This is a genomic window from Mycobacterium sp. NPDC048908 (assembly GCF_043197955.1).
In the GTDB taxonomy this organism is placed as follows: domain Bacteria; phylum Actinomycetota; class Actinomycetes; order Mycobacteriales; family Mycobacteriaceae; genus Mycobacterium.
Map to the genome: position 1 here is coordinate 115,343 of NZ_JBICUE010000002.1, position 57,120 is coordinate 172,462.

Genomic DNA, 57,120 nt, shown 5'->3' on the forward strand with positions numbered 1-57,120 from the left:
GCGGTCTCGATGTCCCAGCCGCTGTTGTCGTCGCGGGCGCGCAACCCGTCGAGCAGGTAGACCGCGTGCGGGCCCCCGCCCTGGAACCGCACCGGGATATCGCGGCCCATCGCCGCCGATGGCACCATCAGCGTCTCGACCGGCAGGCCCGGCCGAGAGTATGCGGCGCTGGTTGCCGTACCGCCGACGACGGCCATCAGCCCAGGTAACAGAAGTGAGACGAGTGCTGCGACGACCAACCGCCGACGCAGACCACGAAAGACAATCACCGTTTTCATCCTTTGGAAGACATGACGCAATGAAGTGCGCTTCTGGTATTCAGATGCCGTTGCTTCACATCTGCGGAAATGGGCCCGAGTCACCGCGCACGACGGCCCGCCACCCCTCCGTTCTGTCGCGAGCTGCGAGCGACTCGTTACGAGGGTGCGATGTACCCGGCTTCTAGCTGGATAAACCCGCGTCACTCTCGATCAGCACGGCATCGCCGACGCTGATGATGCCCGAGGTGAGCACCCGACAGACAGAACCTGCCCGGCGCCGTAGCGCCGCCGCGGCGCCGGGACCGATGAAGTCGTCGAGCAATCGGCATGGGGCCGAGACCCGCACCACCTCGAGTTCGACGTCGCCGATCGACAGCCGCGTCCCCGGTTTCGTCGGGATTTCGCCCTTGTCGACCGTGATGTTGCGCCTGGTCGCACCGTCGTCGAAGCTGTGGCCGAGTTCGGCGGCGGCCTTGTCGAGCATTTCCTGCGACTGGATGGTCACGTGCCGGTGCCGGGTGCCGTGATAACGGTCTCCGACGAGACCTTTGCCGGCTTCCGCCATCACGGAGTCGACCGCCCGGACCGGAAGTCGGCTGCCTGGGGCGATATGGATGGCGCTCACCTGCATGAAATCAGCGTACCGATCGGTGACTGGGTCAACTTCGCTGTCCGCCAAGGGCCGACGTGGCATATGTCGTCAGGCGAGCCGATCATGAGTGCATGACTCGAAACGAGATCACCCAGCAGATCGTCGCCGCCCGCCTCGCCAAGGGCCTGAGCTGGCAGCAGATTGCGGACGCCGTCGGTAAGCCGGTCGTCTGGACCACCGCGGCCCTGCTCGGTCAGCACCCCATCCCGCCGGAGACCGGTCGTACGCTCGTCGGCCTCCTCGGCCTCGATGAGTCGGCGGTGCCGGTGCTCGCCGCCGTGCCGATGCGCGGCGGCCTGCCGACCGCGGTGCCCACCGACCCGACCATCTACCGCTTCTATGAAGCCCTCCAGGTCTACGGCCCCGCGATCAAGGAACTCGTCCACGAGCAGTTCGGCGACGGGATCATGAGCGCGATCAACTTCAGCGTGAACGTCGAGAAAAAGCCGCACCCGTCCGGCGACCGCGTGGTCGTGACGTTCGATGGCAAGTTCCTGCCTTACGACTGGGTGGCCGCGGACACGGCAGAGTGAAGCGCTGAATTCGCCCACGCAACAAGACCGTTACGAATCAGCGCAGCTCAACCGAGTTGCGCCGAGCATGCGGTGCTCTGTCTAATATTGAGCCGTCCCGGCCGTCGCCGACCCCATCGGAGAACTGTTGACGTCTACTCGCCGTGTCCAGGGTGCTTGCCTGGCGGTTGTGCTCGCGGTCCTCGCTGTGCTCGGCGGTGTCGTGGTGTCGACGACGCCCGACTGCGGTGACCACTGCGGTGTGACCGCGACTCCCGTTGCGCGCGCGGCATCGCAGCCCGTGCCACCGCAACCCGCCGCGGTGTGGGTGGCGCCCGCGTCGGGCGCAGAGCACGTCAGCCCCTCGGGTCCGGTACTGGTCACCGCCACCTCGGGAACGATCACCAGCGTCGAAATGCGCAGCGATTCCGGCAAGGTTATTCCCGGCGTGCTCACCCCGGACGCAACGGTGTGGAAGCCGACCGCACAGCTTGGCTACGGCCGGACGTACACCCTGACGATCGCCGCGCGTGGGCCCAACGGGATGCCGACCCGGGAGACGTCGAGCTTCAGCACCTTGACGCCGGGCAACCAGACCGAGGTGTACTTCGAGACCACGGCCGGCGGCCTGCTGCAGGACGGTGCGACATACGGGGTCGGCATGGTGGTCGTCGCGAAGTTCGACGAGCCCATCGACAACAAGGCCAACGCGGAACGCCACCTGGTGGTCACGACGAACCCGCCGGTGACCGGGTCGTGGAACTGGATCGACGATCAGACCGCGCACTGGCGGCCCGAAAAGTATTACGCGCCAGGCACAACCGTCGACGTGACGGCCAATCTCTACGGCACGTCGGTCGGCGACGGGCTGTACGGCCAAGAGGACGAACATGTTTCGTTCAAGATCGGCAATTCGCATGTCTCGATCGCGGACGACCGCACCAAGCAGGTGAGCGTCTACGACAACGGCAAGCTGGTCCGCACCATGCCGACCTCGATGGGCATGGGCGGCACCGAAACCATCGGCAACACGACGCTCAGCTTCTGGACCCCGCCGGGTGTCTACACGGTGATGGACAAGGCCAACCCTGTGATCATGGACTCGTCGACGTTCGGGCTGCCGATCAACTCACGGCTGGGCTACCGCGAGACGATCAAGTACGCCACCCGGATCAGCACGGACGGCATCTATCTCCACCAACTCGATGCGACGGTGTGGGCGCAAGGCAATACCGATACCAGCCACGGCTGCCTGAACCTCAACGGCGACAACGCGGCATGGTTCTACGACTTCTCCGTTCCTGGTGACATCGTCGAGGTGCGCAACACCGGCGGTCCGCCGCTGAAGCTGTGGGACAACGGCGACTGGACGGTGCCGTGGGACCAGTGGCGTAAGGGCAGCGCGCTGACACCGTAGGCGCCCGGCTGCCGCTGCGAAAAATGATTCGGCACAACTTTTTCGTCTGGTCTCGATCGACGGACGGGTTGTCCTCGACGGTTACGCCAACAAGATCGATCTACCGGCGGTACCTGTGCGCACCGAGGCTCAGGCAACACGTCGAGCGTGGACAGCCTGCTCGCATGTGGCTGAAACATCAACTTGTAGAACGTAATTCATCACGATGAGGTATTGGCCAGCTTCATGCGCTCGGCGCGTGCCGCTTGGACGATGTCGTAGGCCGCGCGGTACGCCGCGGTGTTCTGGTGATCGGACAGGATCTCGAGGCCGGCCGCCTGGCGCAGCACCATCAGCGCGAGGGCGGTGCTGGTGTGGCAGGGCACCACCAGAAGACTCGCATGCGCGTGACTCCCGGTAACCGTCATCACGCGTTGGGGACGCGCCTTCCAACCGGGGATCGCATCGATACCGCGACGTGTCAGGGAGTCGAGGTCCAGAACGCCGTCGAACGCTGACCAGTTCACGCCCACGTCGACGACCTGACCAAGGCGGTCCGCCAAGGCGTCGAGCAGTTCGGGTAGCTCGCGAGCAACGGACGAGGTGTGCGGCCACCATGCACCGTCTAGGCCATCGTCACGCAGTACCGGGGCCAGCGTGACGCGGGTCGGGCTGGTCAGGCGCCGCCGGTCAAACGCAGTCACGGCGTCGCTGACACGACTGGACATGTGCCTGAAATGGTTTGGCTTGCAAAGAAACCAGGCAGTACGTGCGCGTAATCCATTGGTAAACCCTTGTCTTCGAGACCGATCGGCTAAGGCCGAAGGGCCGGCGTGGGAATCGGATCGCACGTCACCGACAAAACGAAACGGTTCGCTGTCGACACTACACCCTATGGTTTTCCAAGCCGCCCGATCGCGTGCGAAAAGCGTTGTATCTCAACTCGGATATCGAGTCATAGTGCCTGCGTGCCAGCCTTGCAGAGGATGCCGTCGGCATCCGTTGAAATGAGAGGTTGAAGACGTATGGCACAGGGAACTGTGAAGTGGTTCGACGGCGATAAGGGCTTCGGTTTCATCGCCCCCGACTGCGGCGCGGAAGACGTGTTCGTGCATTATTCGGAAATCCAGGGCAACGGATTCAAGAGCATGGAAGAGAACCAGCGGGTTGAATTCAACGTCGGACAGGGCGCCAAGGGTCCTGAGGCGGTCGAAGTAACAGCCGTTTAGCACGCTTTGACTCCTGTGGGCTGGTGGGATCCCGCCAGCCCACATCTCGTTCTACGGCAGCATTCGCAGCAATGCCTCAGCACCGCAATTGATTTCAAGGCCTCCCCAAAGCTTGCGGTGATCGACAGCGGACACGGCCGCTGCGAGTTGGGACGCCACCTTGGTGTGCTCGTGCCCATACTCCTCGCGTCCAGCCCGATATCCGCGTCTTGACCTCGCCGCGGCGTTCCAGGGTGTAGCGTCGAGTTGTTGGAAACCCAGCCAGCCCGGGATGCATCAGCCGATTATCCGCTGATCTCGACGAGCAACCGCTCACGCCGGACACGCCGGTAACAACCCCACGTCGGGATTACCTTGAAAACTCTCCCCGCATCTGGGTCGATATTCACCTCCGTTGTGCCGCACCACTTTTCTCACGCGCCGCGGATCGGGATCCTCGCCCCGTATACCGATCCGCCATGCGGGCTGGCACGGTTCAGCGTGGGCCTGTCGGGTGCGCTCAACGCGCAGCGGGGCGACGCCAAGATCATCTGGGCCGCCGACGGACATCTCTCCCCGTACAGTCGAGCGATTGTCGAGCGGGTCAACGACCCGGTGTCATCCGGCCCGGCCTGCACGGACCTGTTCGACGATGTCGACGTCGCGGTGATCCAGCACGAACACGGCGTCTACGCCGACGGAGTGGTCGATCTGGTCGAGGGTCTGCGTGTGCCGTCGATCGTCATCATCCATGCGATTCCCCGAAAGCCCACATCGCAGGATCGTTCGGTGCTGGCGGCAATCGCCGCGGTCGCGGACCACGTGGTCGTGATGTCCGAAGCCGCAAGGCAACGACTGTGTCTCGACTATGCCGTCGATCGACGCAAGATCACGGCGATCGCGCACGGGGCCACCGTCCCGACCGCCCCCCGGGTCAAGCGCCCGAGCAGACCCACCATTCTGACGTGGGGGTTGTTGCGCCCTGGAAAGGGCATCGAGAGGGTGATTGATGTGATGCCGTCGCTCAGCGACGTGCCCGGTCGGCCTCGTTTCGTGATCGCTGGTCCGACGCATCCCAAGGCACTGGCGGCTGACGGCGAGGCATACCGCGACGCCTGCATCGAACAGGCTCGGCGCGTCGGCGTGGCGGACTCGGTGTCCTTCGACCCCCGTTACTACGACGGGGCAGTGCTTGCCGCGCTCATCCAGCAGTCGTCCGTCGTGGTGCTCCCGTACGACTCCACGGAGCAGGTGAGCTCGGGTGTGCTCGCGGATGCCGTCGCCAACGGCAGACCTGTTGTGGCGACTGCATTTCCGCATGCCGTCGAACTGCTCGACAACGGTGCGGGCATCGTCGTCGACCACAAGGATCCGGGCGCGCTGGCCTCGGCGCTGCGCCAAATCCTCACGCAGCCCCGGCTCGCGGGGGACATGGCGGCGGAAGCGCGCGGCCGCGCCCCGGAGCTGGCCTGGCCCGTGGTGGCCAGTGCCTATCTCAGGCTTGCGCAGCATCTGCTGGCCGAAAGGCGGGCACGCGTGTGACGCCACTCGACATCGCGCCGAAAAGTTCGGCGCATCAGGAGGTTTCATTCATGACGGTTACCGTAACGCTGCCGGACGGCAGAACAGACGGCTACATGAGGTCCGGCGACGCTTACATCAAGCACCACGACGGCTCGCTCGATGTCGTTCGCGTCGGCGCCCAACAACCACACACGTACGCGTCAGGGGAGTGGACCGACGTCGAAGGCGACGAAAAAGGATGGAAGAAGCGACGTTTCCTGCGTTGACCCGCGGTCGGCAAACCAATCCCGCCCACGGCAGATCCCGCGCAGTAGAGGACGCTGTAACGATGACCGCGCCAGCACGATCCCCGGGCCGCACCGCATCCCGGCTCCCGTTCGGGTGACTGTGGCGTTCCAAGAACAACTCCTCGCCGCTGTCGACGGCCTACGTGGGACGGCGGCGGCCGACCGGCTGTGTGATGCGTGCGTGATGCTCTTCGACATCGACGCGGCGGCGATCTCACTGGTCTTCGATGGCGCCAATACCGGCACCTTGGGAGCCAGCAGCGCGCCGGCGCGCATGTACGACGAGTTGCAGTTCATCCTCGGCGAGGGACCATGCCTGGACTCCGTCAGCCGGCGGGGGCCCGTCCTTGTCCTCGATCTCGCCGACCCCGGTGAGGCGCGCTGGCCCATCTACGGGCCCGCCATGCTCGACATGAAGGTCCGTGGCGTCTTCGCGATGCCCGTCGTGGTCGCCGGGGAGTACGTGGGCGCTCTCGACCTTTTCCGCGCCGAACCTGGCCGGCTTGTCGAAGAACAGCTGTCCGGCGCCGTCGCCGCTGCGGAGCTCGCCGGTATCCCGCTGCTCGACCTGCTCGATGCCGATCTGCAGGCAGCGGTCGGCGACCCCGACAGCAGCGCGTGGGCAGAACTGCACGCGCTGTCCCGCTCAGAGGTCGGCCAGGCCACCGGCATGCTCGTCGCGCAGCTCGATCTCGAGCCCGCCGAAGCCTTGGTGCGGCTGCGCGCTTATGCGTATTCGACCGGCCGCAGCGCCACCGACGTCGCCCGCGACATCCTCGACCGCCGGCTTCGGCTCGAAGCCGACTGATGCGCCGGGCGGACACGGCAGAATGGAGGGAACGTGACTGACACCCCTCGCGAAACCCGCGTGCTGGACGCGGTGGTCTCCCTCGTCGACGTCCTGCTCGAGGATTTCGACGTGGTGGACTTGCTGACCGAACTCACCGAACGCTGTGCCGAATTGCTCGATGTCGCCGCCGCAGGCTTCCTGCTCGCGGATCCCCTGGGCAAGCTGCGCGTGCTGGCCGCCACCACCGAGCAAGTGCGCGAACTGGAACTTTTCCAGTTGCAGGCTGATGAGGGTCCGTGCGTCGAGTGCTACATGGCCGGTGAACCGGTCTCCGTCGCCGACCTGCAAGCCGTCACCTCGCGCTGGCCCGAGTTCGTCCCTGCAGCGCTCGACGCAGGCTTCGGATCCGTGCACGCGGTCCCGATGCGCGCGGCAGGCATCGTCCTCGGCGCACTCGGGCTCTTCGGCGTTAACACCGGCGGACTCAGCGACGCCGACGGCCTCGTCGCGCAGACCCTCGCTCACATCGCATGCGTCGCCATCCTCCAGGAACATGCGCCGACCCCGTCGACCGTCATGCCGCAACTGCGCGCCACACTGGCCCGTCGTGTCGTTGTCGAACAGGCCAAGGGTTTTCTGCGGGAAATCTTCGATGTGTCCGTCGAGGATGCCTTCGCCGTGCTCCGCTCCTATGCGCGCGCCAACGGCGAGCACCTCACCGACGTCGCACAACGCTTGATCACCGATCGCCACTCCCGCCCGATACTGGTCGCCGCGATCTCCGAATTCGTCAGGCCGCCAACACGTTAGGGGTGGCGTCGGGACTTCGCGCGCCGCACCGCCTCGTCGACCAGCCGCTGCGCCACGACGTGCAGTTTGATGTTTTCGGTCTGACTCAAGCGGGTCAGCCGGTCGAAGGCTTCCTCGGCGCTCGCGCCGGACCTGCTGCGGATGATCCCGACCGCCTGGTCGATGACCGCGCGGTTGCCCAGCGCCCGTTGCAGCTGCGCCGTCCGCTCCTGGGCGTGGTCGAGTAGCTGACCGTTGTTCACCGAGACCGCCGCAGGCCCGGCGAACTGCATGCCCAACTCCACGGCGTGCTCGCCGAACGCGTCTCGCGGACGGGCGTAGGTGTTGATGGCGCCGATAACCCGATCGCCCACGTTCAGCGGCAGCGACAACGCGGAATGCACGGCCATCCGGGCCACCCGCCCGCCGAACCGGGGCCACCGGCGGTCGCTGCCCAGTGACCCGCTCACTGTCGGGCGCCGCGATTGCATGCACGTGATGCAGGGCCCCTCGTTGAGCTCGTCGTATTGCACGCTGTCGATGTCGTACACGAACTGCGCGGTGGCCGCCCATGTCTGAATACACGGCGTGGTGCTGTGCGTATTCAGTAGCGCGACGCCCGCGCCGTCGACCCCGGGAATCGCTCGTGCCGCGAACTCCGCGACGTCTCGGAGCAGATCGAGCAGGCCGCGTGCGCCCGCCACCAACCCCGCCACGCCGGTCAGCCCGGCGTACAGGTCCACCTCGTCTGCCTCGAGTTGTGAGGCAGACAGGTTCGGCTGCAGTGCCGTTTCGCGGCCGGGCTGCGCGTCGTAATCGGCCATTCTGCGAAACGAATGTACTCGTTTGCGAAGCGGATATCAGTTCACGAGGGATAACGCGTGTGCGCGTCGCAGCTTGCCGGACGGGGTCTTGGGGATCATGCCCGGCTCGAGTACCACGACATTGCGGGGCCGCACGTCGACCTCGGCAAACACCTCGTGCGCAACCTCTCGCTCGACACGGCGCACCTGGCGGGCATCCGCGAAGTCCTTGCACTCCACGGCCACCGCGAACGTCTCCCGGGACAGCCCGGCGTCCAGTCGCACGGCCACGGCACAGCCCGGCCGTACCCCGGTCACACGGCCCGCGGCGCGTTCGATATCGGTCGGGTAGATGTTGCGGCCGGCCATGATGATGACGTCCTTGAGGCGACCGCACACCACGACATCGCCGGTTTCCGTGAGATAGCCCAGGTCGCCGGTGTCGTACCAGCCGCGCTCGTCCTGCGCTGGGATGAACCCGGCGACCGTGGTATAGCCCCTGGTCACCGGTTCGCCGCGGACCTCGATGACGCCGACTCCGCGCGGCGGCAGCACCGAACCGTCCTCGTCGACGATGCGCAACTCGAGGCCCCGCAACGGCCTTCCCAGGGAGACGAGTCGCCGGGTGTGCCCCCTGGTCGCGGGCACCGCGCGGTGCAATACGGCAAGCAGATCGGCGTCCACCTCATCGACGGCCATGCCGCCGCCACATTCGGAGAACGACACGGCGACCGTAGTCTCGGCCATCCCGTAGGCAGGGATGATCGCCCCTGGCTTCAGCCCGAACGGCGCACCAGCGTCGCACAGGTCCTCGACGTCGACCGGATCAACCTGTTCGGCGCCCGACAGCGCCCATCGCAGCGACGACAGGTCGAAGTCGCCCGGCGTGGCCTGCCTGCGCAGCCGTTTGGCGAACAGGTTGTAGGCGAAGTTCGGCGCGGCCGTCATGGTGCCCTTGTATTTGTCAATCAGCTTTGCCCACAACAACGTATCGCGCAGGAAGTCCATCGGCGTGATCTTCACCAGCTCCGCCCCGACGTACATTGGCACCGTCAGATAGCCCGTCATGCCCATGTCGTGAAAGCACGGCAACCAGCTCACGATCACGTCGGTGTCGACGTCGAAATTGCAGCCGTCCATCATGGCCTCGGCGTTGGCGACGATGTTGGCATGGGTGATCTGGACGGCCTTCGGCGATCCTGTCGAGCCCGACGTCAGCTGCATCAGCGCCACGTCGTCGTCCTCCGTTTCGACGGGCTCCTTCGGCGGGCTGCAGAGCAGCGCCTCTGCGGTTAGCACCGTTACGCCCAGCCCGGACAGCACCGGTGCGGCGGCCATGAACGGTTCGGAGACGACGACGGCTTTCGCCGCAATCATGGTGATGACATCGGCGGTCTCCCCAGCCCAACGGATCAGGTCAGTCCGCGGCGTGGGCTGGTGCAGCATCGTCAGACTGGCGCCGCGCATCCAGATGCCTTGGGCGGTTGGCGCGATCTCGACGGGGGCGCCGGCCAGCACAGCCACGGCGTCGCCTGAGCCGACACCGGCAGCGGCCAGGCCGCCCGCCACCCGGCGGGCCCGCTCATGCACTTCGGCCCACAGATGTCGGACGGGGGCGTGCGGTTCCCCGGTGACCATGCCCTTCATTCTCCACCGGGCGTTGCGGTACATCGTGTCGGTAAATTGGCTCACGGCAACCCCTTTGGCGGGCGAGCAGTTACGCCGCGCATGTGTTGTGTCGGAAACCGGCCGCGAATTTGCGCGCGCGCCAGCAGTATCGGGAGCCGCTGGGGTTCGACGATGACGGTGGAGGTTCGGGAACCCTTCTTGTTCACCCCAGGTCGTCCCTCGCTCCGGTCGGAGCGAGGTGCGCTGCATGTCAGACGCACCGACTGTACAGACCGCATGGCCCCTTGGACACGGCAGCGCGCCGATGTCCACGCGATCGTGATGGTTTCCGCATAACCCGCGGTCACGGAACCCCCCAGGCCCGAATCGCAAGCGTTGTACTTCGGCTGACGTCGGGGCTGCGGCCCTCTCGGCGGGGATCAGATCGCCGCCATGACGTTTCCGTGAGGCTGTGGCATCAACCCGGAAGTAGATTACAGTTCCGACCGCTCCGAGTTGCGGAAATCCGGCCGGTCGATGAGATTCAATCAGTTCCGTGTCCGTACCGCAAAAGACCAGGCCGGTCACTACTACTCGGCGTGTTTCGAGCTGCCCAGGGCCACGGCTGATTTCGCCGACCCAACGGTTTGACGCTTGTTCGGGCCCTCGAAGAATGAAAGGGCGCAGGCGCATTGCGCGCTCGCAAGACCGAACGCAGGGCCGCGAGCCGCCACGGCTACCGTGACCGCCGGCCGGTGTGACGACAGTTCTCCGAACGCGATACCCGATCAGCTGTCAGAATCAGCCCTATGAACGGCTTCGGTGGGCGCATCCTCACAACGCTCGGAATGTGCGCGGTGATGGCGGGCCTGTCCGCCGTGGCCGAACCGGCGGCAGCAGGCGCTGACGTCTGCGGCTCCGTCGGTGGGCGCCGAGTATCGGTAAGCGGGTGCGGTAGCGTCGCCGACGCCATCTCTCAGTAGGCGCCGCCGCCGGCGGAGTACGCACCACTGCCCGAGGACTTCGACGCCGCGCCGCCGCCACCGCCTCCACCGCCGCAGCCCAACATCAATGTGTGTGCCAATTTCGGCCGGCGGATCAGCGTCAGCGGCTGTGTTTAACCGCGCGTAGCCGCTGCGCCAGCCCCGACGCGCGCACCGCCCGCCGCTCGATGGCCGCCCGCACCGCGGCCTCCCCGCCCACCACGCGCACCCGCTCCTTCGCACGGGTCACCGCGGTGTAGAACAGCTCTCGCGTCAACAGCCGCGAATCCTCCTGCGGCAGTAACACGGTCACGTCGTCGGCCTGGCTGCCCTGCGACTTGTGGATCGTCATGGCGTGCATGGTCTCCACATCTGCCAGCCGGCTGGTGGCAAACGAAGCATCGCCGATGACCGCACGCAACATGTCGTCGCGCACCATCGTCACACCGGTGTCCCCGTTGTACAGGCCCAACCCGTAGTCGTTGGCCGTCACCAACAGCGGACGACCCGGGTACCACGCCGACCAGATCGCCTCGCCCGTCTCCTCCGTCAGCCACCGCTCGACCTGCCGATTCCAGTACGCGACACCGAACGGCCCCCGCCGGTGCGCGCACAAGAATCGATGCTCGTCCAGCACAGCCAGCGCGGCGTTCTGGTCGCCGAGCAGCGCCGCTGTCCGCAACGTAATAGCTTGCTGCACAAGCACTTTGCGCAGCTTGTCCCGCGAATCATCGGGCTGGAGCCATTCGATGTGCTCACCGCCTGCCCGCAACACCTCGACGGCCCTGTCCGCATCGCCGAGCCGGATCGCCGACGCCAGTTCGCCGATCGACTCCCCGAACCGGTGCGACGTCTTCAGCGCCGCGATCTTCGCCTCACCCAGCCCGTCGACCAGATCCGCCAGCACCGCGCCTGCCTCCACCGACGCCAACTGATGCGGATCGCCGACCAACACCAGCCGGGCATCCGGCCGCACCGCCTCCAGCAACCGGGCCATCATGGTCAACGACACCATCGACGTCTCGTCCACCACGATCACGTCGTGCGGCAACCGGTTTCCGCGGTGATGCCGGAACCGCGCCGACGTGTCCGGCCTGCTGCCCAGCAACCGATGCAAGGTCGTCGCATGCAGGCCGCTCAACGCCTGCTGGTCCGTCGGTGCCAACCTGGCAACCTCCAACTGCACTGCCTGGTGCAGTCGTGCCGCCGCCTTGCCCGTCGGCGCAGCCAGTGCAATGCGCAGCCGGTTACCGCTGGTCAACGACGCCAACAGCCGTGCCACCGTCGTGGTCTTGCCGGTTCCAGGACCGCCCGTCAACACCGTGAGCCCCTGCGACAGCGCAAGTTCGGCCGCCGCCCGCTGCTCCTCGAAGCCGTCCGGGAACAGCCGGTCGATGTCGGGCGGCGGAACCGCCGCCCGAGGCGTGACCATCGCCAGGATGTCGTCGCACACCTGCTGCTCTTCGAGCCAATACCGGTCCAGGTACAGCAGGTCGTCGTCGAGCCGCAGAATCGGCGGGTCGGTCAGCAGCGGGCTCGCCCGCACCGCCTGAGCGAGGTCGACCAGCTCGTCGGACTTCAGATCAACGCACACCGATCCGCCGCGCAGCGCCCGCACCAGGTATGCGATCGCAAGCGCCACGCGCTCGTCGGTCTCCTCACGCAACGCCGTGAGCCGTTGCGCCACATGCACATCGGCCGGCTCGAAGACATCGTTGATCGCGAGTTCGACCGTCATGCGACCAGTTCCGAGATCGCGGTGATCAGCGGCGAAGGCGGCTGCCAAATGAACACCCCCGCCGGGTGACCGTCGATGACCGGCGTGGCGGCACCACACATGCCCCGCACGAACAAGTAGATCACCCCGCCGAGATGCACCGCTGGATCGTATCCGGGCAGCCGCCACCGCAGGAACCTGTGCAGCACAACGGAATACAGCAGCGCCTGCAGTGGATAGTCGGAGTGCAGCATCGCCTCGGTCATCCGCGCCCTGTCGTAGTCCGCGGATGTCAGGGGCCGATCAGCGTCGCCGAGCCAGTTCGTCTTGTAGTCCACCACCACGTACCGGCCGTCGATCCGCAACACCGCGTCGACGGAGCCACTCAGGTATCCGCGAAGCGTCTGCCCGCCCAGCGCCGCTCCCGTGAGCCGGTCGGCATACGACGCGAGCGGATCGTCTTTCGGCAGGTGCCTGCGAAGCAGCTCGCCGGCATCACGCAAAAGCCCACCGGTCAACGGGAATTCGAAGTCCATCTCCCGCATGCGGTCGCGCAGCCCGATCTGACGCAATGTCGTACCGCCAGCCAACGGGCCCAGCGGAGTGTCGTGCATCGGCACCATCGCCGCCGCCAACTCGGACGCCTCCACGTCCACCGGCCACCACACCGAATGCCTGCGGATCTGCGCCTCCAACTCCGCGGCCAGGTCGACCGCGAACGGGTCCGCGGTCTCGAGCACCGCGTGCACCAGCGTGCCGAACTTAGCGCCCGTCGGCAGATCCGCCATCGGCGACGGCACATCGGGCCCGGATGCCCGTGCGGCCACCGGGATCTCGGCGACCTCATCGTCCAATTCGACGACTTCCGGTTCGCTGGACACCCCGCTGGTCTCCGCGGCCCGGATCAACCCCGAATACGACGTGCGCCGCCAGGTGGTGTCGATCGCGCGGTGGAAGTGTCGCACCTCGAACGAGACGTCGTCGGTAGCGTGCGCGACCGGAGCGGCCTGTGCGACCACCGACTCCTCGACGACCAGCGCTTCGGCTGCGGCCCACTTCTGCAGGCGCGCCATCGCGTCGTCGTCGGAAATCTTCGCAGGCACACAGCGATCGGGCACCGATGGCTCGCCTGGTTCGCGCCCCCGCAGCAGCCGAGACAGTCCGCCGTTGGGTTCGGCCCACGCAGGCGACCACCACGCCACCACCTGGGACTGCGCTCGGGTCATGGCGACATAGGTCAGCCTGCTGTCGTCGCTGGCGTCCTCTTTGCGGCCCTTGGCGGCGACCTCGTCGTAGTCGGCGCTGTCCTTCCCGCCGACGTGCAGGCAGCGGGTTTCGCCTTCGTGGTAGAGCACCAGTTCGTGGTCGGACACGTTGCGGTAGAAGTTGAACGGCAGATACACCACGGGGAACTGCAGCCCCTTGCTCACCCACACCGTCATGATCTGCACCGCCGCCGCGTCACTGTCCAGCCTGCGGTTGCGCTCGGTGATGGCACTTCGCTCTTCGCGTTGCGTGCGCAGCCAGTCGCGAAGCGCGGGCAAGCTGTACTGCTCGCGGTGCGCGGCGTCCTGAAGCAGTTGCGTCATGTGCGCCAAGTCGGTCATGTGCCGCTCGCCGTCCTGCCAGGACAGCACGCGGTCACCCATGCCGCTCAGTTGCGCGGCTTCGTAGATGGCCGCGACGCCGCGCTCGCGCGCATGGCTGGCCCACTCGCGCAGCGTCTCGGCGATCCGATCGGTCAGCTGATCGCCGCCCGCGGCAAGGCTTTCGGCCGTCTCACCGAAGAACATCGTCGCTGCCGCGGCGCGTACCACACCGGAGCGGTGTGGCTGATCGAACGCCTCCAACAACGCCAGCCAGTCCGCGGCGCCCTCCGAGCCGAACACATCCGAGTCGCCGGTGTACACCGACGGCACGCCGGCGTCGAGGAGTGCCCGATGGCAGACGCGGGCGTCCTTGTGGCTTTCGACGATCACGGCGACGTCGCGTGCCTGTAGCTTCTCGCCGTCGAAGGTGGCGTCGCTGGCCAGCAGCGCGCGGATGTCGGCCGCCAGGTCACGGCTGATGTGCGCCCGCAGGTCGTCGATCGGCAGGTTGTCGATCCCCCTGCGGCCGAACGTCGCTCGCTTGACCACCCGAAGCCGGAACGGGTCACAGCTCGGCGCGCCCGCGAGTCGGCTACCGCCGTGGTGGGCGTCGACCTCGTGCACCACGATTCGCGGGTCGCCGAGTTCGGCGCCGAGCATCACCTTCTGCAGTCGGTCGACGAGGGCGCCGTCGCTGCGCCAGTTCGTGCCGAGCGTCCGCTTGTCGCCCGCGGTCTCGGCCGCCGTCAAGTAGGTGACGATGTCACCGCCGCGGAACGCGTAGATCGCCTGCTTCGGATCGCCGATCAGGATGACGGTCGAGCGGCCGCTGAAGGCGCGGTCGATCACTTTCCACTGCACCGGGTCGGTGTCCTGGAACTCGTCGACCATGACGATCGGCCAGCGCAGGTGCATTCGGATACGTGCGGGGGAGTCGTCGGGCGTCAGCGCGTCGGCGAGTCGGGTCAGCAGATCGTCGTAGCCGAGGATGCCGAGGCGCCGCTTGCGGATTTCCAGTTCGGCGGCAACGTCTTTGGCGAACGCGACACATACCTGCGCCCGCGAATCGGGCTCCGGGTCCAGCGGCCGCAGTTGCGTCGCCGGATGGTTGACCACCTCGCGCGCCAACCGCAATGCGTCGGTGTAGGTGAGCGCGGGATCGTCGCGCTCCTGCCCGAAGTGGGCGAGGTACAGATCGTCGACGATCTCGGCGACCACCTCGTCGAGGCTCTCGACCAGCGTGACGCCGGTATCGCTGTCGCCGGCCACGCCAAGCGATTTCAGCACGAGTTGACAGAACTGATGTGTGGTCGCGATGGTCGCCGCATCGAAGCCCGCGAGCGCGTCACGCAGTCGGCGACGCCGGTCCGGGTCCTCTTCGCCGGCCGCCGACTCGACCAGTTGGCTGCGAACCCGGTCGCGCAGCTCCTGGCTCGCGGCGCGGCCGAACGTGATGAGCAGCATCTGGTCGAGTGTCGCGGCGCCCTCGGCGATATACCGCGTGACAAGACCGGCGAGCGTGTACGTCTTGCCGGTGCCCGCGCTGGCCTCCAGCACCGTGGTCGAGTTGGCTGCGGGCAGCGGATCCTGCAGGCTGAATGAGGGGATCATCCAACCGACCTCACCGCGCGCAGCAGCGGCAACCAGACCCGTTCGGCGTAGGCGCCAAGACCCTTGTCGATCAGGATCGACAAGTCCGCCCGTTCACCCCAGGCCCGCACATGCGCCGGCTCGGCGTCTTCGCCGGGGTAACGGTCGCCGGACTTCCACCGGTACCGCGCCTCGCCCTCAGGGCTGTCGCCGAAGTGCCGCGCCGCCGCCCACGCATAGGACGTCTTGACGGGCAACGGAATCGGCTCGCGACGTCCGGCGTCGTACACCGCGACCAGGTCCCGCAACAGACCTTCCGCATCGACCTCGGGGCGGCCGAGGCCTTCGGTGCGCAAGGTGCTGCGCTTTTTGGCTCTGCCGATGCAGATCGCCTGCCAGTCCGGCGCCTGGACGTGTGCGGCTAGGGCCAGCAACGGAATCCACGATGCCAGCAGGTGCTTGCCGTCCAGCTTCGAATACGTCACCGACACCAGCCGATCACCGAATACCGGCGACACCGTCCCGGTCAACCGGCGTCCACCGCCGAGGTCGACGTCGATGTCGTAGGCTCGCGGCTCGGCGCTGCGGTACCGCTGCGCGGTGTCGGCCAGTTGCGCGGCCTGGTTGGAGATCTCGAGTGCCTTGCGCCAGCCGAGCTGCCCAGGAGGCAGTGTGCCACGGCACCATTCGGCTTCACGGGCTTCCTTGGGCGACATGCCGCGCAGGATGTCGTGCAGCATGCGGTCGCCGACCGTCCACTCCTCGAGGGCGTTGATGTCGACGGGCATCGCGTCCTCGACGCCGTCAACATCCCACGGCAACGTGTAGTCCAGTGCCCGGAAGAATCCCTTCACCGGATCCCGGTAGAACGCGACGAGGTCTTCGAGCACGACGTCGTCGGGCGGCACGGGCGGCAGCGGGCCGGAGATGAACGGCGGTTGTGGCCTGCGTTGACCGGTGCTGGCGACGGCAGCCCGCTTCACTGTCGGGTCGAACGTGAACGGTCCGCCGGGTATCAGACCGCCGGGAATCACGTTGCGAATATCGAACGGCTGCAATGGATGTCTGACGACGATGCGGTCACGGATCTTGTCGGCCGTCGTGACGTCCAGCGAGTCGAGCAGTTCGGCGAGCGGCACCGCGGGCGGCCGGTCCTGGCCGGAGTACTCGTTGGCGCCGGTGTAGGTGATGACGAGTTTCTCGGTGGCCGCGCCGATCGCGTCGAGCAGCAACTGGCGGTCCTCGGAACGGATGTCGCGTTCACCGGTCATCGGATCACGGGCGAGCACGTCGTCGCCGTCGACGATGCCCTGCCGGGGGAACACGCCGTCGTCGAGGCCGACCAGGCACACCACCCGGTGCGGTACCGAGCGCATCGGCACCATCGTGCAGACGGTCAGCGTGCCGGTGCGAAAGTTGGCCCGCGTCGGCCTGCCCGCGAGGTGTCGTTCGAGCAGCGCGCGGATGTCGGGCAGACGCATGACGGTGTGCCTGCGCGCACCCGCCGTCTCCAGCACGTCGCCGAATTCGCGTTGCATCTGGCTTGTCTGCCACGCGTCGTCGTCGTCGACCCTGGTGAGCCTGCCGATGCCATCCGACAGGGCGGTGAGCCAATCCTGCAGTGGCCGTGCACCGTTCAGCGAGTCGACGGTGGTCTGCAGGCGGTGCACGAACTCGGCGAGCTGCCCTGCCAACTCGACCCGGTTGCTGCTCACGTCGTCGAGCGGCAGAGTGGACCCGATCCAGGCGTGCGAGTCATCGGACAGGGCCACGCCCGCCAGCACGCGGTCGATGCCGAAACGCCATGTGTTGTGCACGAAGTCGACGCCGAACGGCTTGCGGTGCTCCTGGTCGAAGCCCCAGCGGATGTTGGCCTGGCGGACCCAGCGGGTGATGCTTTCCAGGTCGTCGTCGGTGAAGCCGAACTGTGCGCGGACGGGCGCGGCCTGCGCGAGGTTGAGCACTTCGCTCGCGGTGACGCGGCTGCCCGCCAGGGTGAGCAGTTGGCTGGCGACGCCGAGCAGCGGATTGGTCTGGATCAGCGAGCGGTCGGCCAGCCGGACCCGAAGTCGGTGCGCCGGATGGGCACCGCGCACCACGTCGCCGAGCCCGAAGTCGGCGTTGATCAGCGGCGCGTAGGTCTCGATGTCCGGGCACATCACCAGGATGTCGCGGGGCTCGAGGGTGGGGTCGTCGGCGAGCAGGCCGAGCAGGACCTCTCTGAGCACGTCGATCTGACGTGCCGGGCCGTGGCAGCTGTGCACCTGGACCGAGCGGTCGTCGTCGCGCAGGGTTCGGCCGTCGGCGCGGAGGGCATTGGCCGCGATATCGGACTGCAGCCAGCCCAGCAGGGTGTCGGGATGGGCTGCGCCGCCATAACATTCGTTGGTCTGTCGGTCGGCAGGCAGGCTGCGCTGAAGCTCGCGCAGATCGCGGCCGAGGGTGGCCAACAGCGGGTGATCGACGTCGCGGTGGCTGGTGTCGTCGCGGCGCGGGATCGGCCCATGCCGGTCGGCGAGCTTGCGCCACAGGTCGTCACTGGGATGCGGTAACCACAGGTGCAGGTCGTGATGGGTGGCCAGCGCGTTGAGCAGTTCCACCTCGGTGGACGGCAGCCGGGTGTGGCCGAACAGCGACAGCCGCTCCGGTAGAGCCATAGGCGATTTGGCAAGTCGGGCAAGGGTTTTGGCGTGCCGGACATGCGGCGGGTCGGCCTCGACCTTGCCGAGCAGGGCCCGCCACAGGGGTGGCTGCCAATCGAGGTCGGGGTCGATGTCGCCGGTGCTGCCGCGTTCCCAGTCGATGAGCAGTTGCGGGCGCTGCCTGGCGTAGGAGGCGAAGAGGCCGGCGAGGCGTCGAGCGACGGCGTAGCGGCGGCCCTGGCGCAGTTCCTTCTCCTCGCCCGCTTCGAAGTGGCCGAGGTGGGCGGCCAGCGGCTTGCACCAGGCTTCGGTGCAGCTCGCGTCGATGACCTCGAGCAGCGGCCAAACCACGGCTTCGGGCGCCCAGGGATCGTCGTCGACGGTGCCGGTGGTCAGCCCGAGCAATTCGGCGATCAGTGAGCGCGGATTGCGGAACGCGATACCGGCGCAGACGCCGTCCTGGCCCGCGCCGCGGCCGAGGATGTGGGAGAGCCGCTGGCTCAACCAGCGCTCGATGCCCTTGGCCGGGACGATGATCAACTCTTCGGTGAACGGGTCGGCAAGGGGGGCGGACAGCAGTTGACCGAGACCGTCGGCGAGGAGATCGGTGCGCTCAGCGCGGTGGAGGTGCAGACCCATCAAAGCCCACCATAGGAGGTCGACGACGCTGGAACACTGCGTGTGGCTCCAGCCCGCGGCGCACGACTGTGCGCTCGGAGAGGCATTCCGGTTCAATCAGGAGGGTGACACTAAATGTGATGAACCGCCCCATCGTGGAGACGGAGTCGGGCAGCGTGCGCGGAACCATCGATGGCGGGGTCGCCGCGTTCCGGGGCATTCCCTATGCCGCGTCCCCGGTCGGGGACCTGCGCTTCGCCGCCCCCCAGCAGCATCCGATGTGGTCGGGCTTCCGCGACGCCGCAAGTCCAGGCCCGTCGGTTCCGCAAGGCCGGTCGCGCCTGGAAGCGATCATGGGTCCTCGCACTCCCGACTGGAACGAAGACGGCTCGCTCACCGTCAATGTCTGGACGCCGCGTGTTCCGGTCGCCGGCTCCGCTCGGGCCGCCCGGCCGGTGCTGGTCTGGTTTCACGGCGGCGGGTTCACCAGCGGCTCCGGCGGCTGGGATTGGTACGACGGCCGTGCCCTGGCTGCCGCGGGCGAGATCGTCGTCGTGACCGCGAATTACCGAATCGGCCCGCTCGGCTTCCTCTATCTGCCGGACGTCGGCGTCGAGAACCTCGGCTTTTTGGACCAGTGTGCGGTGCTCGACTGGGTCAAGCGCAATATCGGCGAATTCGGCGGAGATCCCGATGACCTCACCGTCGGTGGCCAGTCTGCCGGCGCTTTCTCCTCGCTCTACCTGGCCGCGTCACCGGTTACCGGTCCGCTGATCAGGCGCATCATCACCCAGAGTGGCCCCTTCGGGCTCGCCCCGCAATCCAGCGCCGAGGCGGCCGCCCACGCGGGGCGCTTCGTCGAGATCCTTGGTGTCAGTGGCGCCAAGGACATGCTCGCCGGGCTGCGTGCCGTCCCGGTCGACCGGCTGCTGTCCGCCTATGGGCAGCTCGCGGCAGAGCTTTCCGCCCCGGGTAAGGTCGCTTCGCCGATGTATCCCGTGCTCGGTGCTTCCGGGATTCCGGTGACGTGGCAGGAGGCGCTGGCCAACGGACGCCTCGACGGCAAGGACTTGCTGACCGGAACCACCAGAAACGAGATGGCCGCGTTTCTGGCTTTCGACCCGCAAATTCAGGCGATCACCGCCGAGCACGCTCGCGAACTGTTGGCCAGACAAGTGGACGGGGGTGCCGCGCTGTACGACCGCGCCGCTAGTCGGCGCCAAGAAGTGGCGCCGAGCGACGTGCTCACCGAGGTCGAGACCGAGATCGTGTTCCGCGACGGGACGCTGGCCATCGCCGACCACCAAGCCGCTGCCGGCTTTCCGACCTACGTCTACCAGTTCGACTACGTCCCGTCCGACGACCCCGCGCACATCGGCGCCGCGCACTGCAGCGAGCTCCCGTTCTTCTTCGACACCATCGACGCGTACCCCGACAGCCCCATGCTCGGCAAGCCCACCGCTGAAGTGCGCGACCTCGCCGATACGTTTTCGCGCGCAGTAGCGGCGTTCGTCGCCACCGGGCTGCCCGCCGACAGTCGTTGGCAGCCATACGAGTCCGGGAACGCAGCGACTGTTCGGCACTTCGCCTGATACTTGATGTCAGACGACACCATCAGCGCGTCGTCGACCCCCGACCGTCTTCGTGACCGGTGGCACTGTTCGCGACTTCGCCTTTGAGTTCGTCGACGACTCGTCCGAGCTCGTCGACCATCCAGCTGTCGAGTCCGCGTCTGCGGAAGGCGGCGAGCAGTTCGGTGTAGTACCACAGATGATCCTGGGGGTTCTTGCGGTTGAAGCGCTCCCACAGCTTTGGTCCGTGCTGGTGGTAGTCGCGAAGCATCGACCGCGCGTTGTCGAGCTTGTCAGCGACGGACACCAGCAGCGTGTCCTCGCCGACCTCGGCGAGGTGATCGATGTACTTGCGCTTGCGGTCGAACCATGGCGGTTTCGGCATCTCGTCAGTGTCGCTGCACTCGTCGACGATGCGTGCGACGTCCTCGCCGAAGGTGGTGCGGATTTCCGCGAGTGTAGGGGGACCGCCCTGATCCTCGACCGCGTCGTGCAACAGCGCCGCGATGGCTTGTGCCTCGGAGCCGCCGTCGTTGATCACCAGCCCGGCCACGGCCAGCAGGTGGCCGATGTACGGAATGTCGCCGCCCTTGCGGACCTGGGTGTGGTGCTTGTGCTCGGCGTAGACGAGCGCCTTGGCGAACTGGTCGGTCAGTATCGGTGTGGAGGTTTGCTCACTCAAATTCGATTCTTCCCCTTTCAACCTGACCATAGCGGGTGGGGCCGACAAGGGTATTGCCGTCAGTTCCCCGCGAACCACGCCGTGGCCACCGCCCGCCGCCGCGGCGACTCGAACGGCGTATCGCGCGGTCCCAACTCACCCACCCGCACCACCCACACCGGGCCGGCGCGGTCGATCGCCGCCAGCGGATCCTCGCCAGCCGCCACCAGCACTCCTATAGACGTCTTGCCCGGATTGCATCCGTACACCGGCACCATGTCGTCAGCCCTTGCACCCCAATCGATTCCGTTCGGCAGGATGCACCGCGTCCCGTCATCGAGCTGCAGCGCGAACGGCATCGCCACGGGCGGCGGGTCGACCGCGGGTAGCGCACCGGGCTTGGCGAACCGACGCAACCCCCTGCTCCACGGGTCGGCGAGACACAGCATGAAGGCCGACGCCGGCCAACACACTTCCGCCGCTGCCTGCGCCGGTTCACAGGAGTAGATGTTCGGCGCGACGGCCGCCGGCGAAGGTCCCGAGCAACCCGACAGGTTCGGCGAGCCCTGCCGGTTCACCACCTGATATCCGCCGGCCGGTTCGCCGTTGGCCGATACGGCGGCAACCGTGACGATGCCCGTCGCGCCGGGGGCAGCACTGGCCTGGGGGATCTGCAGCACGAGAACCCCTGCGAGTGTGAAGACCGCCGACCGCAAAACCAGAGCCTCCTCATCCAGGATGACGCATTCGGCCTGCGATTAGGCGGGAATCACTAGGCTCGGCCTATGAAGGCAGTCACCTGCATTGACGGCAAGCTCGACATCGTCGACCTGCCAACTCCGACCCCCGCCAAGGGCCAACTGCTCATCGATGTCCTGCGCTGCGGTATCTGCGGCTCAGACCTGCACGCCCGCCACCATTGCGACGAACTCGCCGATGTGATGGATGAAACCGGCTACCCCGACTTCATGCGCTCGAACCAGTCCGTCGTGTTCGGCCACGAGTTCGCGGGCGAAGTCCTCGACCACGGCCCGAAAACCCGCAAAGCCCTGAAATCCGGCACGCCCGTCGTCGCCCTGCCCTTGCTCCGCCGCGGCGAGGAGGTGCACGCCCTCGGTCTCAGCAGGAAGGCTCCCGGTGCCTACGCCGAACAGATCGTCGTCGAGCAATCCCTCGCCCTGCCCGTCCCCAACGGCCTGCCCATCGCCCACGCCGCCCTCACCGAACCCATGGCCATCAGCTGGCACGCAGTCCGCCGCTCCGAGATCTCCAAGGGCCAGGTTGCCATCGTCATCGGCTGCGGCCCGATCGGCCTGGCCGTCATCCTGATGCTCAAGGCCCGCGGCGTGCGCACCGTGATCGCCAGCGACTACTCCGCCGGCCGCCGAGCGCTTGCCACCACCTGCGGCGCCGACATCGTCGTTGACCCCGCTCAGGACTCGCCGTATGCAAAGGCAACCGGCCACGGCCACCTCGAAACACCGCCCGACGCTATCGATCTCGTCATCGGCACGATCGAGAAAGTGCAGAAAGCCCGCCTGCCGTGGTGGCATGTCTGGCGCGCCGCCGACGCCGTCGGCGCCGCCACCCCCAAGCACCCCGTCGTGTTCGAATGCGTCGGCGTGCCTGGCATCATCGAACAAATCATCACCAGCGCTCCGCTGTTCTCCCGCGTCGTCGTGGTCGGCGTCTGCATGGGCGCCGACAAACTGAGGCCCTCGATGGCGATCGTCAAAGAGATCGACTTGCGCTTCGTAATCGGTTACACCCCAATGGAATTCCGCGACGCACTGCACATGCTCGCCGACGGCAAGGTCGACGTCACTCCACTGATCACCGGAACCGTGGGCCTAGCGGGCGTCGACAACGCCTTCACCGCGCTCGGCGACCCCGAAAAGCACGCCAAGATCTTGATCGATCCCAAGAGCGACAGCGCCAGCCCGAGGCTCTAGACTCAACCCAGCTTCACGAGATGCCGTCGCCAAGCTCCGACTTGACGGCACGCCAACCCCACGCTCGTGGGTGGCTCGGATGACGAAGCGGTCCGCACCGACAGGTGCCGGCAAGAGCGCCTCCACAGCGGAGGCCCTGGAAAGGGAACTGCATGCGCAAGCACTTCTTCCGCTCATTCGTCGCAGATCCGGTGTGCGCATCCTCGGATCCCGGGCACCACATCGACATTGGCCGCTACTTCATGGCCGTCGCGAAGTCAGCGATCACCATCCCGGTCAAGGCTCACGTGTGCGACGGACTGGTCCACCTCGACACGGCCGAAATCCTGTGCCACCACCGGCCCGACGACATAGCGCACGCGCTGCTGAGCACCGGCGGTCGTGCCGAGTGGGCGCCCGAATGGCAGGTGCTCCTCGTGCCGGGGGCCGCACTGGCCGACGAGCGCACGGTGTTCACCCTTGCCCATCGGGACGAATTCACCGACTGCGCAGCTGAATTCAGCCTTGTTCGACCCGGTTGGCGCCGCCGTTGATGACCTCCGGCGAACCGGAGTGGTAGATCACCACGTTGTTGACGCCCGACGCGGTGATCTGCTCGGACCCGTCGAGCGTGACTTTGTTCTGCATCCCCGACACGGTGACGGTCGTGCAGTGGCCGGTGATCGTCACGGTGTTGCCCATGCCGCTGACGGTCACCGGGTTCTCGTTGCAGTCCAGTGTCTTGTTCTGCCCCATCCCGGACACGCTGAGCTGCACACCGCGCGCGGCGGCGGTCGGTTGCGACGGCATGCTCGGTGCCGACGGCACGCTGATGCTCGGGATCGTGACGCCAGGAAAATCGGGGATCGAACTCGTCGACTTCTGGACGATGAACCAGCCGACGCCTCCCGCGATGATCATGAACACCACCGCCGCGATCCCGAATACCACCCACGGGATGCCCGCCGACGGCTTTCGCGGCGGCGGCGACCACGGCGCCCCGTAGCCCGGCGGTTGGTAGGGCCCCTGCGCCTGCGGTGGCATCGACGGCAGCGGCGGGGGCAGGTAGCCACCCTTCGGGTCGGTGTAGGGCGTCCCGCCGAGTTCGGTCGCCCTGGCCGTGTCGGCGAGCGGTTGCTCGAGCGCCCTGATCCGCGCCTCGGGATCGTCCTGTGGCTCCATTCGCAGATGGTCCCACACAAGATCGGTTCGCGACCGGCTATTGGCGTCCTGTTTGCCGGTCCCGGCGCCCCGTGATGTTACGCGGCGTCCGCCGATACCCGAGACAGGCTGGCGCGAAGCTGCTTTCGTCCCCGGTGAAGGCGCGACGAGACCGTTCCGATCGGGCAATCGGTGATGTCCGCGATCTCCTTGCAGGTGAAGTGGAGCACGTCAGCGTAGTAGAGGGCGGTGCGGACGCCGTCGTGCAGCCCGGCAAGCGCGGCGAGCAGGTTGTCGTCCGTGATCGCCTCGAGCGCACACTCCTCTGCCGACGGCGAGACGTGTGCGTGCAACGCAGTCAGTTGCAACTCGGAGACACAGTCCGCCGAGACTTCCTCGGGACGGCATCTGCTCTTGCGGTACTGGCTGATCCACGTGTTGTGCAGGATGCGGTACAGCCAGGCCCGCAGGCTGGTGCCTTCCCGGAACGAGTCGAAGCCCACGTATGCGCGCAGCAGCACCTCCTGCGTGAGATCCTCGGCGTCCTGGCGGGTGCGTGCCAGACTCAGCGCCCGCGACAGGATCTGGTCCGCCATCGGAACCACGTCGCGGTGAAATCGTTGGATGTCGCTGTTCATGATTGCGCCGCAACGGCCTGCTCGATTTCGTCACCGACTTCCTTGTCGATGTTCCTCCAGTACTCGAATGCACGTTGCAGTACCGGTTCGGACACTCCATCGCGCAGATGCCCCGCGACGTTGCCGACCAGCCTGCTGCGTGCCGCCGCGTCCATCACGTCGCGTACCAAGACGCCGGCCTGCGTCCAGTCGTCGTCTTCGCTACGCAATGTGTATGCGGTGCGCACCATTTCGCCGTCGGCGTACCACCGTGCCTCGGCTGTGCGGGCCGGATCGGCCTGCGGTCCGCCGTAGGAGTTGGGCGCGTACACCGGATCGGACGCGTTGACCACCCGCATGCGGCCGTCCTTCGAGTAGCTGTGCACTTCGGCTTTCGGTGCATTGACCGGTATCTGCTTGTAGTTGACCCCTATTCGGGCCCGGTGCGCGTCCCCGTAGGCGAAGGTGCGGGCCAGCAGCATCTTGTCCGGGCTGAGCCCGGTGCCGGGCACTTGGTTGGCCGGTGCGAAGGCGGCCTGCTCGATTTCGGTGTGATGGTCGGCGAAGTTGCGATCAAGCACCAACCTCCCGACGTCCACGAGCGGATAGTCCTTGTGCGGCCAGACCTTTGTCAGGTCGAAGGGGTTGAACCGATAGGTCTTGGCATCCTCGAAGGGCATGATCTGAACCTTCAGCGCCCAGCTGGGATAGTCGCGGCGCTTGATCGCCTCGTACAGATCGCGCTGGTGGTAGTCGCCGTCGACACCGGCCAATCGGTCGGCCTCGGCCTGGGTGAGGTACTCGATGCCCTGATCGGAGATGAAGTGATACTTCACCCAGCAGATCGCGCCTTCGGCGTTGATCCAGCTGTACGTGTGGCTGCCGTAGCCGTGCATGTGCCGCCACGTCCTGGGGATGCCGCGATCGCCGAACAACCACGCCACCTGGTGAGCGGACTCCGGCGACAGGCTCCAGAAGTCCCATTGCATGTCGTTGTCCCGCATGCCCGTGTCGGCGCGACGCTTCTGCGACCGAATGAAGTGCTGAAATTTCATTCCGTCTCGGATGAAGAACACCGGCGTGTTGTTGCCGACGATGTCCAGATTGCCTTCCTGCGTGTAGAAACGCAGCGCGAAGCCACGCGGATCACGCCAGGTGTCCGGGCTGCCGCGTTCCCCCGCCACCGTCGAAAATCGGATCAGGGTGTTGGTCGTGGTTCCTGGCTGGAACACGGCGGCGCGGGTGTAGGCGCGCACGTCGCCAGTCACCTCGAAATGGCCGAATGCACCCGAACCCTTGGCGTGCGGTTGACGTTCCGGGACCCGCTCCCGGTTGAAGTTCGCCATCTGTTCGATCAGGTAGTTGTCGTGCAGCAGAATGGGGCCGTCCGGACCGATCGTCAGTGAATGGTCGTCACTCTGCACGGGGATGCCCGCATCGGTTGTGGTCGGAAATCCGCTTGGCTTGTTCACTTTTGGCTCCTCGACGGCTCGACTACTCGGGCCAACTGTTGTTGAGGATGGTCGTGACGAAGTCGTCCCGGACGAAGGACGGATCGAAGTGGGCGAGCACATCGGCGTTCATTGTGCCGAAGGTGCTGCGCGGGCGGTGCTTCATGCCGTCGGTAAACGCCTGCAGGATACGGTGTTTGAAGTCAGGACGGGGGTGTGCGGCGGTGACGGCCGACAAGTCCTCCTGCGACAGGTCGTCGCGGCCGAAACCGAGTACGTCGGTTTCGACTCCGGCTGTCACCAATGCGATTTCGGGGTCGAGAAATTCCGGCACGCCGGGGGTGGTGTGCAACGCGATGCTCAACCACACCCGGCGGGCGTCGGCCTCATCGAGCCCGTGCTGGAGGAGGAAATCGCGAGCGGCGTTGGCGCCGTCGACCTCGAACCGCAGGCTCGACGACGTGCGATACGGTTCGGTCAGGCCGATGTCGTGAAACATCGCGCCGACGTACAGCAGTTCGAGGTCGGGTGCCAGCCCGCGGTGCCTGCCCTGCAGTGCGCCGAAGAAGAACACCCGGCGCGAGTGGTCGAACAGCAGATCGTTCTCGCTGTTGCGGATGAAATCGGTGGCGTCGCGCGTGAGCGCGGTGTCAGGAACGGTGATGCCTGCGACGGTGTCGAGTAAATCGGTGCTCATGGATCAACTGTGCTTGTCGGCGTCGGTTCCTGACCATCACCCGCCGGGTGATTTTTAAGGCCGCCGCTGTGCCAATTGGCTACGTGAATGGATGCTGAGTTTGGCGAACGCGCTTCGGACATGGGATTTGACCGTGTGCGGCGACAAGTGCAACCGCTCGGCGACAGCGGAATTGGTTGCGCCTTCACCGATCAGGTTGACCACCTTCAACTCCGCTTCCGTCAGGCTGTCCCAGCCGGTCTTGTCCCGCGGATGGCCGCCGATCCTGCGCGTCACTCCCAGCGATCGCAGGTGGCGGGCGACTCTGCGGGCGTCGGCCACCGCTTCGCAGTCCACGTACCGATCGAACGCGGTGTTGAACGCCTCGACTGCCGCCGCGTTACTGCCCACGTGAGCCAGCGCCGCGCCCGCGTCTTCGGCGGCGGATGCCGACAGCAGCGGGCGATCGGTGTACAGGGCCGCGGCAGCGTCGACCAACGCAGGGCCGTCGCGTTCCAGGATTCCCGTGGTGTAGCGGCGGATAGCCGAGAACAGCGGAACCTCGCTGCGGTCATGGTCCAGCAGTTCCAGGCTGCGCAGCACGCGTGCCCGCAGTCCCGCATCACCGGTGGCCACCGCGATCTGTGCGGTCCTGGTCAGCTTTTCGAAGGCGTTGGGCCACAAGGCATTCAACACCGGAGGTCCGTCACCGCTCAACCAGCGGGCCGCTTCGTGCATGTCGCCGCAGTGCCACGCGGCCAGTGCGAGCACAAAAGCCGCGCCGCGGCTCACCAATGTGAGTCCGCTCGGATTGGCCGCCCGCACCTCGATGACGCTGCGCTGCAACAGCTCCTGATCGCCGGTGTGGACTGCGACTTCGGCCAGCAGCAACCAGCGGTTCAAGCTTATCTCGCTGGTGGTGCCCCACGAGGCCGGTGCGACCGATTCCAGCGTCGAGCGTGCGGCAGCCAACCGCCCCGCGGCGAGGTCAAGCTCCGCCACCTTCAGGGCCCACAGGGCCGAGGCCATGTCGCTGCCGTCGCGGCGTGCCGATTCGACCCCGGCGCGGACGACGGCGTCGGCTTGGCGGCACCGGCCGATGAAGCACAGCACGTTCGTCCGATGAACGCACGCCAGCACGTTCGCGAAGGTGGGGTCGTCACCACCAGCCGGTAATTCGAGGCTCTCGAGCCGCTCGAGGGCGCGCAAGGCTCGCCCGTCGACATAATCGAGGATGGCCAGCGATATTCCGGTGATCAGTTGGCTTTCCGAATCGCCGGTGGCCGCGGCGGCCGCGACGGCCGGTGCGATGATCGACTCGTCGGGTGGCATGCCGCTGACGGCGTGGTTGCACAGCAGCCAGGCGAGATGACGCGCGCGGGTGGCGTCGGTGATGTCGGTCAACTTCAGTGCGCGGCGATTCTGCTCGACGCGGTCTTCCAGCGAGTCGGCGGCCGCGGGGGTGCGCAACCGCGCCTGCGCTTCGTCCTCGGCCGACAGTTGTTGCAGCATCGCCGCTGCCAGATCTTCGGCCTCCTGGTAGCGCGCGGACCGGTTCAGTAACCCAACGGTTTCGGTGACCAGTGACCCGCGCTGAGGATCGTCGGCGGGCAACAGGTCGAGGGCGCGCCTGCTCAGGTCCGCGGCGCCGCTCTTGTCGGTGGCCCCCACACATCGGGCGGCGTCACGCAAGACGGCGATGGCTGCCTGGTCGCCGACGTCGGCGCTGCGCACAAGCTGGGTGGTCACCTCCGTCGGGGCGGCGCCCATTTCCAACATGACGGTTGCCGACTGGCGCTCTATGGCGCGCCGCAGCGATCGTGGCAGCGCTTGTCGGGCCGCATCGCGAATGAGGTCGTGGCGGAAACGCAAGCGGTTGCCGTCGTCCACCAGCAGATCGGCGCGCACGGTCTCCTGCACCGCCGACACCAGGGCTGCGGGCGGCCGCTCCAACATCCGTGCCAGCAGCGCGGCGGTGAACCGGTCCGGTAGCACGGCGGCGATCTGCACGACATCCTTGGCCGCGTCGGACAACGCGTTCACCCGCTGGCTGAAATTGGCGCTCATCCGCGCGGGCAAGGCGTCACCTGTGGCCACCGCGCAGCCGCGGGTGACGCGCAACCGGCTCTCTTCGCCGAGCCCGCCGAGCATCTCGCTGATCAAGAACGGGTTGCCGTGTGCCTTGTCGGCCAGGTTAAGCAATGAGACGTCGGCGCGGGCCCGCACCGCGTCCTCCACCATGTCGATCACACCGTCGCGCGCGATGGCCGACAACCGGATCAGCGCCGCACCCCGGCGTTCCAAGGCGTGAAGGGTGTCGCGCACGGCGGGACCTCCGGCCCCGGTGCGGGCACTGAGGACCCACAGCACCGGACAGTCGTTCGATTTCAACGTCAGGGTCCGCAGGGCCAGCAGGGTGCCGGTGTCCGCCCAGTGGATGTCTTCGAGCAGCACCACGACTGGTGTTTTCGCCGCTACGGTACGGATCGCGCCGGACAGGTCGTGCACCACCCAGTAGTGCAGATCCGGTGAATTGCCATGTCGCCGCAGTGCTTCGGCGTCACCGACCGGCGGTTCGGCGTACACCGTTGCGGTGAACAAGGAGAAGAACGGCACCGTCTGCTGGTATTCGAAGGCCTGGCCGGTCAGTGCCCGCAGGCCGGCATGCTCTGCGATCAACCGCACCTCTGTCAGCAAGCGGCTCTTGCCAATTCCCGGCGACCCCTCGACGACAAGCACTCCGCCGCGGCCCTGCCCGAGTGCCGACACCAGCGAGCGGACCACCTTCAGCTCGGCCGCACGTCCGCGAATCGGCTGGGGACGGGATGGGGCGGACGTGGTTGCTCCTCGATCGGTGGGATCGATGACGCGCGTCACGTCCTCGAGACTGCTGCCAACGTACGGTCCTTCGCATCCACCACTGGCTAGTCGGTTAATTCAGCACGTATTCCAGCTGGCTGCGCGAGGTGATGTCGAGCTTGGTGAAGACCTTGCGCAGGTGGTACTGCACGGTCTTGGAGCTGATGAACAGGCGGGTGGCGATCTCGGGATTCGAAAGACCTTCCCGCGCCAGCCTTGCGACCTGAACCTCCTGAGCCGTCAATTCCGGTGTCTGCGGGAAGGCGGTGCGCTTGCGCGACGTCTCACCGGTCGCGAGCAGTTCGCGATTGGCACGCTCGGCGAACGCCGCCATCCCGATCGACTCGAACATCTGGTGCGCGATGCGCAGATGCTCACGGGCGTCGACGCGGCGTCGTTCCCGGCGCAGCCATTCCCCGTAAATCAGATGTGCCCGCGCGAGTTCAGTCCGCACCCGGCTCCTGCCGAACCGCGTGATCGCCTCCATATAGAGGTCTGCGGCCTCCTCGCCGTCGGCCAGCAGCGCCAACGAGCGCGCCCGTACTGCCAGCGCCCAGTCTGTGCCACTGGCATCGGTCATCTCGACGAGCCAGCGCAGCGTCGCGGCGGCCGACTCCACCACCCCGGAGCGGACTGCGGCCTCGATGTATTCGGCGGCCGCCCAATTCGCCACACCCGGATACCTGACGTCCGGATACTCCTGGTGGTACAGCGCCTGTTCGGCGGCGGCCACCGCCTGGGTGTACTCGCCGAGCCCGTTGTGCAGAACCGCTTTTGTCCACTCGGCGACCGCCATCCCGATGCCTTCCCCACGGTGCGGCACCTCACGCGCGGTCTGTTCGATCAGCGTGACCGCTTCGGACTCGTTGCCGCGCAACGCCGCCAGCCGCATCGCGGCGTAGGGCGCGAGATTGCCGCCCGTCGCCTCGGTCACTGCCCGCTGCTCGTCGACGAGCGCGCCCGCCGCCGTGAGGTCCCCTGCGAACAGCAGCAGCATGGCGCGGGTGCTCAGCGCCAGCGGAAGCTCACTCAACGCGCCGGTCGTCCGCGCGAGTTCGAGATAGCGGGCCGACAGCGGGTCCCAGTGGTCGTCGTCCCACAAGTGCAGGGCCGCCAGGTTGATCAGCCACATCCAGCGCAGCTCCTCGTCCGGCGTCATGTCCTCACCGAAGGTGGTGAGCGCCGCCCGTAGGTCAGCCACCGCCGCCGGATAGCCGACCGCGAAGTTGGTCGCCAGGCCGTCGAGCAGGCGATCGGTCGCGCGCGGTGACGCCGAAGGAGGTGGGGCATCGACGGCGGCCTGTGCCACCGCGAGGACGTGCCCACCGGGGGTGGCGAGCCGTCCGGCGAACGCGGCGGCGTTGATCGCGTCCAAATAGGTCTGGCGGGCGAGGCCCGCATCGATGGGCTCGAACCGCTTGGCGGCTGTGAGTAGGAGCAGCGGGGCATCACCGCCGCGGTTGGTCGCGAAGGCCAGTGCGCCGCGCAACAGGTCGATGCCCGCCTGCTGGGCTTCGTCGATCGGTCCGTTCTCGGCCATGGCAAGCAGTTCGGTCGTCGCGTCGAATGCGCCGGCCTGGAATTTGGTGCTGGCCGCGGCGAGCGCCCGCCCGGCACGGTGTGCCGGGTCCAGGGTCAGTAGCGCGGCGCGTTCGAGGAACGCGGCGGCCGCGGCCAGTCCGCCGCGGGCGCGTGCCTGTTCGGCGGAGCGCTCCAACGCGGCTGCGATTTCCTCGTCGGGTCCCACGCTCGCCTCGGCCAGGTGCCAGACCCGCCGATCGGGATCGACGGTGGCATCGGTGACTTCGCCGAGAGCGCGGTGCGCGGTGCGGCGGTCGTCGAGCGGCGCCGACCAATAGGCCACCGCACGGGCCAACGGATGACGAAACCGCACCCGCGTTCCGATCTCGGCGATGCCCGCCTCGATTGCGGGATCGGCCGCCGCGGCCGGGATGCCGACCTGTGCGGCCGCCCTCCACACCAACCCGGCGTCTCCTGTCGGGTCGGCCGCGGCGACCGCGAGCAGACGCCTGGTGTCGTCAGGCAGTTCGGCGATGCGGCGACGGAAGTTGTGCTCGACCGCACCGGACAGCGGTTCCGCGGCGGGCACACCGAAGCCACCGGCCAGATCCGCGGGCGAAAGTCCGCGTGGAAGTTCCAACAGCGCAAGGGGATTGCCCCGCGTCTCCGCGACCACCTGATCGCGCACCCGCTTGTCGATGGGGCCGGAAAGGGCGGAGGACAACAGAGCGCGGGCGTCGTCGAAGGGCAACCCCTCGACGAGCAGGGTCGGCAGGCCCGCCAGCTCGTCACCGGGTACCCGGGTCGCGAAGATCATGCCCACCGACTCGGCGCCGAGCCGCCGCGCGACAAAGGCGAGCACCTGGGCCGAGGCCCGGTCCAACCACTGATGATCGTCGATCACGCACAGCAGCGGCCGCTCCTCGGACACCGCCGATAGCAGGCCCAAAACGGACAACCCGATCAGGAACTGGTCCGGCGCCGATCCCACGGTTATCCCGAACGCCACGTACAGCGCCTGCCGCTGCGGTGACGGAAGATGATCGAGCCGATTCAGCATCGGCGCGCACAGCTGATGCACGCCCGCGAACGGCAGCTCCATTTCCGACTCGACGCCGGAGGTGTGCACCACGCGGCAATCGGGCACCCGCGCCGCCAGATCCTCGACGAGCGCGGTCTTACCCACTCCGGCCTCGCCGTGCACGACAAGCGCGCCGCTTTCGCCGCGGCGCATCGCCGCCACCAGCTGATCGAGCACGAGGCTCTCGGCGCGGCGGCCGGTCAGCTTTGTCGGTGAGCCGCCACCCACCGGGTTTGACATGGAAACCGACCGTAGCGGAGCCGCTGCCGGCAAATGTGACAATTTGCTGACAGGGGCATGATCGACCTGAGGAAGTGGTACTCAGGACGTGTGGTGGCGCCAGGTTTCACAGCCATCGGCAGCGGTCCGGCAGGGGTGAGCGCGGCGGAGACGTTCCGCGGCAAGCACCCCGACATCCCGGTGCGCATTCTGACCAACGACCCCGCGCTGCCATACGCCAAGCCGCCCCTGAGCAAGGCCTATCTGTGCGGTCGAGACGCCAAACTGGATCTGCACAGCGCAGGCTGGTTCGCCCGCAACAACGTCGAACTGATCCGCGGTGTCACCGTCGACCACATCGACCTTGCCCGGCAGGAGGTTGTCACCGCGGGCGGCCGCCTCTACCCCTACTGGCATCTGATGCTGGGCTGCGGCGCCAACGCCGTCCCGTTGTGCATACCTGGTGGGGAGGCCGCGCTTTCGCTGCGGTCGTTCGCCGACGCCGTCATCCTGCGGATGGCCGCCCGCAGCGCCGACTCCGCGGTCGTGATCGGCGGCGGGCTGATCGGCTGTGAGGCCGCGGCCTGTCTGGCCAGCCGTGGCGTGCCGACGACGATGGTGGCCGCAGAGCAGGTACCGCTGCAGCGGCGGTTCGGCGAGCAGGCCGGCGAGCGGGTAGCGAAGATCCTGTCCGACAACGGTGTTCGTTTCCTCGGCGCGACGACGGTGACGCGGATCGATGACACCGACGTCCACCTCGACACTGGGGCCACCCTGACTGGCGACGTCGTCGTCTCCGCCACCGGCGTGCGCCCCGATCCGCATCTGGCTGTCGACGCCGGGCTCGACACGTCCGACGGCCGCATCGTGGTCGACGAACACATGCACACGTCGGCGCGCAACGTGTACGCCGCAGGCGATGTTGCGCTGGCCTACAACGTCGCTGCCGGGCGGCGCATCCGCGCCGAGCATTGGCGCGACGCCGCCCAGCAGGGCCGCATCGCCGGACTCACGGCGGCCGGCGTACCCGAGGTGTGGCGCAAGGTTCCCGAATTCTGCTGCACCATCGGCGAATCCACGTTGAAATACCGCGGCTGGGGCGTCGACTACGACCATGCCCGACTCGTCGATCACCGCGACGGATTCACCGTCTACTACGAGTCCGCAGGCGACCCCGTCGGTGTCCTCACAGCCAGTCTTTCCTGCGGAACATCCAATACAGCGCAAGCACGATCAGCACGATGACCGATGTGCTGGTGACGAAACCGCCGACCGTGTCGATGCCGGGATACTTGACGTTTTGGCCGTAGAACCCAGTGATCGCCGTCGGCACCGCGATGATCGCGGCCCAGCCGGTCAACTTCTTCATCACCGTGTTAAGCCGCGCATCCTGCAGCGACAGGTTCGTCTCGAACACCGTTGTCACCATGTCGCGCAACGACTCTGTCCACTCCGACGCCCGCAGCACGTGGTCGTACAGGTCGGAATACAGCGGGTCGAGCTGTGGCGCGGTCTTGGCGTCCAACCGGCGGTGCTGAATCGAGTTGACCACCTCACGCATCGGAAGCACCACGCGTCGCAACTCGACGAGATCCTTGCGCAGGCGGAAGGTCTTGCGCTGCAACCCCTTCTGCGAGTTGTTTGCGAACAGGTCGTCTTCGAGCGACTCGATACCGTCGTCGAGTTCCTGCACCGCCTCGAAGTGTCCGTCGACCACCACGTCCAGCAGTCCGTGCACCAGCGAGCCAACGCCGTACTCCTGGCCGCCGAGTTCGTCGAACCGCTGCGACACCGTGGCGATGTCGAAGTCCTGCGACAACCGCACGGTGATCAGTCCGCGCGGCAGCACGAAGCCGGAGATGCGATGGATGTCGAGCATCGACTCCGTCTCATCGGTCGGCTCCCTCGTGGCGACGCAGTAGACCGTGAAGAAGGTGTGGGTGCGGTAGACGACGGCTTTGGTCCGCTCGGCTTCGGCGATGGCATCCTCGACCGCCCAGGAGTTCAGGCTCAGTTCCCCGGCCAGGTCCTCCAGGATTTCGTGGTCGGGGTCGTAGATGTCGCACCAGACCAGCGTGTCGTCCTCGGCCAGGTAGTCCGAGATGGACGCGAAGTCGAAATCGTCCTGCGGTTTGCCTGCCCGCCATACGCGGCCTCGGACATGGGTCACCTCACCATCATGTCAGTGCGGTGCCTGCGCAGCCCCGGCACCAGCATGGGCACCCGCTCGCGATAGGCCGCATACCGCTCGCCAAGCGCTGCGACGAGGTCGTGTTCCTCGAGTTGCATCGCGACCAGAATCCAGGCCGTCGTCACCGCGGCGAACAGCAGACGTCCTGCCGTCATGGTGGGTGCCGCCCAGAACGCGACGAGGAAGCCCAGGTTCAGCGGATGACGCACCACCCGATAGAACAGCGTCGTGCGGAAGCCGGTCTGCTCCTGCGGCCGCGATCGCCACACAGCGAACACTTGCCGAAGGCCGAACAGTTCGAAGTGGTTGATCATGAACGTCGACGCCAGCACGATCGCCCAGCCGAGCCAGAACAGCGCCCAGATCGCCAGCCGCGCCGGCTGCCAACTCACGTCCCAGACGACGGCGCCGATGTCGCGCCACTGCCACAACAACAGGGCCAGAACCAGACTGGCCAGCAGCACGTAGGTGCTGCGCTCGACCGGGTGGGGCACGTAGCGAGTCCACCAACGCTTGAATGCCGGGCGTGCCATCACGCTGTGTTGCAGGGCGAACAGCGTGAGCAGCGCGACGTCGACGGTCAGCGCATCGACGGTGGGCGCGGTGATCGCGTGGTCGACGCTGCGCGGGGTCAGGCCGCCGACGAAGCCGATCGCGTAGCCGAAGACAATGAGGAACAAGGTGTAGCTGATGGCACCATAAGCCATTGCGAGATAACGGTTCATGCGCCTCAGCGTCGCGCCGGGGCGACCGTGCGGGCATGGGGCAACTGCCTCAATTGTCGGGGCGACCGACCAGTCCGCGTTCCAGCGCATACATGCTGGCGCCGATCCGGTTCGACACCCCGATCTTGGCGTAGGTGCGCTCGACGTGGTTGCGCGCCGTCTTCTCGCTGATCACCAGCTTGGCGGCGATCTCCTTGTTGCTCGCCCCCTGCGCGACAAGTCGGAGCACATCGACTTCGCGGGCGGTCAGGCCGTCGGGGCGCGGCTTGGACTTGGCCGAGGCGTGTCCCGCTGCTTGGAGCACGGCGTCCGCCGCCACCACGTCGAGTTCACCGTCGTTGACACGCTTGCGCAGTCGTCGTGCCGCGCTTTCCGGCGTCATCGCCTCGCGATACGGGCGGGGCTCGAGGGCCGACTGGTAGCTGGCCGCGGCGGCCAGTATCCGGTCGGGCATCGTCAGTTGCCGCGCCGACAACCCGCGTGGATATCCCGAGCCGTCAAGGCACTCATGATGATTGGCGGCGACCGAGGCCACGTCCTTGAGCCCGGGCACGCGATGCAGAATCCGCTCGGTGAGATACGGGTGCAGCCGCATCCGTTCAAACTCGGCCATGGTCAATTCGGCTGGTTTGGACCAGATCTGGTTCGAAACGCCGATCCGGCCGATGTCGTGGATGTGCGCGGACCTGCGGGTCAGCCTGACCGCGTCGGTGTCGAGGCCGGCGGCGGTCGCCGCGTCGCCGGCCAATAGCGCGGTGGCCCGCGAATGGCCCACTGTGAAGGGACATTTGAGGTCGACGAAGTCGCCGATGGCGATCAGCAGGTCGTCCAGCGCCTGCTCGTCGAGCTTGGTGTGCCGGTCGGGTGCCTGCTGCAGCGCCATCGCCCAGACGTCACCGGCACTCGGAACGGCCAACAGCGCTTCGGCCTGCTCGGTGAACGCGTCCACCACCGCCGGATCGAACTGGCCGCCGCGCCGACTGCGGGCCATCGCCACCGCGCCGACGGTGCCGTACTCGCGCTGATGCACCTCGACCATGTCGGCCACTTGGGCCACCCGCATCTCGATCGGGATCGCCTCGCCCGCAACACCGTTCGGCAGGCCACCGCCATCGAAGCGCTCGAAGGTGTAGCGCAGCGCGGTCTGCACGTCGGCGTGCAGACCGATCCGGTCGGCGAGCAGCGCGGCCGATGTGCAGTGCGAGTGGATCAGCTCCGAGATGTGACCGCGGGCATTCAGGTACAGCGCCGAGATGGTCTTCAGCCGCTGCAGCAGCGATTCGCCGTGCCGGATGTTGGTGAGCAGGAAGCGTTGATAGGGCAGCCCCGACCAGTCGACCAGATACGAGCCGCGGCGCACCGAGATGTCGTCGCCGAACCACCGCGCATATTCGTGTGAGTCCGCGTGGCAGCCGATCCACATGATCAGCGTCGAGTAGTAGATGCAGTCACGCTGCGCTTCGGGCAGTCCCATCCGGTCGGCCAGCCGGGTCGCGATCAGCGCCGAGCGCAGCATGTGCTCAGCGGGCTGACCGAGGCCGAGGTCGACGGCCACCGACAGCGCCGCCAGCACCTCCGCGCGCGTGGTCATATGCCGATTCTGTCCCCGTCGCGGTGCCGCCCGATGTCGAACGGTTCGAAGCGGCCCTGCGCGACGACGCAGATGCCGCGCTGGGGCAGATGGAAGTCGGCGAGGTTGCCTTGAACGGGGTGGGGTCCGACGGGGCCGAGGTCTTCACCGTTGACGACGGCCGTCGAATCGGCGACCGCCCACACCCGTTTGGGCGCGATCCGGAATTCCTGGCCGTTGGGCAGGTTTCCGGTCAGCCGCAGCCTGCCGACCCCGAGCAGCGGGCCGACCAGGTGGCCCATGGCTCTCAGGGTCCTGCGACTGGTCCACGCCGCCGACGGCAGGTGCCCGCCGACGATGCTCATCAGCCGCGTCGACCACGTGCTCTTGACGTCGACGCGCCAATCAAGCAGACCGGCAACGGACACATGCAACGTCCACGGCGAGGTCCACGCGGCGGTGATGTCGCATACCACCGGGTCGACCGGTGTCACGGAACTGAAGTAACGCGAACAACTCTGCGGGCCCGGCGTGGTGGCGTAGAAGGTCCAGACGCCGTCGGGGCGGCGATGCCACACCGACAGGTAAGCCGGTGAGAACGAGGTGGCGGGGAAGTCGCGGAACGCGAGGTAATTGCCGCTGGCGAACGGCAGACCCATCACACCGAAGCCGACGACGCGTTCGTCGTCGCCGGTGGGCAGGTCGAGGTATTTGGTGGCGGCTGCGGCCGCTTGTGAGGTTGTCATGAGGCAATCGTCGGGCCGGCGGTCACCTGGAGCATGGGGCAATTGCCCCAAATTGGGATCGGTAGCCGAGGGGTCGGGCTGTACTTGGCAGCAACGAAAGGAAACGACCATGAACCGACTCTCCCGGTTGGCCACCGCCCTGGTGATGTCCTGCGGCGTGAGCTTGAGCGGTCTGGGCATGACCACCGCGCAGGCGGATGGCCCCAGCTATCAGGGCGGCAACTGCCCTGGCAGCACGACCTGCACGCACTGGTGTCCAGGCGACCCGTTGATTCCCGGCAGTCAGGTCATCAGCTGGGACTGGAACATCTGCCACGACTGGTTCTGGAACTCCGAAGGCGTGGTCGACGTCAACGCCAACGTCATCTATCCGTGGCGCGGCGTCCCGCATCCCGCAGGCCTGCGGCCGCCGTATTCGTTCCCGCCGCCATGAGACCGCGTCGGCTCGTCACCTCAAGAGGCGGGGGTGGCGGGCCGACGTTTCACATCGGCTACTGCAGTCCGGCGAGCAGCGACGTCACCCCCAACTTCCATCGCCGCTCGATCACTTGCCCCGACCCGAGCCATCGGCCCGCCTCCTGCACCGCCAACCCCTGTGCCATAGCGAGCAATACATGCGCCGTATCGTGCGGATCACCCGACAGCAGCCCCTCATCGATGCACCGCTGAATCCGCCCGACGAACACCTCACGCACCGCTGCCCCAGCCGCCAACTCCTCGGGGCCCGGCTCGAAATCCGCGAACGGGCGCGAGAACATCACTTGCGCCAGCCGCGGATACGCACGGCAGAACAACCGGAACACCGGCACCAGCCGCTCGACATCCGCCAGCGGATCGGAGGTGACGGGCACTTTCGCCAACTCGGCGCCCAGCAGTCTGAAGCCCTCGAAGAACATCGCCCGGACCAGGCCGGCCTTGTCGTCGAACAGCTCGTACACCGCGGGCACCGACGTGCCCGCCCGCTCGGCCACCCGCCGCGTGGTGAACCTGGCGATCCCTTCCTCGGCGAGGGTGGCGATCGCGACCTCCAGCAGCCGGTCCCGTAGCTCGGGGGTGCGCTGCTTGGCCCTTGGCATCAGCCGAGGGTGAATTCGGCTGCAAGCCCGTCGATTCCGGCTTTGATTGCCTTCAACGCCGAGTCCCGCGCCTTCAATTTGGTGGCGAGGTGCGCGCCGGCGTGCAGGGTCGCGGCCGCCTCGGCAGCCACCTGCTGTGCCCGGGTCAGCACCTGATCGGCCTCGACGATTTCGTCGAGCCAACCGGCCGCGACGGCTTCGCCGCCTGCGAAGGTGGCCGCCATCGACGCCCCGCGCTCGAACGCCGCAGGCGTCAGACGCGCCCGCATGATCTCGATCGCCGAAATCGGGATCGTCATGCCGATCGCCACCTCGATGGCCTGGCACCGCGACTTGGGCTGCCCGATTCGATGATCGCCGGACAGCAACAGGAACGAGCCCATCGCGATCGCCGGGCCCGTCGCCGCCATGATGACCGGCGCCGGGAAAGTCAGGCAGCGCACCGATAGTTCGAACCCGCCTGCGAGCATGCCCAGCGCCGCGTTGGCGTCACCGGACTGGAATACCGCAAGGTCGAAGCCGCCGCTGAACACCCGTTGATTGCCCGCGATCACCACCGCTTTGGCGGAATCCTTCTCCGCCTTGTCCAGCGCTTCGTTGATCGCCGCCTGCATCGCGGGGCCAAGCACGTTCACCTTGCCGTCGTCGAGCGTGATGGTCGCGACGGAGTCGTTGAGCTCGTATTTCACGGTGTCAGCCATGGCTAGCGATGTTATGTAACGATGTTACGAAAGCCAAGACCCGCTAGTTCAGGTCGCGGCGATGCCTGCCGTTGATGACAGTGGTGTGCGCCTCTTCGAATGCGGTGTCGACGCTGTTGTTCAGACGCGCCGTGTTGTATTGGGCGCGGTACCGGTCGCGCAGATCGTCAGCGGCGGCCTTGACCCGGTTGATCTCGACGCGCAGCACGTCCTCACGGCTCTCGCTCGCCGCGTAGTGGTAGTAGCTCAGCAGGTTTCGCAACAGCTCGAGTTTCTGCTTCTCTTGGCGGGCCAGATTGTGCGTGGTGAGCAACTCGAGCCGTTCGACTGGATGCAGCGTGGCCCAGTCCAGCACCGCGCTCGAGCGGAATCCAGTCCTGTTCTCATTGCGTCGTCCGGTGTCCTTCGGCCGGTCGTAATAGGTGACCGCGCCGTGGAACCGCGATGCGATGGCCTCCCCGAGTTCGCGACGGTCCAACGCGGAATCCCACACAATGCGCCATTCCTGTGTCGGGGCCAGATACGGGATCTCGGCGGGCAGGTTCAGTTCGGTGATCTCGACGTAGCGGTCCTCGTAGGCGCTTTCGTATTTCCCGACGGTCGGCGGGTTCGCGAAGTCGAAGCGGATCCCGTACGCCGGGGTGCGGCCGAAGTTCTTGACCACGAGTTCGATGAGATGCCAGTCGTTGGCACTCGGCTCCATGTACATGGCGACGTTCGGTTGCAACAACTCGGCGGCGTCGTCCTTGGCCTTCTCGTATTGCCGCCATGCGTAGATCAGCGCCGCAATGCCGACCGCCACGGCCAGCCATGCCGCCAACGCCGTCCACGCGCCCGAGGACATGCCGAGTACATGATCATGGAACCAATCCACGCAGCGAAGTAAACCACGGTCGGGCCCGTGCTACAGCATTCGCTGGCGTGCGACTTCATGTGTTTGCTCGAGGGCTGTGAACCTGTGGGTATATCGAGACAAAAGTGCCTGACGAGGTTACGAGTCGATTGCCCGCATCGGTGACCAACTGTCGCTGGCGTCGGTTCCGATGCCCCGGCCGAACCGAGCATTCAACCGAGCCCGTCGCATGAGCGCTAGGACGCCGCGGCCACCACAACCTGAGGCACCACCGTCGGCCCGGTGTGCACCAGCCGCTCGCTGCGGGCCAGCCAGTCGGTGTCGGCCCACACGACATGCGCGGGAAGCCGCCGCCAGTACTCGGGATGCGTCTGCAGATAGACGTCGACGCTGGCGTGCACCAGCGGGTCGCCGGGCAGCTTCCGCAACGGAACCGTGCGCGCGCTGGCAGCGAGGGCGTCGAATTCGGTTGGCGCGGGTGCTTCTTGGTAGCTGTCATCCCGCACCGAAATGCCCGCCCGCACTGCCCCGTCCAGCACCCAGTCGAGCGCGATGTCTGCCAGTGGCCAGCATGCTCCCGGCCCGCCGGCGACATCGCAGTGCGCGCCGCGGAACCACACCTCCTCAACGCAGTCCGGCGACGACACCAGGTGGTGGCCACCGGGCGTGCCGTCGATTGCGACCGCGTGCCTGCTCGCGAGCACATTGGTCACCGGGACACGCGACGGATGACCGGGCACGCTGACCATGTCCCACAGCCCCAAAAAGTCCACGGGAACACCGATCTCGCGGCGTCCGGTCAGCTGCGCAGCCAGTGTGGTCAGCCGCCTCCAGTCCTGCGGACTGCGCCGAGTTCGCGGTACGGCGTACGCCGCGAGCACGTAATCCATCAGATCGGGCAGCAGGCCGACGGTGCCCAACAACCGGGTCAGGGCGTGCGCGCAATAAGCACCGCGGCCCACCCCGAACAGGTAGATCCGGTCGCCCGGATCCCGGTTGTCGACCAGGAACTCGTAAGCCTCGGCGATGGCGGCCCGCGCCTCCCCGGCGGCGGTCTGGCGCCACCGCAGTCGAGCCACCTTGCTCTCGACCGGCGCCGGCGTTCCGGGGTGATACCAGGTGAGCTGGTCGTCGCTGTCGTCGAGCAACCGCAGCAACGCCTCGGCGTTGGTGGCAGTACGACGATCGGGATGGTCCCGTGCGCGGTCAAAGCACAGCACGATGTTCTTCACGACGACTCCCGACGGAAGTGTTTTCGCTGTTCGGCTACAGTTTGCTCCGCGAGAATCACGGTGTCCTGCGTATCGCGCTACTCGAATGACGAAAACGTTCGGATTCGCTACAGCGCTACGTCCCTGGGTACGGAATCCGTGCCCGTGATGCCGCAGGCCCGGCCGAATTCGTCGCCGCCGATCCGCCCGACCCACGACTCGACATCAATCATCACCGCCATCATCGGATGCGGGGTGCCGACCAGTAACTGTCATCGACGCCGACCTGCCTCTCGGCCACGTCGACGTAGGGCGTGTCGGCCATGCCCTCCGGTGTGGCCGCAAACCCGAAACGGCCGTTGGCGATTCGCTCTTACGCGCCCATCAGCGTGCGCCACTGGTCCAGATTGCCGGCCCGGTACACGTAGTTGGTCCGCTTGACCTCTTCCAGTGGTGCGCTCGGTTCGGCCGAATACCAGTGGCCCGGGAAAACCGTGGGGTCGCCCGGCAACTTCGCCAGGGCCTGCAGGCTGTGGTAGATCGCGTCGACGTCGCCGCCGGGGAAGTCGGTGCGCCCGCAGCCCTCGAGGAACAGCGTGTCGCCTGCGACCAGTCGCCCGTCGAGCAGGAAGCACTGGCTGCCCGGAGTGTGTCCCGGCGTGTGCAGCAACTCGATGTCGATGTCGCCGACCTTGACCACATCGCCGTGCTCGTGTGCGGTGAGCTCCGACCGTGCGATGCCGGTGACGCGCGAAACCCAGTCAGCCTCAAGGGAATTCACGTGTACCGGAACGCTGGTGCGCTCGAGCAGCTCGGCGAGGCCGTTGAGTTCGAAGCCCATCATCGACCCGCCGACGTGGTCGGGATGGTGGTGGGTGACGAGCACACCGGACAGACGCATGTCGTCGGCTTCGAGCGCGTCAACCAGGTCGCCCGCCGCGTAGGCCGGGTCGACGACGACCGCGTCGCCGGTTTCGCGGTCGCCGATCAGGTAGGCGAAGTTGCGCATCTGCGCTGCGATCATGTCGCCGGCCGCGAAGTCGCGTCCCGAGAGCAGCTGCCGGAAGTACAGGCGGTCGGTCATGGCTTCAGACTAGGTGGCTGGTTCGAGAGCGGGGCAAATGGCCAGTGCGCGTGCTCTGCGCGGGCCGGACCCCACGGCTGCTGTTTCTGCGCTGTGCGTGCCGATCCACGACCGTCGTGTCGAAATGGCGTCAAGCACCGCGACTTGCCTACGGGGACGCCTTGAGCCGCACCATGCGGGTGGTGCTGCTCTCGTCGAGTTCGACGAGGTCGGTGCGCGAACGCAGGAAATCGCTGAACGACTTGAAGCCCAACGATTTCTCGGAGAACGACGGATCCATCCGCTTCATCTGTGCCTTGACCGCCGAGTTGTGCAACCACTCCGCGTCGTCCTTCTCGTGGCCGATCCGCAGCGCCCGTTCCAGCAGCCCGCTGGCGGCGGTCTGCGGATCAGGCTGATCCGACTCGTCGTCGGTTGCCTGCATCCTCGCGCGCTTGGCCCCCTTCTTGGGCGCCACCACCGGGACGCCGGGCAGCGCGTCGTAGGTGACGAACTCGTCGCACGCGGCGGTCAGCGATCGGCTGATCGAACCCGCGATGCCGATGCCGACGACATAACGGCCAAGTCGCTTGCAGCGTTGCGCCAACGCGATGTAGTCGGAATCGCCCGCGACGATCACGACGTGGGTCAGATCGGGCAGCCGGAACATGTCCTCGACCGCGTCGACGGCCAGCCGAATGTCGGCCCCGTTCTTCGCGTACGCGGCTGCGGGAAAGAGCTGAACCAGGTCGACGGCCCGCCCGACGAGCTGGCCCTGATATTCGGCGTTCACGTCGGCCGACCAGTCGGCGTAGGCCCGGGTGAGTACCAGCGTCCCGAACGAGGAGGCGAAATCGATGATGGCGCCGACGTCGACGACGGCTTCGGTGAGACGCCCTGGTCGTTTGTGGAAGCCGGCGGACTTGTCGCGCTGAAACGAGTTGCGGCCGTGCACCTGGTCGTAGCGGGAAATGACGATGTTGTCGAAGTCGAGGTAGACCGCCACACGCGGTGTGTTGGGTTCGGTCACGCCCTTTGTCCTATCACCTTGTCAGCTGCGGCGCGCCGCCATCGAAGTGATGGCTGACCGGGTTCCAATTGCCAGGTGCCCCGACATGCGGCAACCCCCAACCGGAAGGGTCGCGAGATCGGCCTGCTGGTCGGGCTGGGTGTGGCGGTCGTCGTGATCGTCGGCGGTGTCGTCGCCGGGGTGGCCGTGGCGATCAGGACGGATGTCAGCGAGGCGCCCGTCGCCGCGGTCGACGTGCCTGCCGGTGCGACCGGCGAGGAGGTGCGCGACGGCGACTTCGCGTTCGTCGTGACCGGCGTGGAACGCACCGGGGCCGACACCTCCGTGGTGTTCGATGTGCCGCAGGGGCACCGCGGTGGTGTCCATTGACCTGCGCGCCAGTGCAGGGTCGACCGGTGTCAGAGTCGGTCTGTAGCGGCGCGACGACCTGCGGTTTGGCACGGCAATCCGCGAGAATGTACCCTCTTTAAGGCCCACGCCGCTGCTGCGAGGGTCTGGCCCCCTTAGCTCAGTCGGTAGAGCGTTTCCATGGTAAGGAAAAGGTCAACGGTTCGATTCCGTTAGGGGGCTCGGTGGTCACCAGCTAGTAGGTGGCACCCGGATGGCGGTGTAGCTCAGCTGGTTAGAGCGCACGACTCATAATCGTGAGGTCGGGGGATCGAGTCCCCCCACCGCTACAGGACACGAAGGCATTTGAGAAAGAGGCAGTTGACGTGGCGTCAAGTACAGACGTTCGGCCAAAGATCACTTTGGCGTGCGAGGTGTGCAAACACCGCAACTACATCACCAAGAAGAATCGTCGCAACGATCCCGACCGGCTCGAGCTGAAGAAGTTCTGCCCGAACTGCGGCAAGCACCAGGCTCACAAGGAATCGCGCTAGCGCGTCAACCCGCTGGGCACTCTGCCCAGGGTTGACCGAGGGGTTCGCCACCGTGGGGCTGTCACCGCAGATCGTCGGGATGCACTACCGCTATCCCGACCACTACGTCGTGGGCAGGGAGAAGCTGCGCGAGTACGCGGTCGCCGTCAAGAACGACGATCCCGTGTTCCACGACGAGAAGGCGGCCGCCGAGCTTGGCCACGACCGGTTGCCCGCGCCGCTGACGTTCATCTCGGTGTTCGGTTACCAGGCGCAGTCGGCGTTCTTCGACTACGCCAACATTGGCGTCACGGACATGAAAATCGTCCAGGTGGATCAGGTGCTGAAGTTCGTCAGGCCCATCTATGCCGGCGACACGCTGTATTGCGACGTGTACGTGGACTCCGTCCGGCAGGCACACGGCGCCGACATCATCGTGACCAAGAACATCGTCACCAATGACAAGGGTGACGTCGTCCAGGAGTCGTACACGACCCTCGCGGGTCGCTCGGGTGAAGAGGGAGAAGAGGGTTTCAGCGATGGCACTGCGTGAATTCGACTCGGTGAAGGTAGGTGACACCCTTCCTGAGAAGGTGATACCGCTGACCCGTCAGGACCTGGTGAACTACGCCGGGGTGTCCGGCGACCTCAACCCGATCCACTGGGACGACGACATCGCCAAGCAGGTCGGACTGGACACCGCGATTGCGCACGGCATGCTCACGATGGGCTTGGGTGGGGGCTATGTCACGTCGTGGGTCGGCGACCCTGCCGCGGTCACCGAGTACAACGTTCGATTCACCGCGGTGGTGCCGGTCCCCAACGATGGCGTCGGTGCCGAGATCGTGTTCAATGGCCGGGTGAAATCCGTTGAGCCAGAAACGAAGTCGGTGACCATCGCCTTGTCGGCCACTACGGGGGGAAAGAAGATCTTCGGCCGCGCGGTCGCCACCGCGAAGTTGGCGTGACCGATGGCACTCAAGACTGATATCCGGGGGATGGTCTGGAAGTACCCGGACACCTTCGTCGTCGGCCGCGAACAGATCCGCCAGTACGCCGCCGCGGTGAAAGCCTTCGATCCGGCGTCGCACGACGAGGACGCCGCCGCTCAACTCGGACACCCCATGTTGATCGCGCCGCCGACGTTCCTGTCGATCTTCGCGGTGATGATCCAGCGGCACTTCTTCCAGCACGTCGACGTCGGCTTCGAGACACTGCAGATCGTCCAGGTGGACCAGAAGTTCCTGTTCCACGAGCCGATCAAGGCAGGCGACGAGCTGACCGGCACCATGTACATCGAGTCGGTGAACGAGCGGTTCGGCGCCGACATCGTGACCACCCGCAACGTATGCGCACGGCCCAACGGTGACGTCGTGATGGAATCGTTCACCACGCTGATGGGCCATGAGGGCGACAACTCGATTTCGGCCGGATGGGACCCCGAATCGGGCCAGGTCGTGCGCAAGCCCGTCAAGCACGACGAGTAGACGGCGGATTAGTAACTACCACGGGTGGCGCGCTACACTCGGTCCTCGGGGTTTTCCCAGTCCAGCGCGCTGTCCGTCGGTTTCAAATCGGCCGAACGGGGAGCGCGCAAATTGTGTGAGCCCCGGTGAAGGGGCGTAGCTCAACTGGCAGAGCAGCGGTCTCCAAAACCGCAGGTTGCAGGTTCAAGTCCTGTCGCCCCTGCTCAACTGAATACTCGACAAGTGTGGACACTGGAAGGTGACCCCACAACACCTGACGAAAGGCATGCGGTGAGCGACGAGCGCGACGGTGTCAGCTCCGCAAGCGACGACACCGTAACCGACAGCACCGGTCAGACCGCGGTCGTGACCCGACCAGCCCGTCCGACGGGCAAACGGTCGCGGCGTGGCGCGGTCGACGCCGAGAGCGGGGCCATCGACCTGGAGACGGGCACGAAGGCCGCACCCACCAAGAACGGCGGGGGCACCGCGACGAAGACGGCCAAGAAGTCCGCCGACCGGCCGGGAAAAGGTGGGCGCAACCCGTTCAAGTTCGTCTGGAACTACCTGGCGCAGGTCGTCGCCGAATTGCGCAAGGTGATCTGGCCGAACCGCAAGCAGATGGTCAACTACACCGCCGTGGTGCTGGTCTTTCTGGTGTTCATGGTGGCGTTGATCGGCCTGGTCGACATGGGCCTGTTGAAGCTCGTGACGCTGGTGTTCGGCTGATGAGCGCTTGCGCGAAGAAGAGATCGCTCCTACGAGCGAATTAGAGAGGACTGACAAGTGACTTCCTTCGAGGGCAAATCGCCTTCGGCCGAGAGCGTCGACGTCATCACAGACGACAGCAACGTCGATCCGGTGACCGAGGACACCGACGCGGCTCCTGAAGAAGCCGACGTCGCGGCCGATGCTGCCGATGACGCGGCTGCGCAGGAGGCGCCGCAGGACGAGCCGCAGGACGAGGAAGAGGATCCCGCTGTCGCGCTGAAGAAGGACCTGCGCACCCGGCCCGGCGACTGGTATGTCATCCACTCCTACGCCGGCTACGAGAACAAGGTGAAGGCCAACCTCGAGACCCGCGTGCAGAACCTCGACGTCGGTGACTACATCTTCCAGGTCGAGGTGCCCACCGAAGAGGTCACCGAGATCAAGAACGGCCAGCGCAAGCAGGTCAATCGCAAGGTGCTGCCGGGCTACATCCTCGTGCGCATGGACCTCAACGACGAGTCGTGGGGCGCGGTGCGTAATACGCCCGGCGTGACGGGCTTCGTCGGTGCGACGTCGCGCCCGTCGCCGCTGTCGCTGGACGACGTGGTGAAGTTCCTGCTGCCGCCCGCCGCGGCGAAGAAGCCGGGCAAGGCCGCCGCTGCTGCCGCCTCTGGGTCGCCCGAGACCGGTGGAATTGAACGGGCCCCGATCGAGGTTGATTTCGAGGTCGGAGAGTCGGTCACCGTCATGGATGGGCCGTTTGCGACGTTGCCCGCTTCGATCAGCGAGGTCAACGCCGAACAGCAGAAGCTCAAGGTGCTGGTGTCCATCTTCGGCCGCGAAACACCTGTCGAATTGACCTTCAACCAGGTCGCCAAGATCTAAGTCCAGGAAAGGAACACCGCACGACATGGCCCCGAGGAAGAAAGTCGCCGGGCTGATCAAGCTGCAGATCCAGGCCGGGCAGGCCAACCCTGCCCCGCCGGTCGGTCCCGCGCTCGGCCAGCACGGCGTCAACATCATGGAGTTCTGCAAGGCGTACAACGCCGCGACGGAGAACCAGCGCGGCAACGTCATCCCCGTGGAGATCACCGTCTACGAGGATCGCAGTTTCACCTTCAACCTGAAGACCCCGCCCGCGGCCAAGCTGCTGCTGAAAGCCGCTGGGGTGCAAAAGGGTTCGGGCGAACCGCACAAGACCAAGGTCGCGAAGGTGACCTGGGATCAGGTGCGCGAGATCGCCGAGACCAAGAAAGAAGACTTGAACGCCAACGACATTGATCAGGCGGCCAAGATCATCGCCGGCACCGCCCGGTCGATGGGGATCACGGTCGAGTAGCCGAAGGCGGATCGACGCGACAACAGGGGTCGAGTAGTTCGACCCGTGGGAGGGCTGGCATCGGCCCGAACAACCACAACTCTGAAAAACAGGAGATAACCAATGAGCAAGACCAGCAAGGCATACCGCGAAGCCGCCGAGAAGATCGACCGGGAGCGGCTGTACACCCCGCTGGAGGCCGCGAAGCTGGCCAAGGAGACGTCGTCGAAGAAGCAGGACGCCACCGTCGAGGTGGCGATCCGGCTGGGCGTCGACCCACGCAAGGCCGACCAGATGGTGCGCGGCACCGTGAACCTGCCGCACGGCACCGGTAAGACCGCGCGCGTCGCGGTGTTCGCGGTCGGTGAGAAGGCCGAGCAGGCCACAGCGGCGGGCGCCGACATTGTCGGCAGCGATGACCTGATCGAGAAGATTCAGGGCGGCTTCCTGGATTTCGACGCCGCAATCGCCACTCCCGATCAGATGGCCAAGGTGGGCCGGATCGCGCGTGTGCTGGGTCCGCGTGGTCTGATGCCGAACCCGAAGACGGGCACCGTGACGCCTGATGTGGTGAAGGCCGTCAACGACATCAAGGGCGGCAAGATCAACTTCCGCGTCGACAAGCAGGCCAATCTGCACTTCATCATTGGCAAGGCGTCGTTCGACGAGAAGGCGCTGGCCGAGAATTACGGCGCCGCGCTGGATGAGATCCTGCGGGCCAAGCCGTCGTCGTCAAAGGGCCGCTACCTGAAGAAGGTCACCGTCTCGACGACCACCGGTCCGGGCATCCCGGTCGACCCGGCGGTGACGCGCAACTTCGCCGAGGCGTAAGTCACCTGACGCTGTGGCCGACGGTCGGGCCCGGCGAAGCCGAGAACGCCCATACGAGCAGGACATTCGAACTCAGCCGTTCGAGTGGCAGGCCTGCCTGATGGCATGTTCGGACGACAGTATCGGCTGAGTACGCACTGAACATCGCTTAGAGGACTTCGTCGGCAGGCACCGCGAGAGCGAAAAGCAGTCGCACTTGCTTGCCCTCAACGCTGATCGTGGCGGCCACGGTCTGGAGCATTGCGCTGACCTCGTCGACCGTTCGTGAGGTCACTTCGGGCCGGTACCACTCCGCGAGAAAGCAGGAGGGCCGCGACGGGTTACTCACAGACCTGACGTTAGTGGTCGGCGATGCCGCGCGAATCGGTTGATTCCCCCACGTTCAGCTGACTGATCTCCTGTCCTAGTTCCGCGCGCGAGTGGATGCCGAGTTTCCGGTAGGCGCGGGCCAGGTTGTGTTCGACGGTTTTCGGACTGATGAACAACGTGGCCGCGACGTCGCGGTTGGTCATGCCGGAGGCGGGCCAGTTCAGCGACCCGTAGTTCGGACGGTGTCAGACCGAGATCGTGGGTGGCACTGACGCGGGTCCGTGCAATCTCCGCGCGGACCCGCTCGGCCCACAGCGGAGTGCCCAACGCCTCGAACGTATTCAGTGCGTCGTGAAGGGCCGCTCCCGCCAAATCCTTTCGGCGTTGCCTTGCGAAGCAGTTGGTCGAACAACAGTTGGGTGCGCGCATGTTCAAACGGCATCGGTAGTCGCTTGTGTTCGCGAAGTGCTTGCTGGGCCATCTGATCGGGCGGCGGCGACGTCACCGCGCGCGGCCAACCACATGCTGCGGCACCGGGCACCCACTGCCAACATCCACGGGCGGTCCAGCCATCGCCTGTTGTGTTCCAGTGCGTCGATGAGCGTCTCGGATTCGTCGAGCTGACCCCACGTTGATCATCGCTCGGTCGCATCGGGGGGAACGACGCAATGATGATCTCGGTGCCGGGGATCGCGTCGAATCCGGAGTAGCGGTTGGAAGGCCGCGAGCGCCTCGGAGTGGCGTGAGCACCGCAGCGGCCGCGAGCGCGCAAGCCGCAGTTCCTACGTGAAGCTTCGTAGCAGGCTCTTTCGTGCGTGTGGCGATCGCGGTCATTGTGGCTCCTTGACCTCTTTCAACAGCGTTGTCTGCTGGCCATCGCGAATCGCAGCTCAGGGGGCGTTGGTCCGCACCAGCGTTCATACGACGACGCGATCGACCTGCAACCTTGCGCGAATCGGTTGTTTCCCTAACGGTTCGGCACCGTTGTCCCCCCAATTGGTGGTCCCCTTTCTTCTGGGGGTAGCGGTGACGGGCTCTCCAGGGGTGTCAGCGGCCTGAGTCCACGGCATTAATCGACGCCGGGCGGCTGTGCCCTGCGGATTCCCTAGATGGCGTCGCCGACGCCGCGTGGCAGTTCGCGATCGTCCGGCCGCAATTGGCACGCGGCCGAGGATGCCTACGCGGCCTATCGAAGGACGCGGTTCGTGAAGCTGGTCTTCTGGCTCGCCCAGTCGATGCGCTTCTCAGGTGCGGGGGCAAACGATAGGGAAACACCTGATACCCCGACTTTGGGCGGAGGTTACTGTCACAGTTAGCTGGAGCGCTCGGGTGGGAGCGCGCACGGGGAGGCATAAACATGACAGCGCAGATTTGTTCCGCGGAGTCGGCGTTGAAAACTGTTGACGTCGATCAGACGGGCGCGCCGTCCGCTGGGACATCGCGGGATGCAATGTCGATGGTGGAAAGCGTTGCAAGTGTCATCTCCGGCTTATCGGTCATCGGCGAAGCGCGGAATGCCCTCATTGCGGTTGGGTGGGCTGCAACCATCGCTGCGAATCGCATTACGGTGGGCGAAGACGTTCTGGCCCAATTCATTCCAGCGAAGGTTGGAACCTATGGGCTGATCAGTGCCCGTTGGGTCATTTATTCGATGGCTGGAACGCAACCCGTCTGGATCGTCGGAGCCGAGTAGTTCTACGTCGGCGAACTACCGTCGACGCCTTAGGCCGAGACGCACGACGATATTGGTGAGAAGTTGTTCGACCCGAGGCGTCGGCCGTGGATTTGAGGCCCCGCGCCTACGAGAACCAGCCGACCCACTGGCCTCGAAGCGTCGATAGCTGAGAAGGATGCTTCCTGAACCTCCCGGCACGGCATCTAGCGGCCGAGGCTGAGAGTCGCTTGTTTGCGCAGAATCCGCGATGAAGCGCCTTCGGGAAGTGATATCTGTCATCCGAACGACTCTCACTTGTCCGCTGAACGTACGAAATTAGCGAATACATGAACAATTGCTAGAACTACACCGCAGCAGCAATTCGCTTCCTCTGTTGCCCAAAATTTGTTCGGCGGTCGTCGTCGCGGCACTCACGCATCAGTTGTCGCCAGCGAACGAAATGATGGTTTGGCATCGCCACCCGGCCTCGGGTGTCGCGGGATCCGGAACGGATCGAATTGCGTCTGGGCCGAGGCGGTCCACACAGGCGAGAGGGCACGATGTCAGCGAAACCCAAGGGGCACCCGCCAGACAAGTGCTGGAAGAGATCACACCAGATAGGCATGGGAACGATACTACGGACGCGTCAGTTGTAGCAAACTCAAGTGAAGTTTCTCGGCGGGCCGTGCCCGACTCTTTAGTGGCCGTCTCTACTGGCGCGTCTATGGTCAATCAAAGCCTAAGTATAGGGAAACACCTGATTCCTCGTCGTCCTCCTGGTTAATACGCTATGTTCTGGATGTGAAGGCTGGGGGAGCCACGTCGGGGGCCGCGGAGTGGCGGAGCCGCAGACTCGGACAGATCGGGATGTAGTTTTCCTAGCCCTCAGAAGCAAAGTCGTTCAGGCATGACGACGCGGGGGTTGAGTTGCGAATGAAGCGGTTCACGCACTCGGGGGAGTGCGGCGTTCGACGTCTCGGGGCGTCGAGGCGCGTGGTCTATGTATGCCGCGCGGGTGGCAATCGCATGATTGCTGACACGGGTGACCGATCATGACCGAGCTGTTTGATCCACCTGTTGCGCCTTGGAAGGCCCTGCTCGACCGTGCCCGTGTCGTGACGGGCCCACTGGAGCGCATCCGGCCCATCGACGAACCTGTAGAACCCACGAGCGATGACGCAGGGCAGCCGCCCCAACGGTTCCTCAGCCGCATCCGCGCGTGGATGCTCGTCCCACTCGTCGACTTTGCGCTGATCGTCGTCCCGCTCGCGTGGCGGCCACCGCAGGTCCATGCGGTCATCGCGTTGGCCGTGCTCGCAACTCTTCTCCTGACCAGCGGTGGCCGGTATCGCGCGCGCCTGCATTTGAGTGTGCTGGACGAATTGCCGACGATTCTCGGTCGCCTGCTGACGGCGACCGCGGTAATCGCCTTGATCATCACCTTCTTGCATCAGCGGGAAGCGGTCATCACCTTCCTCGAGACCGCATGTTGGGCGATGGCGCTGGTTCTTGCGGGCCGTGTAGTGACCACGCGCTTGGCGGTTTTCGCTCGTTGCCGGGGGATTGCGAAGTACCACGCCATCCTGATCGGCGGCGGACCACTCGCCGCTGAGCTGGCGAGCACCCTTCAACGGCATCCGATGTACGGCCTCAACGTCGACGGATTCGTGGACGACGGCGAGGGCTTTGCGGCTGCCGAGTACGTGCCGCGCTTGGGCCGCCTCGCCGATCTAAACTTCGCCGTCGCCGCAACCGGCGCGTCGACGCTGCTGGTGGCCGACGGGACCTTCGACGACCGCGCATTGATTGATGCGGTGCGGACGGCGCAATGCCAGGCGGCAGATCTCCTCGTCGTGCCGCGGATGCATCATTTCCACACTCAGACCGGGATGGCTGATCACATCGGCTCCATTCCGATCATGCGAATCCGCAATCCGAACCTTCGCGGACCGGCGCGTTTTATCAAGCGAATCTTCGACATCACTGTCGCAGTGACTGCGTCAATCCTGTTGGCGCCTGTGCTGGCTGCAGCTGCGCTAGCCGTCCGGATCGAGGGCGGACCGGGTGTCATCTTCAGGCAGGTGCGGGTTGGGCGCGGCGGAAAGCGCTTCGATTTAATGAAGTTCCGCTCCATGCGACCAGCGGATGAGCTCGAGGCAGAAACCAAGTGGTGTGTGGCCTGCGATGATCGCGTCGGACCGGTCGGGCGGTTCCTGCGCTGCACCTCGATCGACGAACTCCCGCAACTGTGGAACATCATTCGCGGCGATATGACGCTCGTGGGGCCGAGACCAGAACGGCCGCACTTCGTAGAGTTGTTCTCCGCACAGTTCGACAGATACGGCCAGCGTCACCGCGTGCAGGCTGGACTCACGGGATTTGCGCAGGTAAGCGGGCTCAGAGGAGATACCTCCATCGCAGATCGTGCCCGCCACGACAACTTCTACATCGAGAACTGGTCTCTGTGGCTGGACATCAAGATCGTTCTCAGAACGTTCCGCGCGGTTCTCTTTTACCGGGAACGCTGAACGGGATCCCGAGTGTTAGCAACTCAGTCGTCACCGCGCATAGGTGCCTCGCCAGCTCATGTCAACAGCGCCGGGTCGGGGCACAGGCCGCACCAGCACGCCTGCCTGAAAACCCTTGTGGCGCACGAATGGATCGCTGAAGTAGGCGGCTCCGAGAATGTCTTCGAGCAGATTCGCTCTGCCGTGCCGCATAGTCGCGCGGTGTGCCTTTGGAATGACAACCCGGCCCGTTTCACCGGTCTCGAAGAGAGCTGGCTGGCCCGCTCGCCACTGCGGGGCCGCAAGGTCGCGGCAATGCCATACATGGGTAGTGCGTGGAAGCAGATAAACCTCGGTGACGTCGACAAGGTCGTTGTCAGCTCCCATGCATTTTCGCATCACCTCGCCAGCCGCGCCGCCGAGTTCGGCATTCCCGCGTTCGTCTATGTGCATAGCCCCGCCCGGTATGTGTGGGCTCCCGAGGTCGACGATCGGGCAAGCAGATTGGTTGCGCGGCTTGGCCGTTCGTATTTTCGACGCTGGGATCGGCGACACGCTTCAAGGAAGGTTGCTTACGCGGCGAACAGCCGGTTTGTGGCAAAACGGGTTGCCGACTCCTGGGACGTCGACGCCGAAGTGATTTATCCGCCAGTCGATATCGAACGCATTCAGAACTTCCGAGGTGAACTCAGCGCCGCGGACGAGGCAACTGCTGGCGCCCTCCCGTCACAGTTCGTGTTCGGCGCGTCACGGTTGGTTCAATACAAGAACCTTGACGCCGCGATCAGTGCGGGAGAGATTCTTGACCTGCCAGTGGTGCTAGCCGGCGTCGGCCCAGACGAAGCGCGTCTTCGCGCGCGCGCAAAACAATCGCGGACGCCAGTACTGTTCGTCGGGCGGGTCAGCGACAACCTGCTGCTCGAACTGTACAGACGCGCAGCACTTTTCGTACACATGGCCGTCGAGGACTTCGGCATCATGCCCGTTGAGGCCATGGCTTCCGGAACCCCAGTGCTTGTCAACGGCGTTGGTGGCAGCAGGGAGAGTGTTCTGGCGGTCGGTGGCGGCCTCATGTCAGGATGGCGGGACTCGCGTTTCGACGACCCCACAGTGGTGGCGAAGGCAGCTGCGATCGACACGGAGCCGTGTAAGGCTGCGGTGTCGAAGTTCGCAATCGCGCCATTTCGCAAGAACTTGGTGTCGTGGACGGCTGACGACACTTCTCCCCAGGGCTTAGAGCTGAGTCGTCGATTCTGATCTCGGCTGCAAGTCGGTTTGGCTATCCGGTACGTGCACCGCGTCACCGCGGCGCTCCCTAATCCCGAGTCCCGCTGCTCGGATGCCATCGGCCAGCCCCAGCGGCACGATCATGCACAAACCGTAGGTGAGGAACAGCCCGCTGGCCGCGAGGATGATGCCCATGATCGCGAAGGGTTCGGTTCGGCGGCGGATGAAGCACGCGACACACAACAGGACCGTGACGTCAAGCAACAGTCCCGCGACGCCGCCCTCGGCGAAGGCAGAAACATAGGAATTATGTGCGACAAGTCCCGTACTGGACCTCGTCGCGAATCCATCGTCCGCGCCAATACCGACTCCAAACGGAAGGCCATTTAGGCCTACGTCGATCCACTCCAAGACTGCTTGTCGGCGACTGTGCGCGGTCCCGCCCGCGATTGCGTCCGCGGTTGTCGCGACATCGTGAACCCCGACGCCGATCAGCACACCCTCGACCACGCGATCGCGTTGGCCGCCAACATTGAATGCAAACAATGCGATTAGGCAGGCCGCTATGACAACCACGGCCTTCTGGCGATTGGAATTCACAGAATCCCGCCGCGAGCCCATCCCCGCGGTTACCGAGAGCACGAGCGCAAGTACGGTGAGAAGAATTCCCATCCTGGAATCAGTTGCGTTGACGCCTACCCCGAGGACGACTACGGCCAGCCAACGTACGCGCCTGAATCGCCAGTTGAGTGCCAAAGGGATAACGCTGGCCAGAGCCGCAGCCAGAAAATTCGGGTCGGCCAAGAACCCAGCGCCACGCAGGCTATCCGAAACGGTGACGGCATGTCCCCACCTGTCGCGGCCCAGTGGTTCCAAGGCGCCATAACGCTGAAGGGTCGCGATCATCGCGGAACCGATCGCGAAAAGGATCAGTGCGTCGGTCAGCTTGCGGCGTTGATCTTCATGCGCGAGAACCCGGGCCAGCAGGACCATGGCACCAACAGCTGTCATCTGAAAAACAAAAACGGTTATGAAATCGTGCGCGTCCACATCCTGGTGGATGAGTGGGGGAACCAAGAAGTACACGGGAAGTAGGAAGGCCGCCGCCGCGCAGAAGGGCGTAGATATGTGACTTCGTCCAAACAACAACAACGGCAGTACAAGGACAGCAAGCAACCGGTTCGAGCTTCCGATCACTGGAAGCTGAATGTCAACGAACAGCAACGCCGAGATAGCTAGTATCACGACCAGGGATCGCTCGCCACGGAGGTCGTCGCGCCGTGGCAGAAAATCATCAATTGGGGGACGGTGGCTCATGTGCAATCAAGCGATGCCGCGTTTTGCAAACAACACCGCCCCCTTCGCTCCCCCGACTGCAGTAGGTCGATAACCGACGCCCGTGTCCATAGCTACGCGGCCTTCGGGCGTTGCGGCTCCCCGTTCCACGCAGCTATTTGCTGGCAACGCAAACATTTGTGCCCGATCCGCATCTGTGGAATGACCCTACCACCGCCCCCTGCGCCCGGAGCGAACTTTTCCGCCCTTCCTGATACTTAACTGGGATGTCGCGCAGTTCTGTGCCACGGCACGCATTTCTGGGTACTTTTCGAATATCGAATTTTGGGAGGGGGACCATGATCGGACGCCGGCGGACAACATCACTGCGCATGCCGAGCGGCCCAGGAGGACGCGGGTGAGGATCACGCAGGTCACGTCGGCACTATTCGATCCCCGTGGGGGTGCCGAGCACTATTGCATGGCGCTGGCTATCCGGCAGGCCGAACTCGGACACCAAGTGACGGTTGCGTCGGCGTTGATCTCCGACGGCGTACGCAATCGGCTGAAGGACGTAGGTGTAGAGGTCAAGGAGGTCGGAGCCTGGGCGCCGTACTCCGCGAACCAACAGGCTCCGAACCTCGCAGCCAAGGTCGCCTTCCATGGCCTCGACCTCGTCGGGGCAGTTCGCACTCTGGACGCGTTGGTGGGCCCGGAGATCCGGCAGGAGGATGCAGTTCACGTACACCGATTCCAGGGGCTCGGCCTGGGTGCGCTCCGGTTGCGGGAACCCGCGGTCGTGCACACAGTGCATGACCATGCTCTTGTAGACACGCGTGCCTCGGCCGTGAGGCGAGGTGAACTGGTCACACGCTTACCCGTCGCGCAGCGAATCCGGACCCGGGTTGTGAACCACGCGCTGCGAGACGTCGGCGCCGTCGTGTTTCCGACCCGACGCATCCTCGATCGGCATCGCGCGCACGGACTACGATTGCGCGCGGACCAGGTCCACGTGATTCCGCATGGTTGGCAGCTTCCGGCTCCCCGGCCACGTCATGCCGATGACGATCGCTGCACCTT

The 57,120-nt window shown here is 65.8% G+C and carries 53 protein-coding genes, 3 tRNA genes, 2 pseudogenes and 1 riboswitch (2 of these 59 only partly in view); of the genes and pseudogenes, 29 read left to right on the forward strand and 29 right to left on the reverse strand.

The window, feature by feature from the left end; translation table 11 throughout:
* Together ACGFK1_RS05115 and ACGFK1_RS05120 are read right to left on the reverse strand one after the other, a co-directional pair.
* Positions 1–197: the 5' portion of an esterase family protein gene (locus ACGFK1_RS05115; RefSeq protein WP_393427853.1), read on the reverse strand. It extends 688 nt beyond the left edge of the window; only the first 197 of its 885 coding nucleotides appear in the window; the start codon lies at positions 195–197; its stop codon lies beyond the left edge, outside the window.
* Between the two features lie 244 nt (positions 198–441).
* The gene (locus ACGFK1_RS05120) at positions 442–891 is read right to left on the reverse strand and encodes an MOSC domain-containing protein (protein WP_393426629.1); all 450 of its coding nucleotides are present in this window, start codon (positions 889–891) and stop codon (positions 442–444) included.
* Between the two features lie 92 nt (positions 892–983).
* On the opposite strand from ACGFK1_RS05120, the gene cynS reads away from it, so the two are divergent.
* Both cynS and ACGFK1_RS05130 read left to right on the forward strand, forming a co-directional pair.
* A complete protein-coding gene (cynS, locus tag ACGFK1_RS05125; protein ID WP_393426632.1) occupies positions 984–1,445 on the forward strand; it encodes a cyanase in 462 nt (153 codons plus the stop codon).
* Positions 1,446–1,569: 124 nt separating this feature from the next.
* Complete coding sequence (locus ACGFK1_RS05130) at positions 1,570–2,841, forward strand: Ig-like domain-containing protein (RefSeq protein WP_393427854.1); 1,272 nt, start codon at positions 1,570–1,572, stop codon at positions 2,839–2,841.
* Between the two features lie 200 nt (positions 2,842–3,041).
* Here the strand turns inward: ACGFK1_RS05130 and ACGFK1_RS05135 are convergent, their stop codons facing one another.
* Positions 3,042–3,548, reverse strand: a complete 507-nt coding sequence (locus ACGFK1_RS05135; protein ID WP_393426635.1) for a DUF5994 family protein — start codon at positions 3,546–3,548, stop codon at positions 3,042–3,044.
* A 297-nt stretch (positions 3,549–3,845) separates the two neighbouring features.
* On the opposite strand from ACGFK1_RS05135, the gene ACGFK1_RS05140 reads away from it, so the two are divergent.
* The 5 genes from ACGFK1_RS05140 (at position 3,846) to ACGFK1_RS05160 (ending at position 7,439) form a co-directional block, all read left to right on the forward strand.
* Complete coding sequence (locus ACGFK1_RS05140) at positions 3,846–4,049, forward strand: cold-shock protein (RefSeq protein ID WP_393426638.1); 204 nt, start codon at positions 3,846–3,848, stop codon at positions 4,047–4,049.
* Between the two features lie 396 nt (positions 4,050–4,445).
* Positions 4,446–5,570 carry a glycosyltransferase gene (locus ACGFK1_RS05145; protein ID WP_393426641.1) on the forward strand — a complete coding sequence of 375 codons (1,125 nt, stop codon included), beginning with the start codon at positions 4,446–4,448 and terminating at the stop codon, positions 5,568–5,570.
* 50 nt (positions 5,571–5,620) lie between these two features.
* Complete coding sequence (locus ACGFK1_RS05150; protein WP_393426644.1) at positions 5,621–5,818, forward strand: hypothetical protein; 198 nt, start codon at positions 5,621–5,623, stop codon at positions 5,816–5,818.
* Between the two features lie 121 nt (positions 5,819–5,939).
* Positions 5,940–6,647, forward strand: a complete 708-nt coding sequence (locus ACGFK1_RS05155) for a GAF and ANTAR domain-containing protein (protein WP_393427855.1) — start codon at positions 5,940–5,942, stop codon at positions 6,645–6,647.
* A gap of 33 nt (positions 6,648–6,680) precedes the next feature.
* Positions 6,681–7,439, forward strand: coding sequence for a GAF and ANTAR domain-containing protein (locus ACGFK1_RS05160; RefSeq protein ID WP_393426647.1), 759 nt, complete (start codon positions 6,681–6,683; stop codon positions 7,437–7,439).
* Here the strand turns inward: ACGFK1_RS05160 and ACGFK1_RS05165 are convergent.
* A complete protein-coding gene (locus ACGFK1_RS05165) occupies positions 7,436–8,242 on the reverse strand; it encodes a GAF and ANTAR domain-containing protein (RefSeq protein WP_393426650.1) in 807 nt (268 codons plus the stop codon). The genes ACGFK1_RS05160 and ACGFK1_RS05165 overlap by 4 nt on opposite strands.
* A gap of 36 nt (positions 8,243–8,278) precedes the next feature.
* Complete coding sequence (locus ACGFK1_RS05170) at positions 8,279–9,913, reverse strand: fatty acyl-AMP ligase (protein ID WP_393426653.1); 1,635 nt, start codon at positions 9,911–9,913, stop codon at positions 8,279–8,281.
* A gap of 764 nt (positions 9,914–10,677) precedes the next feature.
* Between ACGFK1_RS05170 and ACGFK1_RS05175 the strand changes: the two are divergent.
* Positions 10,678–10,950 (forward strand): annotated as a pseudogene (locus ACGFK1_RS05175) (hypothetical protein).
* On the opposite strand, the gene recD reads toward ACGFK1_RS05175, so the two are convergent.
* The 3 genes from recD to recC are packed head-to-tail and all read right to left on the reverse strand — an operon-like array spanning position 10,934 to position 18,989.
* Positions 10,934–12,550 (reverse strand): exodeoxyribonuclease V subunit alpha, encoded by a 1,617-nt coding sequence (gene recD, locus ACGFK1_RS05180; protein WP_393426656.1) that lies wholly within the window; start codon positions 12,548–12,550, stop codon positions 10,934–10,936. The pseudogene ACGFK1_RS05175 and the gene recD sit on opposite strands and share 17 nt — an antisense overlap.
* Positions 12,547–15,729, reverse strand: a complete 3,183-nt coding sequence (gene recB / locus ACGFK1_RS05185) for an exodeoxyribonuclease V subunit beta (protein ID WP_393426659.1) — start codon at positions 15,727–15,729, stop codon at positions 12,547–12,549. Before recB ends, recD begins: the two co-directional genes overlap by 4 nt.
* Complete coding sequence (recC, locus tag ACGFK1_RS05190) at positions 15,726–18,989, reverse strand: exodeoxyribonuclease V subunit gamma (RefSeq protein ID WP_393426662.1); 3,264 nt, start codon at positions 18,987–18,989, stop codon at positions 15,726–15,728. The genes recB and recC overlap by 4 nt, the downstream gene beginning before the upstream one ends.
* 119 nt (positions 18,990–19,108) lie before the next feature.
* Here recC and ACGFK1_RS05195 point away from each other — a divergent pair, with 119 nt between their 5' ends.
* Positions 19,109–20,560, forward strand: coding sequence for a carboxylesterase/lipase family protein (locus tag ACGFK1_RS05195; RefSeq protein WP_393426665.1), 1,452 nt, complete (start codon positions 19,109–19,111; stop codon positions 20,558–20,560).
* 22 nt (positions 20,561–20,582) lie between these two features.
* Here the strand turns inward: ACGFK1_RS05195 and ACGFK1_RS05200 are convergent, their stop codons facing one another.
* Complete coding sequence (locus ACGFK1_RS05200; protein WP_393426668.1) at positions 20,583–21,221, reverse strand: HD domain-containing protein; 639 nt, start codon at positions 21,219–21,221, stop codon at positions 20,583–20,585.
* Positions 21,222–21,280: 59 nt separating this feature from the next.
* Positions 21,281–21,880 (reverse strand): hypothetical protein, encoded by a 600-nt coding sequence (locus ACGFK1_RS05205; protein WP_393426671.1) that lies wholly within the window; start codon positions 21,878–21,880, stop codon positions 21,281–21,283.
* Between the two features lie 105 nt (positions 21,881–21,985).
* Between ACGFK1_RS05205 and ACGFK1_RS05210 the strand changes: the two genes are divergently transcribed.
* Both ACGFK1_RS05210 and ACGFK1_RS05215 read left to right on the forward strand, forming a co-directional pair.
* Entirely contained in the window at positions 21,986–23,152 is a 1,167-nt protein-coding gene (locus ACGFK1_RS05210; RefSeq protein ID WP_393426674.1) for a zinc-binding dehydrogenase, read from the forward strand.
* Between the two features lie 11 nt (positions 23,153–23,163).
* Positions 23,164–23,275, forward strand: a riboswitch (SAM riboswitch).
* Between the two features lie 29 nt (positions 23,276–23,304).
* Positions 23,305–23,685 carry a hypothetical protein gene (locus tag ACGFK1_RS05215; protein WP_393426677.1) on the forward strand — a complete coding sequence of 127 codons (381 nt, stop codon included), beginning with the start codon at positions 23,305–23,307 and terminating at the stop codon, positions 23,683–23,685.
* On the opposite strand, the gene ACGFK1_RS05220 is transcribed toward ACGFK1_RS05215, so the two are convergent.
* From ACGFK1_RS05220 to ACGFK1_RS05245, 6 genes are all read right to left on the reverse strand, one after another.
* Positions 23,651–24,313 carry a DUF3060 domain-containing protein gene (locus ACGFK1_RS05220; protein WP_393426680.1) on the reverse strand — a complete coding sequence of 221 codons (663 nt, stop codon included), beginning with the start codon at positions 24,311–24,313 and terminating at the stop codon, positions 23,651–23,653. The two genes, ACGFK1_RS05215 and ACGFK1_RS05220, sit on opposite strands and share 35 nt — an antisense overlap.
* A gap of 77 nt (positions 24,314–24,390) precedes the next feature.
* Positions 24,391–24,930 (reverse strand): sigma-70 family RNA polymerase sigma factor, encoded by a 540-nt coding sequence (locus ACGFK1_RS05225; protein WP_393426683.1) that lies wholly within the window; start codon positions 24,928–24,930, stop codon positions 24,391–24,393.
* Positions 24,927–26,381, reverse strand: a complete 1,455-nt coding sequence (locus ACGFK1_RS05230; protein WP_393426686.1) for a catalase — start codon at positions 26,379–26,381, stop codon at positions 24,927–24,929. Before ACGFK1_RS05230 ends, ACGFK1_RS05225 begins: the two co-directional genes overlap by 4 nt.
* 22 nt (positions 26,382–26,403) lie before the next feature.
* Positions 26,404–27,057, reverse strand: coding sequence for an HD domain-containing protein (locus tag ACGFK1_RS05235; RefSeq protein WP_393426689.1), 654 nt, complete (start codon positions 27,055–27,057; stop codon positions 26,404–26,406).
* A gap of 54 nt (positions 27,058–27,111) precedes the next feature.
* Positions 27,112–29,913 (reverse strand): AAA family ATPase, encoded by a 2,802-nt coding sequence (locus ACGFK1_RS05240; RefSeq protein ID WP_393426692.1) that lies wholly within the window; start codon positions 29,911–29,913, stop codon positions 27,112–27,114.
* A 55-nt stretch (positions 29,914–29,968) separates the two neighbouring features.
* Positions 29,969–32,737 carry an AAA family ATPase gene (locus tag ACGFK1_RS05245; RefSeq protein ID WP_393426695.1) on the reverse strand — a complete coding sequence of 923 codons (2,769 nt, stop codon included), beginning with the start codon at positions 32,735–32,737 and terminating at the stop codon, positions 29,969–29,971.
* A gap of 57 nt (positions 32,738–32,794) precedes the next feature.
* Between ACGFK1_RS05245 and ACGFK1_RS05250 the strand changes: the two genes are divergently transcribed.
* Positions 32,795–33,961, forward strand: a complete 1,167-nt coding sequence (locus tag ACGFK1_RS05250) for an NAD(P)/FAD-dependent oxidoreductase (RefSeq protein ID WP_393426698.1) — start codon at positions 32,795–32,797, stop codon at positions 33,959–33,961.
* Here ACGFK1_RS05250 and ACGFK1_RS05255 read toward each other — a convergent pair.
* The 4 genes from ACGFK1_RS05255 to ACGFK1_RS05270 are packed head-to-tail and all read right to left on the reverse strand — an operon-like array spanning position 33,903 to position 37,948.
* On the reverse strand, positions 33,903–34,886 hold the full coding sequence (locus ACGFK1_RS05255; protein WP_393426701.1) for a magnesium transporter CorA family protein: 984 nt from the start codon (positions 34,884–34,886) through the stop codon (positions 33,903–33,905). The genes ACGFK1_RS05250 and ACGFK1_RS05255 overlap by 59 nt on opposite strands.
* The gene (gene mddA, locus ACGFK1_RS05260; protein ID WP_393426704.1) at positions 34,883–35,632 is read right to left on the reverse strand and encodes a methanethiol S-methyltransferase; all 750 of its coding nucleotides are present in this window, start codon (positions 35,630–35,632) and stop codon (positions 34,883–34,885) included. The genes ACGFK1_RS05255 and mddA overlap by 4 nt, the downstream gene beginning before the upstream one ends.
* 49 nt (positions 35,633–35,681) lie before the next feature.
* Positions 35,682–37,223 (reverse strand): HD domain-containing phosphohydrolase, encoded by a 1,542-nt coding sequence (locus ACGFK1_RS05265; RefSeq protein ID WP_393426706.1) that lies wholly within the window; start codon positions 37,221–37,223, stop codon positions 35,682–35,684.
* Positions 37,220–37,948: a hypothetical protein gene (locus ACGFK1_RS05270; protein ID WP_393426709.1), complete on the reverse strand. Its 729-nt coding sequence runs from the start codon at positions 37,946–37,948 to the stop codon at positions 37,220–37,222. The genes ACGFK1_RS05265 and ACGFK1_RS05270 overlap by 4 nt, the downstream gene beginning before the upstream one ends.
* A 109-nt stretch (positions 37,949–38,057) precedes the next feature.
* Between ACGFK1_RS05270 and ACGFK1_RS05275 the strand changes: the two genes are divergently transcribed.
* Complete coding sequence (locus ACGFK1_RS05275; RefSeq protein WP_393426712.1) at positions 38,058–38,381, forward strand: hypothetical protein; 324 nt, start codon at positions 38,058–38,060, stop codon at positions 38,379–38,381.
* A gap of 58 nt (positions 38,382–38,439) precedes the next feature.
* Here ACGFK1_RS05275 and ACGFK1_RS05280 read toward each other — a convergent pair whose 3' ends face one another.
* From ACGFK1_RS05280 to ACGFK1_RS05305, 6 genes are all read right to left on the reverse strand, one after another.
* A complete protein-coding gene (locus tag ACGFK1_RS05280; protein ID WP_393426715.1) occupies positions 38,440–39,024 on the reverse strand; it encodes a TetR/AcrR family transcriptional regulator in 585 nt (194 codons plus the stop codon).
* The gene (locus tag ACGFK1_RS05285) at positions 39,024–39,725 is read right to left on the reverse strand and encodes a crotonase/enoyl-CoA hydratase family protein (protein ID WP_393426718.1); all 702 of its coding nucleotides are present in this window, start codon (positions 39,723–39,725) and stop codon (positions 39,024–39,026) included. The genes ACGFK1_RS05280 and ACGFK1_RS05285 overlap by 1 nt, the downstream gene beginning before the upstream one ends.
* Positions 39,726–39,768: 43 nt before the next feature.
* A complete protein-coding gene (locus tag ACGFK1_RS05290) occupies positions 39,769–40,569 on the reverse strand; it encodes a hypothetical protein (protein WP_393427856.1) in 801 nt (266 codons plus the stop codon).
* A gap of 245 nt (positions 40,570–40,814) precedes the next feature.
* Positions 40,815–41,810, reverse strand: a complete 996-nt coding sequence (locus ACGFK1_RS05295) for a phospholipase effector Tle1 domain-containing protein (protein ID WP_393426721.1) — start codon at positions 41,808–41,810, stop codon at positions 40,815–40,817.
* Positions 41,811–42,162: 352 nt separating this feature from the next.
* The gene (locus ACGFK1_RS05300; protein WP_393426724.1) at positions 42,163–42,873 is read right to left on the reverse strand and encodes an MBL fold metallo-hydrolase; all 711 of its coding nucleotides are present in this window, start codon (positions 42,871–42,873) and stop codon (positions 42,163–42,165) included.
* Between the two features lie 148 nt (positions 42,874–43,021).
* Positions 43,022–43,882, reverse strand: a complete 861-nt coding sequence (locus tag ACGFK1_RS05305) for an NYN domain-containing protein (RefSeq protein WP_393426727.1) — start codon at positions 43,880–43,882, stop codon at positions 43,022–43,024.
* A gap of 75 nt (positions 43,883–43,957) precedes the next feature.
* Between ACGFK1_RS05305 and ACGFK1_RS05310 the strand changes: the two genes are divergently transcribed.
* From ACGFK1_RS05310 to rplA, 12 genes are all read left to right on the forward strand, one after another.
* On the forward strand, positions 43,958–44,251 hold the full coding sequence (locus ACGFK1_RS05310; protein ID WP_393426730.1) for a hypothetical protein: 294 nt from the start codon (positions 43,958–43,960) through the stop codon (positions 44,249–44,251).
* A 128-nt stretch (positions 44,252–44,379) separates the two neighbouring features.
* Positions 44,380–44,452 (forward strand) — tRNA-Thr (locus ACGFK1_RS05315).
* Between the two features lie 33 nt (positions 44,453–44,485).
* Positions 44,486–44,559, forward strand: a tRNA-Met gene (locus ACGFK1_RS05320).
* Positions 44,560–44,595: 36 nt separating this feature from the next.
* Positions 44,596–44,763: a 50S ribosomal protein L33 gene (gene rpmG, locus ACGFK1_RS05325; protein WP_006246868.1), complete on the forward strand. Its 168-nt coding sequence runs from the start codon at positions 44,596–44,598 to the stop codon at positions 44,761–44,763.
* Positions 44,764–44,842: 79 nt separating this feature from the next.
* Positions 44,843–45,295, forward strand: coding sequence for a (3R)-hydroxyacyl-ACP dehydratase subunit HadA (hadA, locus tag ACGFK1_RS05330; protein WP_393427857.1), 453 nt, complete (start codon positions 44,843–44,845; stop codon positions 45,293–45,295).
* Positions 45,282–45,710 (forward strand): (3R)-hydroxyacyl-ACP dehydratase subunit HadB, encoded by a 429-nt coding sequence (gene hadB / locus ACGFK1_RS05335; RefSeq protein ID WP_067804370.1) that lies wholly within the window; start codon positions 45,282–45,284, stop codon positions 45,708–45,710. Before hadA ends, hadB begins: the two co-directional genes overlap by 14 nt.
* A 3-nt stretch (positions 45,711–45,713) precedes the next feature.
* A complete protein-coding gene (gene hadC / locus ACGFK1_RS05340; RefSeq protein ID WP_393426735.1) occupies positions 45,714–46,229 on the forward strand; it encodes a (3R)-hydroxyacyl-ACP dehydratase subunit HadC in 516 nt (171 codons plus the stop codon).
* 129 nt (positions 46,230–46,358) lie between these two features.
* A tRNA-Trp gene (locus tag ACGFK1_RS05345) sits at positions 46,359–46,431 on the forward strand.
* Positions 46,432–46,451: 20 nt separating this feature from the next.
* Positions 46,452–46,937 carry a preprotein translocase subunit SecE gene (gene secE, locus ACGFK1_RS05350; protein WP_393426738.1) on the forward strand — a complete coding sequence of 162 codons (486 nt, stop codon included), beginning with the start codon at positions 46,452–46,454 and terminating at the stop codon, positions 46,935–46,937.
* A gap of 57 nt (positions 46,938–46,994) precedes the next feature.
* Complete coding sequence (gene nusG / locus ACGFK1_RS05355; RefSeq protein ID WP_393426741.1) at positions 46,995–47,804, forward strand: transcription termination/antitermination protein NusG; 810 nt, start codon at positions 46,995–46,997, stop codon at positions 47,802–47,804.
* A gap of 25 nt (positions 47,805–47,829) precedes the next feature.
* The gene (gene rplK, locus ACGFK1_RS05360; protein ID WP_067804360.1) at positions 47,830–48,258 is read left to right on the forward strand and encodes a 50S ribosomal protein L11; all 429 of its coding nucleotides are present in this window, start codon (positions 47,830–47,832) and stop codon (positions 48,256–48,258) included.
* A 102-nt stretch (positions 48,259–48,360) separates the two neighbouring features.
* Complete coding sequence (rplA, locus tag ACGFK1_RS05365; RefSeq protein WP_393426745.1) at positions 48,361–49,068, forward strand: 50S ribosomal protein L1; 708 nt, start codon at positions 48,361–48,363, stop codon at positions 49,066–49,068.
* A 148-nt stretch (positions 49,069–49,216) separates the two neighbouring features.
* On the opposite strand, the gene ACGFK1_RS05370 is transcribed toward rplA, so the two are convergent.
* Both ACGFK1_RS05370 and ACGFK1_RS05375 read right to left on the reverse strand, forming a co-directional pair.
* Positions 49,217–49,396, reverse strand: coding sequence for a hypothetical protein (locus ACGFK1_RS05370; RefSeq protein WP_393426748.1), 180 nt, complete (start codon positions 49,394–49,396; stop codon positions 49,217–49,219).
* Between the two features lie 10 nt (positions 49,397–49,406).
* A pseudogene (locus ACGFK1_RS05375) lies at positions 49,407–50,003 on the reverse strand (LuxR C-terminal-related transcriptional regulator); the annotation flags it as partial.
* Positions 50,004–50,734: 731 nt separating this feature from the next.
* On the opposite strand from ACGFK1_RS05375, the gene ACGFK1_RS05380 reads away from it, so the two are divergent.
* The 3 genes from ACGFK1_RS05380 to ACGFK1_RS05390 all read left to right on the forward strand — a co-directional run bounded on the left by ACGFK1_RS05380 (position 50,735) and on the right by ACGFK1_RS05390 (position 54,795).
* Entirely contained in the window at positions 50,735–51,070 is a 336-nt protein-coding gene (locus ACGFK1_RS05380; RefSeq protein WP_393426751.1) for a hypothetical protein, read from the forward strand.
* A gap of 1,013 nt (positions 51,071–52,083) precedes the next feature.
* Positions 52,084–53,559 carry a sugar transferase gene (locus ACGFK1_RS05385; protein WP_393426753.1) on the forward strand — a complete coding sequence of 492 codons (1,476 nt, stop codon included), beginning with the start codon at positions 52,084–52,086 and terminating at the stop codon, positions 53,557–53,559.
* A 117-nt stretch (positions 53,560–53,676) separates the two neighbouring features.
* The gene (locus ACGFK1_RS05390; protein ID WP_393426756.1) at positions 53,677–54,795 is read left to right on the forward strand and encodes a glycosyltransferase; all 1,119 of its coding nucleotides are present in this window, start codon (positions 53,677–53,679) and stop codon (positions 54,793–54,795) included.
* On the opposite strand, the gene ACGFK1_RS05395 is transcribed toward ACGFK1_RS05390, so the two are convergent.
* A complete protein-coding gene (locus ACGFK1_RS05395; RefSeq protein WP_393426759.1) occupies positions 54,772–56,082 on the reverse strand; it encodes an O-antigen ligase family protein in 1,311 nt (436 codons plus the stop codon). The two genes, ACGFK1_RS05390 and ACGFK1_RS05395, sit on opposite strands and share 24 nt — an antisense overlap.
* Positions 56,083–56,458: 376 nt before the next feature.
* Between ACGFK1_RS05395 and ACGFK1_RS05400 the strand changes: the two genes are divergently transcribed.
* On the forward strand, positions 56,459–57,120 hold the 5' portion of the coding sequence (locus ACGFK1_RS05400; protein ID WP_393426762.1) for a glycosyltransferase. Its footprint extends 523 nt past the window's final position; the window shows 662 of its 1,185 coding nt (coding positions 1–662); its start codon is at positions 56,459–56,461; the stop codon falls past the right edge of the window.

Coding starts and splice junctions, on each gene's coding strand:
- ACGFK1_RS05120 (WP_393426629.1), bottom strand. CDS start 891: ATGCAGGTGAGCGCCATCCATATCGCCCCAGGCAGCCGACTTCCGGTC.
- ACGFK1_RS05280 (WP_393426715.1), bottom strand. CDS start 39,024: ATGCCAAGGGCCAAGCAGCGCACCCCCGAGCTACGGGACCGGCTGCTG.
- recB (WP_393426659.1), bottom strand. CDS start 15,729: ATGATCCCCTCATTCAGCCTGCAGGATCCGCTGCCCGCAGCCAACTCG.
- ACGFK1_RS05235 (WP_393426689.1), bottom strand. CDS start 27,057: ATGAGCACCGATTTACTCGACACCGTCGCAGGCATCACCGTTCCTGAC.
- ACGFK1_RS05135 (WP_393426635.1), bottom strand. CDS start 3,548: ATGTCCAGTCGTGTCAGCGACGCCGTGACTGCGTTTGACCGGCGGCGC.
- ACGFK1_RS05290 (WP_393427856.1), bottom strand. CDS start 40,569: ATGTCCTCGGGCGCGTGGACGGCGTTGGCGGCATGGCTGGCCGTGGCG.
- ACGFK1_RS05385 (WP_393426753.1), top strand. CDS start 52,084: ATGACCGAGCTGTTTGATCCACCTGTTGCGCCTTGGAAGGCCCTGCTC.
- ACGFK1_RS05270 (WP_393426709.1), bottom strand. CDS start 37,948: ATGACAACCTCACAAGCGGCCGCAGCCGCCACCAAATACCTCGACCTG.
- ACGFK1_RS05285 (WP_393426718.1), bottom strand. CDS start 39,725: ATGGCTGACACCGTGAAATACGAGCTCAACGACTCCGTCGCGACCATC.
- cynS (WP_393426632.1), top strand. CDS start 984: ATGACTCGAAACGAGATCACCCAGCAGATCGTCGCCGCCCGCCTCGCC.
- recD (WP_393426656.1), bottom strand. CDS start 12,550: ATGACGGTCGAACTCGCGATCAACGATGTCTTCGAGCCGGCCGATGTG.
- ACGFK1_RS05265 (WP_393426706.1), bottom strand. CDS start 37,223: ATGACCACGCGCGCGGAGGTGCTGGCGGCGCTGTCGGTGGCCGTCGAC.
- hadA (WP_393427857.1), top strand. CDS start 44,843: ATGCACTACCGCTATCCCGACCACTACGTCGTGGGCAGGGAGAAGCTG.
- hadC (WP_393426735.1), top strand. CDS start 45,714: ATGGCACTCAAGACTGATATCCGGGGGATGGTCTGGAAGTACCCGGAC.
- ACGFK1_RS05140 (WP_393426638.1), top strand. CDS start 3,846: ATGGCACAGGGAACTGTGAAGTGGTTCGACGGCGATAAGGGCTTCGGT.
- ACGFK1_RS05395 (WP_393426759.1), bottom strand. CDS start 56,082: ATGAGCCACCGTCCCCCAATTGATGATTTTCTGCCACGGCGCGACGAC.
- ACGFK1_RS05210 (WP_393426674.1), top strand. CDS start 21,986: ATGAAGGCAGTCACCTGCATTGACGGCAAGCTCGACATCGTCGACCTG.
- hadB (WP_067804370.1), top strand. CDS start 45,282: ATGGCACTGCGTGAATTCGACTCGGTGAAGGTAGGTGACACCCTTCCT.
- ACGFK1_RS05300 (WP_393426724.1), bottom strand. CDS start 42,873: ATGACCGACCGCCTGTACTTCCGGCAGCTGCTCTCGGGACGCGACTTC.
- ACGFK1_RS05150 (WP_393426644.1), top strand. CDS start 5,621: ATGACGGTTACCGTAACGCTGCCGGACGGCAGAACAGACGGCTACATG.
- ACGFK1_RS05165 (WP_393426650.1), bottom strand. CDS start 8,242: ATGGCCGATTACGACGCGCAGCCCGGCCGCGAAACGGCACTGCAGCCG.
- mddA (WP_393426704.1), bottom strand. CDS start 35,632: ATGAACCGTTATCTCGCAATGGCTTATGGTGCCATCAGCTACACCTTG.
- rplA (WP_393426745.1), top strand. CDS start 48,361: ATGAGCAAGACCAGCAAGGCATACCGCGAAGCCGCCGAGAAGATCGAC.
- ACGFK1_RS05250 (WP_393426698.1), top strand. CDS start 32,795: ATGATCGACCTGAGGAAGTGGTACTCAGGACGTGTGGTGGCGCCAGGT.
- ACGFK1_RS05380 (WP_393426751.1), top strand. CDS start 50,735: ATGACAGCGCAGATTTGTTCCGCGGAGTCGGCGTTGAAAACTGTTGAC.
- ACGFK1_RS05245 (WP_393426695.1), bottom strand. CDS start 32,737: ATGTCAAACCCGGTGGGTGGCGGCTCACCGACAAAGCTGACCGGCCGC.
- ACGFK1_RS05220 (WP_393426680.1), bottom strand. CDS start 24,313: ATGGAGCCACAGGACGATCCCGAGGCGCGGATCAGGGCGCTCGAGCAA.
- recC (WP_393426662.1), bottom strand. CDS start 18,989: ATGGGTCTGCACCTCCACCGCGCTGAGCGCACCGATCTCCTCGCCGAC.
- rplK (WP_067804360.1), top strand. CDS start 47,830: ATGGCCCCGAGGAAGAAAGTCGCCGGGCTGATCAAGCTGCAGATCCAG.
- ACGFK1_RS05225 (WP_393426683.1), bottom strand. CDS start 24,930: ATGAACAGCGACATCCAACGATTTCACCGCGACGTGGTTCCGATGGCG.
- ACGFK1_RS05195 (WP_393426665.1), top strand. CDS start 19,109: ATGAACCGCCCCATCGTGGAGACGGAGTCGGGCAGCGTGCGCGGAACC.
- ACGFK1_RS05215 (WP_393426677.1), top strand. CDS start 23,305: ATGCGCAAGCACTTCTTCCGCTCATTCGTCGCAGATCCGGTGTGCGCA.
- ACGFK1_RS05275 (WP_393426712.1), top strand. CDS start 38,058: ATGAACCGACTCTCCCGGTTGGCCACCGCCCTGGTGATGTCCTGCGGC.